Source organism: Psychrobacter glacincola, assembly GCF_904846075.1.
Taxonomy (GTDB): domain Bacteria; phylum Pseudomonadota; class Gammaproteobacteria; order Pseudomonadales; family Moraxellaceae; genus Psychrobacter; species Psychrobacter glacincola_C.
Window position 1 is genome coordinate 346,029 of the sequence record NZ_CAJGZH010000003.1, and the last position, 57,671, is coordinate 403,699.

At 42.7% G+C, this 57,671-nt stretch carries 50 protein-coding genes and 1 pseudogene (2 of these 51 cut by a window edge); 25 read left to right on the forward strand and 26 right to left on the reverse strand.

Translation table 11 applies throughout. From position 1 onward, the window contains the following. The 3 genes from JMW85_RS12660 to JMW85_RS12670 all read left to right on the forward strand — a co-directional run. A protein-coding gene (locus tag JMW85_RS12660; protein WP_201582006.1) for a SulP family inorganic anion transporter crosses the window boundary here: on the forward strand, window positions 1-1,511 show its 3' portion. The gene continues 199 nt to the left of window position 1, outside the view; 1,511 of the gene's 1,710 nt are visible here — the last part of the coding sequence; its start codon lies beyond the left edge, outside the window; it ends in the stop codon at window positions 1,509-1,511. Between the two features lie 217 nt (window positions 1,512-1,728). Continuing rightward, window positions 1,729-2,055 carry a beta-lactamase hydrolase domain-containing protein gene (locus tag JMW85_RS12665; protein WP_201582007.1) on the forward strand — a complete coding sequence of 109 codons (327 nt, stop codon included), beginning with the start codon at window positions 1,729-1,731 and terminating at the stop codon, window positions 2,053-2,055. A gap of 128 nt (window positions 2,056-2,183) precedes the next feature. Further along, on the forward strand, window positions 2,184-2,516 hold the full coding sequence (locus JMW85_RS12670) for a TIGR01244 family sulfur transferase (RefSeq protein ID WP_201582008.1): 333 nt from the start codon (window positions 2,184-2,186) through the stop codon (window positions 2,514-2,516). A gap of 76 nt (window positions 2,517-2,592) precedes the next feature. Here JMW85_RS12670 and JMW85_RS12675 read toward each other — a convergent pair whose 3' ends face one another. Further along, the gene (locus JMW85_RS12675) at window positions 2,593-2,805 is read right to left on the reverse strand and encodes a helix-turn-helix domain-containing protein (RefSeq protein ID WP_201582009.1); all 213 of its coding nucleotides are present in this window, start codon (window positions 2,803-2,805) and stop codon (window positions 2,593-2,595) included. A 116-nt stretch (window positions 2,806-2,921) separates the two neighbouring features. Here JMW85_RS12675 and JMW85_RS12680 point away from each other — a divergent pair, with 116 nt between their 5' ends. Both JMW85_RS12680 and JMW85_RS12685 read left to right on the forward strand, forming a co-directional pair. Beyond that, the gene (locus JMW85_RS12680) at window positions 2,922-3,629 is read left to right on the forward strand and encodes an AIPR family protein (protein ID WP_201582010.1); all 708 of its coding nucleotides are present in this window, start codon (window positions 2,922-2,924) and stop codon (window positions 3,627-3,629) included. Between the two features lie 46 nt (window positions 3,630-3,675). Then, window positions 3,676-4,182, forward strand: coding sequence for a hypothetical protein (locus JMW85_RS12685; RefSeq protein WP_201582011.1), 507 nt, complete (start codon window positions 3,676-3,678; stop codon window positions 4,180-4,182). Between the two features lie 90 nt (window positions 4,183-4,272). Here JMW85_RS12685 and ahpF read toward each other — a convergent pair whose 3' ends face one another. After that, window positions 4,273-5,850 carry an alkyl hydroperoxide reductase subunit F gene (gene ahpF / locus JMW85_RS12690; RefSeq protein WP_201582012.1) on the reverse strand — a complete coding sequence of 526 codons (1,578 nt, stop codon included), beginning with the start codon at window positions 5,848-5,850 and terminating at the stop codon, window positions 4,273-4,275. Between the two features lie 502 nt (window positions 5,851-6,352). Between ahpF and JMW85_RS12695 the strand changes: the two genes are divergently transcribed. Beyond that, the gene (locus JMW85_RS12695; protein ID WP_045444089.1) at window positions 6,353-6,601 is read left to right on the forward strand and encodes a YdcH family protein; all 249 of its coding nucleotides are present in this window, start codon (window positions 6,353-6,355) and stop codon (window positions 6,599-6,601) included. Between the two features lie 173 nt (window positions 6,602-6,774). Here JMW85_RS12695 and ahpC read toward each other — a convergent pair whose 3' ends face one another. Beyond that, a complete protein-coding gene (ahpC, locus tag JMW85_RS12700) occupies window positions 6,775-7,341 on the reverse strand; it encodes an alkyl hydroperoxide reductase subunit C (protein ID WP_045453533.1) in 567 nt (188 codons plus the stop codon). Window positions 7,342-7,689: 348 nt separating this feature from the next. Between ahpC and JMW85_RS12705 the strand changes: the two genes are divergently transcribed. Both JMW85_RS12705 and JMW85_RS12710 read left to right on the forward strand, forming a co-directional pair. Next, a complete protein-coding gene (locus JMW85_RS12705; protein WP_201582013.1) occupies window positions 7,690-8,598 on the forward strand; it encodes a hydrogen peroxide-inducible genes activator in 909 nt (302 codons plus the stop codon). 45 nt (window positions 8,599-8,643) lie between these two features. Beyond that, a complete protein-coding gene (locus JMW85_RS12710; protein ID WP_201582014.1) occupies window positions 8,644-9,327 on the forward strand; it encodes an HD domain-containing protein in 684 nt (227 codons plus the stop codon). Here the strand turns inward: JMW85_RS12710 and JMW85_RS12715 are convergent. From JMW85_RS12715 to JMW85_RS14505, 7 genes are all read right to left on the reverse strand, one after another. Further along, window positions 9,305-9,910 carry a methyltransferase domain-containing protein gene (locus tag JMW85_RS12715; protein WP_201582015.1) on the reverse strand — a complete coding sequence of 202 codons (606 nt, stop codon included), beginning with the start codon at window positions 9,908-9,910 and terminating at the stop codon, window positions 9,305-9,307. The genes JMW85_RS12710 and JMW85_RS12715 overlap by 23 nt on opposite strands. Window positions 9,911-10,064: 154 nt before the next feature. Further along, window positions 10,065-10,733, reverse strand: a complete 669-nt coding sequence (locus tag JMW85_RS12720; protein WP_201582016.1) for a M48 family metallopeptidase — start codon at window positions 10,731-10,733, stop codon at window positions 10,065-10,067. 2 nt (window positions 10,734-10,735) lie between these two features. Then, complete coding sequence (locus JMW85_RS12725) at window positions 10,736-12,277, reverse strand: DUF1513 domain-containing protein (protein ID WP_201582017.1); 1,542 nt, start codon at window positions 12,275-12,277, stop codon at window positions 10,736-10,738. Window positions 12,278-12,280: 3 nt separating this feature from the next. Beyond that, a complete protein-coding gene (locus JMW85_RS12730) occupies window positions 12,281-13,429 on the reverse strand; it encodes an imelysin family protein (RefSeq protein ID WP_201582018.1) in 1,149 nt (382 codons plus the stop codon). Window positions 13,430-13,580: 151 nt separating this feature from the next. Next, a complete protein-coding gene (locus JMW85_RS12735; protein WP_227681874.1) occupies window positions 13,581-15,260 on the reverse strand; it encodes a di-heme oxidoreductase family protein in 1,680 nt (559 codons plus the stop codon). Between the two features lie 280 nt (window positions 15,261-15,540). Then, window positions 15,541-17,001, reverse strand: a complete 1,461-nt coding sequence (locus JMW85_RS12740; RefSeq protein ID WP_201582019.1) for an imelysin family protein — start codon at window positions 16,999-17,001, stop codon at window positions 15,541-15,543. A gap of 470 nt (window positions 17,002-17,471) precedes the next feature. Next, window positions 17,472-18,125, reverse strand: a complete 654-nt coding sequence (locus tag JMW85_RS14505) for an OmpA family protein (protein ID WP_055124860.1) — start codon at window positions 18,123-18,125, stop codon at window positions 17,472-17,474. A 351-nt stretch (window positions 18,126-18,476) separates the two neighbouring features. Between JMW85_RS14505 and JMW85_RS12750 the strand changes: the two genes are divergently transcribed. From JMW85_RS12750 to minE, 5 genes are all read left to right on the forward strand, one after another. Then, window positions 18,477-19,439 (forward strand): acyltransferase, encoded by a 963-nt coding sequence (locus JMW85_RS12750; RefSeq protein WP_201582020.1) that lies wholly within the window; start codon window positions 18,477-18,479, stop codon window positions 19,437-19,439. 299 nt (window positions 19,440-19,738) lie between these two features. Continuing rightward, window positions 19,739-20,800 carry a hypothetical protein gene (locus JMW85_RS12755; RefSeq protein WP_374220466.1) on the forward strand — a complete coding sequence of 354 codons (1,062 nt, stop codon included), beginning with the start codon at window positions 19,739-19,741 and terminating at the stop codon, window positions 20,798-20,800. A 126-nt stretch (window positions 20,801-20,926) separates the two neighbouring features. Further along, window positions 20,927-21,790, forward strand: a complete 864-nt coding sequence (minC, locus tag JMW85_RS12760) for a septum site-determining protein MinC (protein ID WP_201582022.1) — start codon at window positions 20,927-20,929, stop codon at window positions 21,788-21,790. Window positions 21,791-22,241: 451 nt separating this feature from the next. After that, window positions 22,242-23,057, forward strand: coding sequence for a septum site-determining protein MinD (gene minD / locus JMW85_RS12765; protein WP_045444058.1), 816 nt, complete (start codon window positions 22,242-22,244; stop codon window positions 23,055-23,057). After that, window positions 23,057-23,347: a cell division topological specificity factor MinE gene (gene minE, locus JMW85_RS12770; RefSeq protein WP_055124765.1), complete on the forward strand. Its 291-nt coding sequence runs from the start codon at window positions 23,057-23,059 to the stop codon at window positions 23,345-23,347. The genes minD and minE overlap by 1 nt, the downstream gene beginning before the upstream one ends. Window positions 23,348-23,456: 109 nt before the next feature. Here minE and JMW85_RS12775 read toward each other — a convergent pair whose 3' ends face one another. The 9 genes and pseudogenes from JMW85_RS12775 to pilG all read right to left on the reverse strand — a co-directional run bounded on the left by JMW85_RS12775 (window position 23,457) and on the right by pilG (window position 36,830). After that, window positions 23,457-23,984 (reverse strand): cytochrome b, encoded by a 528-nt coding sequence (locus JMW85_RS12775; protein ID WP_201582023.1) that lies wholly within the window; start codon window positions 23,982-23,984, stop codon window positions 23,457-23,459. Between the two features lie 146 nt (window positions 23,985-24,130). After that, window positions 24,131-24,646 carry a hypothetical protein gene (locus JMW85_RS12780; protein ID WP_201582024.1) on the reverse strand — a complete coding sequence of 172 codons (516 nt, stop codon included), beginning with the start codon at window positions 24,644-24,646 and terminating at the stop codon, window positions 24,131-24,133. Between the two features lie 17 nt (window positions 24,647-24,663). Further along, the gene (locus JMW85_RS12785; protein ID WP_201582025.1) at window positions 24,664-25,668 is read right to left on the reverse strand and encodes a chemotaxis protein CheB; all 1,005 of its coding nucleotides are present in this window, start codon (window positions 25,666-25,668) and stop codon (window positions 24,664-24,666) included. Further along, window positions 25,658-32,566, reverse strand: a complete 6,909-nt coding sequence (locus JMW85_RS12790; RefSeq protein ID WP_201582026.1) for an Hpt domain-containing protein — start codon at window positions 32,564-32,566, stop codon at window positions 25,658-25,660. The genes JMW85_RS12785 and JMW85_RS12790 overlap by 11 nt, the downstream gene beginning before the upstream one ends. Before the next feature lie 30 nt (window positions 32,567-32,596). Then, window positions 32,597-33,538, reverse strand: coding sequence for a CheR family methyltransferase (locus tag JMW85_RS12795; protein WP_374220467.1), 942 nt, complete (start codon window positions 33,536-33,538; stop codon window positions 32,597-32,599). Window positions 33,539-33,683: 145 nt separating this feature from the next. Then, window positions 33,684-34,757: pseudogene (locus JMW85_RS12800) on the reverse strand (methyl-accepting chemotaxis protein); the annotation flags it as partial. 516 nt (window positions 34,758-35,273) lie between these two features. Next, complete coding sequence (locus JMW85_RS12805) at window positions 35,274-35,804, reverse strand: chemotaxis protein CheW (RefSeq protein WP_055124771.1); 531 nt, start codon at window positions 35,802-35,804, stop codon at window positions 35,274-35,276. Window positions 35,805-35,807: 3 nt separating this feature from the next. Further along, the gene (locus JMW85_RS12810) at window positions 35,808-36,170 is read right to left on the reverse strand and encodes a response regulator (protein WP_045444033.1); all 363 of its coding nucleotides are present in this window, start codon (window positions 36,168-36,170) and stop codon (window positions 35,808-35,810) included. A 282-nt stretch (window positions 36,171-36,452) separates the two neighbouring features. Next, a complete protein-coding gene (gene pilG, locus JMW85_RS12815; protein ID WP_045453505.1) occupies window positions 36,453-36,830 on the reverse strand; it encodes a twitching motility response regulator PilG in 378 nt (125 codons plus the stop codon). A gap of 677 nt (window positions 36,831-37,507) precedes the next feature. On the opposite strand from pilG, the gene JMW85_RS12820 reads away from it, so the two are divergent. The 7 genes from JMW85_RS12820 to JMW85_RS12850 all read left to right on the forward strand — a co-directional run bounded on the left by JMW85_RS12820 (window position 37,508) and on the right by JMW85_RS12850 (window position 46,450). Further along, window positions 37,508-38,812 carry an efflux RND transporter periplasmic adaptor subunit gene (locus tag JMW85_RS12820; RefSeq protein ID WP_227681876.1) on the forward strand — a complete coding sequence of 435 codons (1,305 nt, stop codon included), beginning with the start codon at window positions 37,508-37,510 and terminating at the stop codon, window positions 38,810-38,812. A gap of 297 nt (window positions 38,813-39,109) precedes the next feature. Further along, window positions 39,110-39,832 (forward strand): response regulator transcription factor, encoded by a 723-nt coding sequence (locus tag JMW85_RS12825; RefSeq protein ID WP_045444030.1) that lies wholly within the window; start codon window positions 39,110-39,112, stop codon window positions 39,830-39,832. Window positions 39,833-39,934: 102 nt separating this feature from the next. Then, complete coding sequence (locus JMW85_RS12830; protein ID WP_201582030.1) at window positions 39,935-42,133, forward strand: sensor histidine kinase; 2,199 nt, start codon at window positions 39,935-39,937, stop codon at window positions 42,131-42,133. Between the two features lie 510 nt (window positions 42,134-42,643). Then, a complete protein-coding gene (locus JMW85_RS12835; protein WP_055124775.1) occupies window positions 42,644-43,414 on the forward strand; it encodes a methionine ABC transporter ATP-binding protein in 771 nt (256 codons plus the stop codon). Between the two features lie 19 nt (window positions 43,415-43,433). Further along, window positions 43,434-44,120 (forward strand): methionine ABC transporter permease, encoded by a 687-nt coding sequence (locus tag JMW85_RS12840; protein ID WP_055124776.1) that lies wholly within the window; start codon window positions 43,434-43,436, stop codon window positions 44,118-44,120. A 220-nt stretch (window positions 44,121-44,340) separates the two neighbouring features. Continuing rightward, the gene (locus JMW85_RS12845) at window positions 44,341-45,300 is read left to right on the forward strand and encodes a MetQ/NlpA family ABC transporter substrate-binding protein (RefSeq protein WP_193009030.1); all 960 of its coding nucleotides are present in this window, start codon (window positions 44,341-44,343) and stop codon (window positions 45,298-45,300) included. 301 nt (window positions 45,301-45,601) lie between these two features. After that, entirely contained in the window at window positions 45,602-46,450 is an 849-nt protein-coding gene (locus JMW85_RS12850; RefSeq protein ID WP_201582031.1) for an aldo/keto reductase, read from the forward strand. Window positions 46,451-46,831: 381 nt separating this feature from the next. Here JMW85_RS12850 and ccmE read toward each other — a convergent pair whose 3' ends face one another. The 5 genes from ccmE to ccmA form a co-directional block, all read right to left on the reverse strand. Then, complete coding sequence (ccmE, locus tag JMW85_RS12855; RefSeq protein ID WP_045453493.1) at window positions 46,832-47,332, reverse strand: cytochrome c maturation protein CcmE; 501 nt, start codon at window positions 47,330-47,332, stop codon at window positions 46,832-46,834. A 271-nt stretch (window positions 47,333-47,603) separates the two neighbouring features. Then, window positions 47,604-47,825: a heme exporter protein CcmD gene (gene ccmD, locus JMW85_RS12860; RefSeq protein WP_045444018.1), complete on the reverse strand. Its 222-nt coding sequence runs from the start codon at window positions 47,823-47,825 to the stop codon at window positions 47,604-47,606. Between the two features lie 44 nt (window positions 47,826-47,869). Then, window positions 47,870-48,658: a heme ABC transporter permease CcmC gene (gene ccmC, locus JMW85_RS12865; protein ID WP_201582032.1), complete on the reverse strand. Its 789-nt coding sequence runs from the start codon at window positions 48,656-48,658 to the stop codon at window positions 47,870-47,872. 241 nt (window positions 48,659-48,899) lie between these two features. Then, the gene (locus tag JMW85_RS12870) at window positions 48,900-49,556 is read right to left on the reverse strand and encodes a heme exporter protein CcmB (RefSeq protein ID WP_045444605.1); all 657 of its coding nucleotides are present in this window, start codon (window positions 49,554-49,556) and stop codon (window positions 48,900-48,902) included. A gap of 139 nt (window positions 49,557-49,695) precedes the next feature. Then, complete coding sequence (gene ccmA, locus JMW85_RS12875) at window positions 49,696-50,325, reverse strand: heme ABC exporter ATP-binding protein CcmA (protein WP_201582033.1); 630 nt, start codon at window positions 50,323-50,325, stop codon at window positions 49,696-49,698. A gap of 133 nt (window positions 50,326-50,458) precedes the next feature. Between ccmA and JMW85_RS12880 the strand changes: the two genes are divergently transcribed. From JMW85_RS12880 to JMW85_RS12890, 3 genes are all read left to right on the forward strand, one after another. Beyond that, on the forward strand, window positions 50,459-51,493 hold the full coding sequence (locus tag JMW85_RS12880) for a hypothetical protein (protein ID WP_227681877.1): 1,035 nt from the start codon (window positions 50,459-50,461) through the stop codon (window positions 51,491-51,493). A gap of 68 nt (window positions 51,494-51,561) precedes the next feature. Continuing rightward, window positions 51,562-52,356 (forward strand): YbjN domain-containing protein, encoded by a 795-nt coding sequence (locus tag JMW85_RS12885; RefSeq protein WP_201582035.1) that lies wholly within the window; start codon window positions 51,562-51,564, stop codon window positions 52,354-52,356. Window positions 52,357-52,474: 118 nt separating this feature from the next. Then, window positions 52,475-53,392, forward strand: coding sequence for a histone deacetylase family protein (locus JMW85_RS12890; RefSeq protein ID WP_201582036.1), 918 nt, complete (start codon window positions 52,475-52,477; stop codon window positions 53,390-53,392). A 48-nt stretch (window positions 53,393-53,440) separates the two neighbouring features. Here the strand turns inward: JMW85_RS12890 and JMW85_RS12895 are convergent, their stop codons facing one another. Then, on the reverse strand, window positions 53,441-54,223 hold the full coding sequence (locus tag JMW85_RS12895) for a sulfite exporter TauE/SafE family protein (RefSeq protein ID WP_055124783.1): 783 nt from the start codon (window positions 54,221-54,223) through the stop codon (window positions 53,441-53,443). 39 nt (window positions 54,224-54,262) lie between these two features. Beyond that, the gene (gene coaBC, locus JMW85_RS12900) at window positions 54,263-55,681 is read right to left on the reverse strand and encodes a bifunctional phosphopantothenoylcysteine decarboxylase/phosphopantothenate--cysteine ligase CoaBC (RefSeq protein ID WP_201582037.1); all 1,419 of its coding nucleotides are present in this window, start codon (window positions 55,679-55,681) and stop codon (window positions 54,263-54,265) included. Window positions 55,682-55,808: 127 nt separating this feature from the next. On the opposite strand from coaBC, the gene radC reads away from it, so the two are divergent. Then, window positions 55,809-56,492: a RadC family protein gene (radC, locus tag JMW85_RS12905; protein ID WP_201582038.1), complete on the forward strand. Its 684-nt coding sequence runs from the start codon at window positions 55,809-55,811 to the stop codon at window positions 56,490-56,492. A gap of 347 nt (window positions 56,493-56,839) precedes the next feature. Further along, on the forward strand, window positions 56,840-57,671 hold the 5' portion of the coding sequence (locus tag JMW85_RS12910) for an acyl-CoA dehydrogenase (protein ID WP_201582039.1). Its footprint extends 2,114 nt past the window's final position; 832 of the gene's 2,946 nt are visible here — the first part of the coding sequence; its start codon is at window positions 56,840-56,842; its stop codon lies off the right edge, out of view.

Consider the following 57,671-nt stretch of genomic DNA (forward strand, 5'->3'; position numbering starts at 1 on the left):
TAGGCTCGAGTAATGTGCAAGCAGTAGGGCCTGTCGCTATTACAGCGATTATGACAGCCAGCAGCCTGCACCCTTATGCTACAGAGGGCACTCAGCAGTATATATTAATGGCAAGTTTGCTGTCATTGATGGTTGGTACGATGTTATGGCTAGCAGGGCGGCTCAAGCTTGGCTGGATTATGCAATTTATCAGTCGCGGCGTTTCAGCAGGCTTTATCAGTGGTGCCGCCGTATTAATTTTTATCAGTCAGCTTAAATATCTGACCGCGATTCCGATTGCGGGAAATAACTTAATCGGTTATCTATCAAGCATGCAAATGTATGCGCGCCAGCTACACCCGCTAACCTTAGTTATTGGCGTCATTGCTTTTGCACTGTTGGCGACCAATCGCTACGGTAGCAAATGGCTATGGAAATCTTGGTTATCAGCGTCTTATGCCAAATGGGCTGAGCGACTATTTCCGCTTATTTTGCTCGGTATTGCGATTGTTTTGAGCATCAGCTTACACTGGACTACGAACGGCGTGGCCACGATTGGTAGTATTCCACAAGGCTTACCAACCTTTACCCTGCCCTATGTACCAGACTTCGATGAGGCGCTGAATCTATTACCTAGCGCAGGTTTGATGGCATTGATTATCTTTGTCTCTAGCAGCTCCGTCGCCAGCAACTATGCACGCCTGCGCGGTGAGACTTTTAATGCCAATAGTGAGCTGACTGGATTGGGGCTTGCCAATATGGCAGGTGGCTTTTTTCAAAGCTTTACCGTCGCTGGCGGCTTTTCTCGCACCGCTATCAATGCCGACTCAGGTGCCAAAACACCAGTGGCAAGTTTAGTAACTGTGCTGGTCATGATTGCTGCTTTAATCGCTTTTGGCAATGTACTCGCACCACTGCCCTACGCTTTATTGGGCGCAACCATCATGGCATCGATCATCGGTCTCATTGATATGGCAACCTTGAAATCGGCATGGCAACGCGACCGTCTAGATGCGGCCAGCTTTTTGGCGGCATTCATCGGCGTATTGATATTTGGATTAAATACAGGCTTAGTAATTGGTTTGATGGTGTCGTTTGCTAGCCTCATTTGGCAATCGAGTAAACCGCACGTCGCTGTGGTTGGTCAGCTAGCTGGCACAGGGCATTTTCGCAATATAAACCGTCACGATGTGGTGACATTTAGCAATTTACTAATGCTGCGTATCGATGAGAGCTTATTTTTTGGCAATAGTGAATCTGTCCATCGCAGGGTCATACAAGCCACTCAGCAATATCCAGAAGCGCATGAGGTCATACTCATCATGTCAGCAGTCAATCATATTGACCTGACCGGACAAGAGATGCTGATTAGCCTCAATCAAGAACTGTTGAACCAAAATAAACATTTAAACTTTAGCTTTATTAAAGGGCCAGTAATGGACATTATCGAGCATACTTCGGTCATTACCACCCTCTCAGGTCAAGTTTATTTAAGCACGATGGATGCGGTAAATGCGCTAAAAGATATCTAATCGGTCTGTGAGACATATGTTGCTCAATCAAGCATACTTATTATTATGCTGTGACAAAATATAGATATGATAAAAGCTGTGTTATGCTAAATTGGTATAAGCCCTTAAAAAATACAGCCTTTAGAAGAGATACCTAAAGTACAGCCTTTATAAAATGGCGCTTAGCTACAATACTATACCTCCAAACGTCTTTTAATATACGCGACCGAAACGACTTATGACCGATAATTTAACCATTTATAAGCAAATTTATCCAAGCCAATGTGTCAAGATTGCTGAGCTTGGCTACCGCTCCGTGCTCAATATTCGTCCTGATGCTGAGACAGAAACGCAGCCCAATAGCGGCGACTTTACCAGTGCGACGGCAAAAGCCAACCTTACTTATCATCATTTACCCTTTGATGATGAGCGCTTGAGCATGGCGACTGTCGAGCAATTTGCAGCATTTTATCGCTCGATGCCTAAACCGATATTGATGTTTTGCGGGACAGGTGCACGTGCTAAATTGTTGTATCAAAGCGCATTGATGCAAGGTTTGTTATAACCGTTACTATAAAAAATCGATAACGCTTACATACGGTCTCTTTAGAAAGTTGCCTATTAAGATTAGTCTAAGATTCTGTATTTTACGCCACACACTTTATTTAATATGAAAAATAAAAAGGAGCTCTTATGAGCCATCAAATTAGTATTACCGGACAAATCACCCCTGATCAAGTACCTATGATTGCTGAAAATGGTTTTAAAACCATTATTAACAACCGTCCAGACGGTGAAGAGCCGAACCAACCGACCAGCGCTGAGATTGAAGCTGCTGCTAAAAAAGCAGGTCTTGCTTATAAAGAAGTGTCTTTCGCTGGTAGTGAGCTTAATCAAAACCATGTCGAAGAATTTGCTGACTTTTTTAATCAAGCTGAGCAGCCGATGTTAATCTTTTGTCGTACCGGTGCTCGTTCAACGGGTATCTATGAAGCCGCTAAGAAAATGGATTTGTTAGACGATTAATAGTGATTTGAATATAATTGCTATTGCTTAATAAAACGCCCGTCCAAATTTTGGATGGGCGTTTTTAATTAGAAACTTACTTAGCCTTACCCTCATGAGTTCTAAAAAAATCCGACATAGTAATGTCTAAGGCGTCACATATTCTTCCTAGTACTTCAATAGTTGGGCTACATTCATTTCTTTCAATTTGACCATAATACTTCTCATTCAGATCAGCATATTCTGCTAATTTAACTTGAGTGAAGTTATAGCTCTGGCGATAATTTTTCAATGTTTTACCAATTTTCATATTAATACCGTATATATGCGGTTTGCATTAAAGATAAATTATATAGAATAGTGGATGTTGTCAGGTAATTATCTAATAGGCAATAAATAATCAACTTAAATAAAAGGAACACTTTAATGAAAGATATATATGCTACTGAAATGATAGAAACTTATGAATTTCCCGTTAAAGCATTTAGAAACTTACCAAGTCCTTTTGGTGAATATAATGAAATTTCAAGAAATCCTGTGGTATATGAATTTTATCTAGAAATTCAGGACGTACCAAATAATATACCTATGGACACCAATCCAAGAGAACAAAACCTTTCTACTCAAGTAGCTAAAAGTATAAAAGAAAGCCTATTTATGGATGATGGAAATTTCCATATAAAAAATCGAGGCATTATAATATCAGCTGCAGATATTAGCTATAATACTCGCAGTTCGATAGCTACTATTAAAATGGAAGATCCAGAAGTTCATGGGAACATTGATGGTGGTCATACATATAAAATAATTTTGCAAAATAGGGACAAAATAACAGAAAAAGTTTATGTTAGATTTGAAGTTATCGTAGGAGCAGAAAGCTTCTTTCCGGAATTAGCTAAAGCTAGAAATACATCTGTTCAAGTTAGTGAGAAATCTATAGCTGAGTTAGAGAAAAAATTCGAGTTAATTAAATTGCCTCTTCAAAATATTGAAGGAATAGATCTAAATGATCAGATTGCTTTCGTAGAAAATGATAGTGACAAGCGTATCTTGATTGAAAATATTATATCTATAATCTATAACTTTAATATTCAGGATTTTCGACTCAGAACGTCAACCCGTATCAACTTATAGTCAAAAAAATTATTGTTTAAAACAATATATTAAATATCATAATGAAATGCAGAAATCCATAAAAAAAGAAAAATCTAATCCCTTTTATAAAATGATAACTATAATTCCAGATATATTAAAATTGTATGATTACATAGAATCTACATTACATGAAAAATATAAAGATGCTGTATCAAATGGCAAATACGGTGCATTGAAAGGCGTCCAGATAAAAAAGGATGGTAGTACAGTTACTTTCCACACAGAAATTCTGAATAAAGAGATTGAATTTAAAAGTCCACGTTCTTTCATTTTGCCAATATTAGCCTCATTTAGAGCATTAGTTGCTGAAGGGGACGATGGGATGTATGAGTGGAAAGCTGACCCATTTGAATATTATGATAAACTTGGCGCACAAATGGTTAAGAATACTGTAGATCGGTCTAGATCTTTGGGTAATAACCCTAATGCATTAGGTAAAGACGCTGGACACTGGAGAGACCTTTATAACCTTGTAGACTTAGAATATAAAAATCATCTTATTATCCAGCTTATGAATCAATCAAAATCATGAAACTAATAAATAATGACTAAAAAAGCTCCTTTACCTTAATAGGTATTGGAGCTTTTTATTTTAGCAAACATTAAAGAACATTGGACCAGTTTACTGCATAACTAAGTATTCAAACGCTGATAGTGCTGCTTTACTACCCTCACCCATCGCAATATTAATTTGCTTAAATGGCACAGTCGTGACGTCACCACAAGCAAAGATGCCTTTACGATCAGTACGGCAGCGCTCATCAATTTCAATCTCGCCAAAGCGATTTAAATCAACGAAGCCTTTAACGAACTCAGTATTCGGCACCAAACCAATTTGAATGAATACCCCTGATAAATCACGCTCATGGCTCTCACCGGTGCTGCGATCTTGATAGACGACAGAGGTCACTTTACCATCAGTCGCTTTGATTTCTTGCGTCGCTGCGCCAGTGATAAATTCGATATTATCTTTCTCTTTGGCTTTATTAATCAATACCTGATCCGCTTTTAAATCATCCGCGAACTCAAACACAGTCACATGCTTCACGATACCAGCAAGATCTAATGCCGCTTCGATACCAGAGTTACCACCACCGACGACTGCAATGTCTTTACCCTTAAAGAATGGGCCGTCACAGTGAGCACAGAAAGCCACGCCTTTACCGATGTTTTCTTCTTCACCCGGAACACCAAGCTTACGCCACTGAGCACCCGTCGCTAAGATAATACTGCGTGTCTCAAACGTCTCACCCGTATTTAGATGAATGCGATAGTTTTCATCTTCTGTCTCACTAATTTCTTTGACGCTGACGTGCTCTTTTAAAGTAATATCGTATTCGCGCAAATGTTTTTCAAAGTTCGCTGATAGCTCAGTACCCGTGGTTAAAGGCACAGAAATCAAGTTTTCGATATCCTGCGTGTCTTTCACCTGTCCGCCGATACGATCAGCAACCATCGTCACTTTTAAGCCTTTACGCGCGGTATAAATCGCAGCGGCAACGCCAGCTGGACCTGCACCAATAATCGTCACATCTTGCTGCTCTAACTGCTCAGCATCGTCATCAGCTTCTGCTAACAAGTCAGGAAATTGCTCTTGCAACTTTCCAATCAATTTGGCCGTGTCGATGAGACCATTGGCAAACGGTTTACCATTTAAGAATACCGCTGGTACACCTTGGATGTTATTAGCATCAACCTGCTCTTGGAATAGAGCACCATCAATCATCTCGTTGCTAATACCATCGTTCAATATTGCAAACTGGTTGAGCGCTTGTACCACTTCTGGGCAACTGTGGCAAGATAGCGACACGTAAGTTAGAAACTGTAGTGGCTTATTAAAACGCTTAATCAGCTTTTGAATACTTTCATCCAATTTTAGCGTATGACCACCGGCTTGCAAAATAGCCAAAATCAGCGAGGTAAATTCATGACCACCGGGGATACCACTAAAAACAATACCCGTATCGGTCAATGCACCATCGACATGACTGACTACTTTAAAGCTAATTGGACTTGGTAAGCTATCATCAGTTGCTGTTGCATCAAAATTGATTTTATCTGTGGTGCCAGCGATTTTAGTCAAAAAATCAATCAACTCAGCACGCTTACTATGTTCGCCACTACCCAATACGAAGGTAATTGGACAAGTCATTTTTTCACTGTAACTTTTGATGGCATCTAATAAACTTTTATCTATCATGTTTGTTCCTCATCATTACTGGATATGTAACGGCAACTGTCATGTTGCTCGTTCAAATATAGACTATTTGGTATTAATAATTTTATCTAAAATATTGTAGGCCATAAGTTTATGCCCTTTGATGTCTCTATTATCATAGGTTCTGAGGGTTTCGGCAAGCTGAGAAACTCAAACCTTATGTTTTATAAAACCAATCATTAATTATTATTTATAATTAAATTTTAATCTATATGTAGATTATTCTCATGGTAACAAGGCTGTTTTTTCGCTACAATCAAATGAGGCTAATAGGAAAAACTCTTATTTCCCTCGTTGCAGATTGTCTTTTATGCAAGTTTATCAAAGAAGCTTTCTGCTACTATTAGGTCTTATCCATATTGAGCTAAATAGTGTTTTGGCTTAATAAAATCAAGTCTCAAAATCATAGCAATTCATCAAAACAATCTTACGACCATGCGCGGATGCTTACTACAAGCTTGCGCTTCATAACAAGGATGACAACATGAGAAAGACTGATACATGGCAAGATAACAAAGACATTATTGCTGAGCTTAAGCTAAAAGACAGTCATTTTGCGACGATCTTTGATGAGCATACCCAGCTAGATCAGCAGATTAATCAGTTGGATAAAAACTTGGTGACACACACCAGTCGCGATGAAGAAATTGAACTTATGAAACGACGAAAACTGCATTTAAAAGATGAGATTTATAAGATAATTGATAAAAATAAACTACAATCTCATGCTTAGCGCTGCACTTATTATCACGATGCATGAATAAAAACACTTATTGATAAATGACATAAAAAGACCCCATCAACTTATGCTGATGGGGTCTTCATTTATAATGCTGATTTAACTCAAAGTAGGATATACAGCACTACAAATATCTAAAGTATTGAGCCAGTTCGTTAAATCAAGAGTTAGATTTTACCAACAAGATCAAGACTTGGTTTTAATGTTTCTTGACCAGCTTCCCAAGCGGCAGGGCAAACTTCGCCATCGTTTTCACGAACATATTGAGCTGCTTTCACTTTACGTAGCATGTCTTTTGCACTACGGCCAATACCACCAGCATGAATCTCAGCAACTTGAATCAAGCCGTCTGGATCAACTAGGAATGTACCGCGTTCAGCCAAACCTGCTTCTTCGATCATGACGTTAAAGCCACGAGTGATACGGCCAGTAGGATCGCCGATCATTGGGTATTGTACTTTACCGATAGCTTCTGAAGAATCATGCCATGCTTTATGCGTGAAATGAGTATCAGTAGATACTGAGTATACTTCTACGCCCAAACCTTTAAGCTCGTCGTAATGAGCCGCCATGTCTTCAAGTTCAGTTGGGCAAACAAAGGTAAAGTCAGCTGGGTAGAATAAAAAGATTGCCCAGTTACCTTTTACATCTTCTGAAGTGATGGTTTTGAATTCACCATTAACGTACGCATCAGCTGAAAATTCTGGGATTTCTTGATTGATAATAGACGCCATGATTGGCTCCTTTATAGTTAATTAATAGTTAAGTTGATTGAAATTTCTTGGTATGATTGTTTCTATTAAGCCTTTACTGCTTTGGGCCACCTGACAAACTATACGCGAATTCTATCGTTAATCCAGTTAAAAGTTTTTAATGTGATGTTTTGTTTTATTAAACTTGTTAAACTATTCTCTCTACTTTTTATCATCAGTGCATTATCCATCAGCCACTATAGAGCATGCGTCAGTCACTATACAGCCGTTAGGTTACGTTAAGATGACATCGAGTTTGGATATCGAATTGTTACACCAAATGAATCAGCATAATATATCACGTTAAAAACCCATTAATAGAGAGGTTTTATGATTACTTTACGTCAACTTGAGTTTGCTTTAGCAGTGGCCAAGCACCGTCACTTCAAACGTGCAGCAGAAGACTGTAATATCTCGCAATCAGCGCTGAGCTTGGGGATTGCCGAGTTAGAAAAGCAACTGGATACGCAGATTTTTGAGCGTAATAATAAGCAAGTATTGATTACCCCTATTGGTGAAGACATTTTAACACGGGCGCAACGAGTTTTTTCTGAAGTCAATGATTTGACCACACGCGCCCATAGCCATCAATCGCCGCTGGCGTATCCGATGACTGTCGGTATCATTCCAACGATTGCGCCTTATCTACTGCCAAAAGTCTTACCTGCCCTGCGAGCAAATTATCCAGAATTTCGTATGACCATCGTTGAGCAACAAACGGAGCGTTTGCTAGAGCAAGTGCGTTACGGTCATATTGATACCGCTATTATTGCGCTGCCTTATGCGGTCGATGGTTTGCACAGCTTTGAGTTTTGGAGCGAAGATTTCTTTGCCGTATTCCCAAAAGATGATGTGCATGCCAAGCTTGAAACCATCAACGCTGATGAGCTGGCTACCGCCAATCTTATGCTGCTCGGCGAAGGGCATTGCTTGACCGATCAAACCCTGTCTGTCTGTCATTTTGACCGTGCACAGATGAAATCAAGCTTTTCAGATGCCAGTCTGAATACCCTTATACAGATGGCACTTGCCAATATGGGGACGACATTGGTGCCAGAAATGGCATTGGATCAGCTGCATCTGCAGAACCAAAATGCCGTCGCGATACCACTCGCTGAGAAAGGGCCGCATCGTCATATTGCCTTTGTCACCCGTTTGAACTACGCCCGCGTCGATGATGTCAATTTATTGGGTAAAGTGTTTAAGCAAGCCTTTGAAGATGCTGCTAATAAAGAATAATCTGTTGGTTGTAAATTGCCAGCAGTTATCAAACGAATATTAACGATGGACGACTTGTCGCAACTAAATACTGAGCTTGGTACGATTTTTACGCAGCATTTATCCGCTATGAGTAGCCATATCACGCCAGAGCAAGTGAGCATACTTTGGCAGGATATCGCCATGCGTTATAACGAGCCGCAGCGTGCTTATCATAGCTTGCAGCATATTCAGCAGTTGTTTGGGCAGTTCGATCAGGTTAAGGATAATTTGCATGAGCCGCATATCATTGCGTTAGCACTGTCGTATCATGATGTGATATATGAACCGACGCGCTCAGATAATGAGCTTAAAAGTGCAGAATATGCAGTAGAGTCATTAACTGGTTATTTAAGTGCGGAGCAATGCCAACATATCTACGCGCTGATTATGATGACGGCTAGTCATCAAATTGACAAATGGTCAAACGAGGCTAAAGAGAGAGAGAAATACAGCGATGCCGCTTATTTACTAGATATGGACTTAAGTATTTTAGGGGTATCTTGGTCGGAGTATGAACACTATGCTCACGCTGTACGCCAAGAGTATGCGCATGTCTCAGATGGCGATTATCGCGTCGGACGCATGGCAGTATTGAAAGAATTACTGGCACATCCAACGCTTTATCTGACAGATTATTGCTATGAACGGTTAGAAAAACAGGCGCGAAAAAATATTGAGCACGAAATTACGCTTTTACACGCATCTTAATAAACAGCTCACTGCCCTGCCGTGCAGGATGTGAATTATAGCTTGGCTCCATGATTTCAATATCAAAATGCTGCTCAAAACGCTGCTGATATTCAGCTTTTGTGCCGCCAAACGGTGGTTCTTCCCGTCCAAAGTCTTTATCAAAGAGCAAACCAATCAGCTTACCATTCGGTTTTAGTAACGCTGCCATCTGCTGCACATACTCGTCACGGCGTGATGGATTTATCGCACAAAAAAACGTCTGCTCAAGCACCCAATCAAACTGATACTGCTCAGGCGATAATTCAAAAAAGTCGGCACAGATTAAATGCTCAACTGGAAAGTTAGGATAACGCTCAGCAAACGCTGCAATCGGCGCAGGGGCAAAATCAACCAAGGTGACATTGGTAAACCCTTGCTCATGTAGATAACCTACCTCGTAAGCATTACCCGCACCCGGCACCAGAATCGCTTGCTCTTTGGCAGATTCGGGCAGTTGGTCAACATAGGCTTTGAGCGGTGGTGACACCTGCCCCATGTCCCAACCGATGCTATCTTGCTCATAACGCTGCTGCCAAAATTCCGCTTGATTGACGTTTTCCATATGACATCCCTGTAGACAAACTTATTATTTAAACGACACGGTTTATATCGTTATGTCTTATCATATCAGGCTTATTAGAGCGTGTCTCATTTTAAAGATGGTGATGAAAATGAGGACATGCCTTACGATTATGGATATTATTTAGATAAATCATTTAATCTAATTTTCCCGTCTTCCCTGCCAGCATATCATGCCAATGCTGATAATCTGGCATTGCGGTTGCGATCGTTTGCCAAAAGGCACGACTATGATTAGCATGGTGTAAATGACACAGCTCATGGACGATGACGTATTCTGTGCATTCAATAGGATAAGCAGGCAGATACACAGATAACCAAATTCGGCGCGCACGCGTGTTACAACTACCCCAGCGCGTATGCATTTTTTTTAGGCGTATCTCATTGGCTGTCGCACCGACAATCGGTTGCCACTTTGCAAATAATGCAGGTATCGCTTCAGAAAGATGTTGCCGATAATAGGCAAGTTTTTCATCATGGTTTAAAGTGAACGGTTGCTTTGTACCCCACAATAGCAAGGTACTATCAGCAGTTAAAGCTTGCGCTAAAGGACGTTGTTGCCGCTTATACTGCTCTAATACTTGCGGATGGTTTGCTATCGCCCATGACACGCGCTTAATCACAGCCTGCGCAGCTTGTGCTGGGCTAATAAATAGTGGTACAGATACCAGTAATTTATGCGGTTTTAAGCGAAAGTTGATATTTTTAACCTGCTTTTTGCTGATATGTAGCTCAATACCTGCTTGCGCCAAACAATGTTTAGCGCTGTCTAATAAAATAGACTGATATGCTGGCGGTACATTCATGCTCAGAGCGCTTGCAAGTGATTATCAAACGACATCATATGGTATTGACTGTCTTTAACGATAGCTTCATTTGTAGTGACGATGTCTGAGTTTGCTATAGATAAATCATTGACCGTTAATCTGGTCAATTGACCTTGCCCATCACTAACGATGAAAGCGGATTGATCATCATGATTGGCTGTATTATTAGTGCTTTGCAGTAAAAGCACTGCTGCACCTGCACAATCTGGCAGGCTAACGTCATTTATCAAGGTGCGAGTGTTTAAATCATAAATCGCTGCACAACCGCCAATCGGTGTTGTCACGCATAGTAGGTTACGCGCACTATCGACCGCTACACTGGCGATATACTGATGGAAGCGCTGCCATTGATTGTTGGGCATAATAAGAGGTTTAAAATCTGTATCACCGCGTTTATGGGTCAATACTAACGGCACATTGATATGTTTTTCACCTTGGAATTGAATACCTATCATCACCGTCCCATCGTCATGCATGGCTAGGTGACGCACGCTCATTTGATTGTGCTCAGGCATAATCTGCTCAAGTAAAGCGCCAGTATGACGATTAACGTAAACCAATGAAGGACGCATGCTGTCTAAATTGAGCTCTTCACGCGACGCTTGCTCGGTTTTGATACCGCCGTTAGCGATCACTAACGTCTCGCCATCAGGATGCATAATCAGCTCGTGCGGACCGATACCATGCGAGTCATACTCTGCTATTTTCTTATAAATATCATAAGCATCGTAGATACCGATTTTACCATCCAAACTTATGGTGTCATTCTCGGTCACATACAGCAACTTACCATCTAGGCTATAACAAGCGTGTCCATAAAAATGACGGTTGTTTGCAGCGTTAATGGCGAATTTTACTTCTCCAGTTGCTGTGTCTAATACCCAAAAATTTTCGCTCGGACGACGACCCATCACCACAACGTCACGACTGCTATGATTCTTCATCGTACTATCTTGATCACTAAGCACAGGCTGAACGACAATATCATGGACACGTTCAGGCATGGTCGTTTGCCAAACGATTTGTCTATCAGCGTCAATACCGACCACACCAAAATCATTGTCAGCACGCTGCTCATCATTTGCTAATGCGCTGTTTTTTGGCATAGACGCCACGCCGCTAACCCAACAAATGGGTCGCGTCAGTACGGTGGTGGTATGTACCGCGCTAAAGTCAGCGATGCTATGATGGTTGGTATTATTCCTATCATCTAGCGATAAATAGTAAGCGTGTTGCCATGCAGTAGCGGCTTGCTGACAAGCGTAACTAAACCGTGCTAGCTGGGGTGTTGGTGTAGAGGTTAACGACTGCAACTGCGAACGTATGCCTACGACATAATCCTGCAAGCGGGCATCAGGCTGATGCTGCTTGCGATAACGATGATGAATACCGACAAGCGCTACGGTACCCATTATAGTAGAAAGCATCGTCAATGCTGATGTTGCCAGCAGCTCATTATTAGACTGCTTATCTTCTGGCTGCGGCGGTAATTTTTTTGCTGCCTTAGTATCGATAAAGTGCATTTTTTAATCGCCATCAGTACTGTTAAAGTCCACACGGATACCCAGCGTCGGAATCAATTGGCGCTTAATAAGACGTGTAATAGTCGTGAGGTGATCATACAACTCTTGTTGAGTGGCTTTATCAGCAGTCCCTAAGTCTTCTGGCATTTGCGCTAATAGTGTGGTGGCATCAGCAAGCGCGGTCGATAAGTTATCCGCGACTTCATTTTCATTATTGCTGCCCAAAATAGCGGTCAAAACGGGATCTGTCAGTGCTTCATTCAATGTCGCCAATTTAGCATTGATAATGGCACGGCTTTGCTCTGCGGTAGCGGCTGGCAAATGACCTTTTGCCTTTCCTGTTAAGCCTAACGGTTGATCGATGGCATTAGACTTCATGGTCTCAACCAACGAGAGTAAAGAATTAAACCATTGATTCAATCCTTGATCGCTGTCAGCCGTTTTATCAATGGCTAATAGATTAGTGGCATTTTGCTGCCAGTTTTTCTCAATATCTTTTAGGCGCGTGCTCAAAGCACTACTTGCACTCATCACATAAGCACATTGAGCAGCATCCAGACTGTCATTGGCATATAACGCTTCTTCTAATCCTGGCACCCCTTGCACGATGGCGCTCTCGTTAGCCAATTGCTCGGCGGTGAGCTTAGGATTGGCAGCGATTAGATCGGCAACGCCGCTGTGTACCAGACCGCGCTCATCAGGATAGTAATTGATATATAAATTACTCATGCTAGCGGTCGCTGGACCAAAGTTAATCATCTCAGCGCCTGCCCATGCTTGTGCGAGCACTAGCCATTGATCGCGCAGTGCTTGCAGCTCATCACCGCTGACTGGTGCTTGCTGACAATGCTTTTGTGCCAAATCATGCAATAAATCACTCTGTTTTGCGGCATCCGCATAGGCTGGAATGACAATGTCATTTGCCACATGGGTCAAATAGGTCTTTTCGGTCTCGGCACTAATATCGACAGCGGTAATTTTATCTCCACTACTATCTTTTTCTGCAGCGCTGGTAGATGCCGCACTGTCTTGCGCAACTTTTTGGCTATCTACTTCTGGCGCTTTATTGTCATCAGCCGGTTTAACACAGCTGATCAGCAAGCCTGCGCTTAAGGCCGATAAGGCCATCGCTAAAGCATGGTTTATTTTCATAAATTTCTCAATATTATTATCAATAATGGTTTAAATTCTAATCTTTACAAGCTTTAATCTCTAGTGTCTGATTGGGCGGATAACCTCATCAACACTCACTTATTTTCTTAGCCATTATTCAGTCATTTAGCATAGATAAATGACATTATCTCTATAATGACTGTAAGAACGCATTCAATTCAGAACGACCTTGTTTGTCGAGTTTGAGTACTTTTTGCTGTTGCTTCTGGGCTTCACCGCCGTGCCATAGCACCGCTTCCATCAACGTACGGGCGCGACCATCATGCAAAAATGTCGCTTGTGGATCGACCGTTTGCGCCAGACCAATGCCCCATAAAGCAGGCGTACGCCATTCATAAGAATTCGCTAAAAACTCAACTTGGATATTTTTTGCGGGTAATTTTCCAGCAATCGTGCGATCGGCAAGATCATCACCCATGTCATGTAATAGCAAATCCGTATAAGGATAAATCACTTGTCCATGCTGCTCAAGATGGTCATCGTCAGTTTTTGGCAACTGATATCTTGGTGTATGGCAACTTTGGCAGCCCATTTCATAAAAGCGTTTTTTGCCTGCTAATACTAGCTGATCGTCAGCATCACGCCGATGCGGTACTGCCAAATTGCGTGTATAAAACTCCACAAACTTAGCCACTTCATCGTTGACTTCGACGGGCGACTTACCATTGCCTTGCTCATCAGCCCCAGTCGTCGCATTCATACAAGCCGTCTGTGTCGGCATACAGGATTCATGAGGACGTATATTTGAGGTCAAACCCATGTCTTCATTAAAAGCACTTTGGTTTTGAGTAATCAGCTTGGTTTGCCCAGCTTTCCAGCCAAAGCGTCCAAGGGCATGCTTGCCAGTCTGTGGATCCATGACCCAATTGAACTTACCACTGATATCGCCATTCGTACTGTTTTTATTATCAACCGCTTGTTTTTTAATCGCTTCATCCGGTATTTGCTCGAGTAACCCAAGCCCAATCATCGGTAAAGCCACTCGCGGCGACACCATCAAATCATCATCAAATGCACCATAACCCGGTTTGGTTAAATTAAAGGTGGGCGCACGCAATGTTTCGATATGACCATCCGCAAAAGTAACAGGCTTGTCTGTCCACTGCACCGCAATTCTGGCTTCAGCAGGCACACCTTGGATACCTCGATCTTGTAACTGACCACCATACATAGGATGAACGACTTTTTCGATAAGTGAGTTTTGCAGTTGCTGACGCTGCTCATCGGTGGTCGCTGGCATCGCAAGGCGAATAAGCAAGCTATCGGCATCGTCATCACTGGTCATAGGTGCATGACCGCGACCATCCTTGACATGGCACGACTGACAGGCAGCAACATTGAACAATGCGCCCAGACCATCGCGGCTGTCAGTGCTGGCAGGGGCAATCACCCAGGGTTGCCGAAAGAACGCATTACCAATAAAGAAATGCCCTTTTCGTGATGCCGTCAAGTTTGATGAAGGTTTAGAGTAACTCTCAGCGCTGCTAATACTGATTCCTGTATCACCACCTTGCTTGATCTCTTGCGGATCAAAGCTCGCCAATTGCTGCATTGGTACGCCAGCGAGCGTTTCGATGGTTTGGAGGCGTCCAGGTGTTAGCGTTGGGCTGTCAGCATTATTAATGGCAGATTTTTCGTTTTCAGAAATATCATCAGACACACTGTTCGTCGGCTGACAAGCACTAAGAGATAGCACGCATAGAATACCAAGCGTTGGCTTTAACAGGGTGGTTTTGCTGACAAAAGACGCATAAAAAGAGGTAGGGGTTTTGGCTTTTACAATATTTGTGGTGTTCATCGTGGTGTTCATAAAGAGTACCTTAGTTCTAATCTAGAACCATTAAAATCGCATGCTATAAAGTGTTTCACTTCTAGTCGATGAGGTACAGCGATGTACTGACCTATCAGGCTATTTTAATATGGTAAAAAAAACACGCTGCCAACGGTAGTCGACAACGTGTGTATTATACCTAAATTATTTTTCCATGAAAATAATTCTCATTAGCTGATAACGACTTGTCAGGCATTATCGATCAATACTATGTCAATCACTGCTATGCTTGCTGTGAAGCCAGTAGATTAGTGAGCAATTAAAACTGCGAACCTGCGTCAGCATCTAAATTGTCAATACCGACCGCTTTTGCCGCATTTTCGATACCAGCTGTCAGCTCTTGTAAGCTAGTGATACTATTTTCAATCCAGCTACGACGGGTATTTTGCTCTTCAGCTGAAATACCTTGTTTACTTACTTGACCAGCGGTGGCAATCATTTGATCAACTTTGATACCTTCTTTTTCACCTTTTTCAACGATCACATTAAAGGCGGCTTCTACCTTAGCAAAGTCAGTCGCCAATTTATCAGCCGCTTCTTTGTTGTTGGTATCGACGAGGTAGTTTTTAACACCATAACCACCAACGCTCTTACCAGCGACTGTCTTATAGTTGCCGTTAAAGACATTTTGGATACCACGGGCATTGTTGGCATAGCTTAGATGGGTCAAATCACTGAAGCATTCGTGCTCATCTTCGGTAGAGCCCGTTACAAACGCAACCTGTATACGCTCAGAAGCAAGCTCACCCAATGCTAAGCTGCCCATCTGATACATGATTTGGCGTAGACCATTATCGTATTTGCGAGCCATCAGGTCGCTACGTAAGGTATTCTCACTCTCAGGCTGCCACTCAGCTTCCATTGCAGTCAAATCATCAACCAATAATTGAGTCGCTGCTTTTAAGAACGCGCCACGACGCTCACATATACCAGCATCTTCATTGACCGTCTCACCGCTGGTACATTGACCCGCTTCAGTTACATAATCAGTCACTGGACGATTGCCTGCACCTTCGCCAACACCGTTGGTATCTTGTCCCCACAGCATAAACTCAATCGCATGATAGCCGGTCGTCACATTGGCTTCACTGCCACCAATCTCATTCATTTCTGCTAACAGCTCAGGAGTGATAGTACTGGTATCTTGTTTGATACTACCGACCGTAATGCTATCGCTATTGATGATATTGTCCTGGCTATTGTATTCACCTTCATAGCCATCACTAACGTAATCAATCAGCGCCTCATCAAGTGGCCAAGCATTTACCTGCCCTTCCCAACCATCGATACTACCGAGTGCTCGTTTATCATTGGCTGTCACAAAGCCTTCATCAAAACGGAAAATCTCAGTTTGCGAATACGGCTGGCGCGCGGCTTTATACGCCGCTTTTGCCGCATCAAGGTTTGCTTGGGTTGGTGTTGTCACATATGTCTCTACTGCTGTTTGCAGGGCTTTAGCAGTATCTAGCGAATCTTTATAAGCAGCATGCGCCATGTTGGCATAGCTGATCATAAGTCTATCGGTATAAGCTTGATCAACCGCTGATAGTTTCGTCGTACCTGCAGCGGTTGTGTCTTGCACCGCTGTTTGCGTATCGGCGGTAGAGTCCGTGTCTTCCTTGGCTTGCTTGGTACAACCCGACACCATTAACAACCCTGCAAGCGCAGCAGCTAAAGTAGTTGGTAAAATCTTACGGCTCGTTACTGTGGTAATCGTCATACATATCCTCAAAAGTATCGCAAAAGAAAAATGGGCTTTGAATAAAGAGCATTAGGGCATATCCTCATTTTAAATAATGCTGATAAAAATGAGAAAAACAGCGCCCATAATATCAAGATATTGACCAGAATTTGATACTATTAGACAAAATCTAGCTATTTTTGGTCCATTTAGAACAGCCTCAAATGAACTGACAACCTACCCTAGTATCGCCACAATAACAAAGCTTTGTAAATTATAGTGTTATTGATAATCATTATCAATATTTAATTAATATTAATGTAACCATTTAGCTAACGATTGTTTTATAAATAGAAACACCAAAAATATTTTAATATTGATTTAAAGATAACGGAATCCTGATACCTAAAATCATTTTGAATTTGAAATCTAAATATCAGGCATAAAAAAAGGCCAGTTTATCACTGACCTTTTTTAACGCTATAATGACAGCTAAACCATCGTATGAATTAACGTACGTTGTTTGGCGCATTGATGGTTAATTCAACACGGCGGTTTTGCTGACGACCATACTCGGTGCTGTTATCAGCAACTGGGCGAGACTCACCATAAGCGACAACATTGATACGGCTAGAAGCCACACCGCGTGCGCTTAAATAGTTCGCTACTGCGTAAGCACGATCGCGTGACAGTTTCATGTTATAAGCATCAGAACCTTTGCTATCAGTATGACCAGCAACCGTTATCGTATTTTGGTTATACTCATTTAGCGTTGATGCAAGCTTATCAAGCGTTGGTCTAAATGATGGGTTTAAAGATGCATCATCAAATGAGAACGTGATGTTGCCTGGCATTACTAGGTCAATATTACCATTCGCATTTGGCGTAACAGTTACACCCGTACCGGCCATTTGCTGCTCAAGCTGCTTGGCTTGACGCTCCATGTAGTAACCAACACCAGCACCCAAAGCTGCGCCAATCGCGGCATCACGACCTGTGTTATCACCACCTGTTGCTTTTGAAATTGCGCCGCCGCCTAAAGCACCTGCCAATGTACCAATGGCAGTTTTGTTCAAGCGTTGTTGTCCAGTGTTTGGATCAGTAGCACAACCGCTAAGAGCTAGACCTGACGCTACTGCTGCAATCATTAATGTATTACGCATAATATTTCCTCTTAAGTTTAAAAAATTATAGACAAAGTGTGCTTTTTATAAATATTTTCTATTAATTCCATCTACATGCTTAATATACACTCGTCATTATTATGGCAATTACAATCTAATCATGTGTAATATTTTGTCACACCTGTGTATGAGAAGTGCAGAATGATTTAATGAGACTTTCACAGTGATTGGATACGTTTGTGTTCTCACTTTTAACTATCTATTAGCGCAAGGTGTTATCACAAGTCACGTTTACACTCGTACACTCTGAACCGTTTCTGCTAAAATTGTGCAATAAAACTGGCAATGAATCATTTATATACTAATAAGACTGACCGAAAAGGATTTAGCATGCGATTGACATCCACTATTCGAAAAATACACGAACGCAACCCTAAATTAGGCAAAGCCGTTTCACTTGCGACAGCGACTGGGGTTATTGCAGCCAACAGCTTCGGTGGTAGTATTCCCTTATGGTTAATGGGTGTCGGCAAAGTCATCACCGGTGCTCCTATCGCAGACAAAGCGGTCATCAAAATCGCGACTTATTGGATCAGTAGCAACAGTGCCTTGATCGATGACATGTTGCCACGTAAAGATTGGCGCATCAGCTTACCCGATGACGTTCACATCAATGGCAAATATTTGCTGGTCAGCAACCATCAGTCTTGGGTCGATACCAGTATCGTGCAGTACATTAGTGAAAAACGCTTGCCATTGACACGGTTTTTTACCAAATTTGAACTGATTTACATTCCAATTGTGGGTCAAGCCTTTTACTTTTTAGACTTCCCAATGATGCGTCGGCATTCTAAAGAAGCCGTCGCTAAAAACCCTGCTCTACAAGGCAAAGACATCGAAGAAGCCAAACGTGCCTGTGCCCTGTTAAAAGACAAACCTTTTACTTTGTTAAATTACTTAGAAGGTACGCGTTTCACCAAAGCCAAACATGCAAAGCAACAGTCTCCTTATATGCATTTATTGAAGCCACGGGCAGGCGGCCTATCTTTAGCCATTAACGCGCTAGGCGAAGACATCGATGGCATGCTAGATATGACCATCGTTTATCCTGATGGTGTGCCAAGTTATAGTGATTTGTGGAAAGGTAACATCAAGCGTTTGGGCGTCGATGTGCGTTATATTGAGATGCCTGATGCATTATTTAACGGTATTAAAAATGGTGGTTACGAAAATGATGACGCGGTAAAATCTCAAATGTTTGATTGGGTAGAGCAAATTTGGCAGCAAAAAGATCAGCGTATTACCGATATGTTGGCTGAGTTTGAAACAAACCCTAAAGCTCCGAGCGCTTAGAGACATCGTTAACAGAGCAACGGCATACAACAGTGAATTACTTTAAGTCGTTTTAAAACTACGATTGAGCGCTGTTGTTTAAAATGCTAACTGTAAACCCCAACTCATAAATGATAATGCGTAATTATAATGAAAGATGGGTTGTTTTTTGGCTCTATTCATTGATAATGTGAATAGTCATGAGCCCATGACTTTTTGACCGTTAGTGACTTGATAGCCCTGTACTATTTGAGCCGCTTATTTTTCGTGCTATTTATCATTTATAAGGTTTGACTGTGCCCGCTTCCTCTTCTACTAGCCTGCCTCTAGACTCAGCGCCTGTATCCAATCAGCCGCCTAATAATACGCTGCCACCGCCAAACCGACCAACGCCAAATCGCTTAAAACTCACTTACGATATCGTGATGATTATTGCCATCAGTATCGATCTATTATTGATTAGTATTGATGCTATCTTGATGAGTAGCTTTAGTAGCAATGCCGCAGGATGGCTCAGTATTAGCGATGCTCTCAACTGGTATCAAAATACCTTACATGAGCCTTTACGTACCGCTGGTGGATTTTTTACCCTATTTTTGATCTTTGAGCTACTGCTACGTTGGGCGATTGCGATTAAACAAAACGTCTACTATCGCTGGTTCTTTTTTCCTTTTGTACATTGGTATGAAGTATTGGGGTGCTTTCCGCAGCTGCGTGCCTTACGTTTATTCCGAGCGGTCATCATTGGGCGACGCTTATACCAACTTGGTTACCAAGTGCTGCCGCAGCCATGGATCAATCGAATTAGGTTCTATATCGACTTATTATTAGAAGAGTTGTCCGACCGCGTCATATTGACGACTATCCAAAACTTTCGGCAGCAACTGACCGATCCTAAAACGCATAAATCTTTTATTGAATCAACGATAACTCGTAATCGTAACGAGATTGAGGCAGCAGTGCTGTCGATACTGCGCACAGAGCTAGCACCAAAACTACAGGAGTTGACGGCAGCATCAGGTGGCGGCAGTATATTAGCCAGCGAGATGGGCAATGCTATTGAAGAGGGTTTGGCCAATACGCCTGAGATGCGTCGCTACCTACGCATGATACCGATTGCCGGTAGCTTGATTGAATCACAGCTGCAACACGTCGGTCACAATATAGGTGAAAACGTCGTTTACGCACTGAATAAACGCCTTCTAGACCCCGAACGCCTCGATTCATTGATGGTAGCAATTGCCAACGGCATTGCCAGTATCGATACGGATAATACTGCGTTAGATACCTTGATTTCGAGTATCATTGATCACAGTTTGACTGAATTTGAAGCGCAGGTAAAAGTGCAGCAGTGGAAGCATCAAGAGATGCTTCATCTATAATCCATACTGCTAATAGCACGCCCTACCTAAAAAACATTAGGCTTGGCAAGCAAATGAATGGTATGACTCGATAATAAAAACAACACCGTGGATACAGCGACAGAATTATCTCTTGAGGATTTATATATGACAGTTTCAGATAATGACAGCCAAGGCTCGAGCGCCGCACCAGCATTACCAGCATTGGCATTTTATGGCAAGATGCTGACTTTTTCACGTTTGCAATTTAGCACAGATGATTTAAGTGCGATAGACGCCCAGCTTGCCGCAACGCTTAGTAATAAATCTAGCAATATCCCTATCCTTATCGATAGCGAGGTTGAACAAGATCTCTCAGCATTGGTAGAGCTTTTATGGTCGTGGGGCTTACAACCTATTGGCGTCGTGACTGGCACACTAGATGCGCAAGCCCGTGAACAGCGATTGGCCATCTTCCCTGCTGATGGCAAACGTATTGAGCGTATATTACCTAGCAAGAAAGCTGCAGCTCAAGTAAGCAAAGCTCCCGATGATAAGCATACAGAATCAGCCAGCATCAATTCAACCAGTAACAATTCAGACAGCACCAATGATACTGCAGCCATCAGCGAGTCAAACACAGAAACAACGATAGCAACCACCACAGCAGAGACATTGGTGAGCGCTGAGCATATTACCAGCCTAATTTACGATCAAATGCTACGTTCAGGACAAAGCCTGAATCACGTGGGCGGTGATTTGATTTTGACCAATAGTGTCAATAGCGGGGCGGAAGCGATTACCGATAACAGCTTGCACGTTTACGGTCGTGCCCAAGGACGCTTGGTTGCTGGCGCTACCGGTGACAAAGATGCTCGTATTTTTTGTCAAGTTTTTAACCCTTCTTTGGTGTCAGTGGCGGGAACTTATTGCTTACGAGACAACTTACCTGAGCACGTGATTGACAAATCTGTACAAGTAAGATTTGTAGAAGGTGAAGGCTTAGTATTTACGGTAATGGATGACGCTTAAATTCTTTTGCCGTTAAGAACGATAAATTCATTCATGATTTTTATAAATGTAAACAGGCTAAGCCGATTTTCATCATACATGACGCTTATTAAAAAACGTTTATTAGAAAATCTCAACAGTAGACGTTTAGACAGCACATTTAATATTATAGTAAGTTTATTTAACAAAACTGTTCTATGATGAATCGCTAGCTCTGCCACTATCTACACTACTCATCAGCGTCTATTTTATTATTCACAATAGGCAATATTGACCAGCAAATTCTAGGTAGCACCGCTTTGTGATCCATATATAAGCTGTTTTTCTGCTTTACTATGGACGTGCTATAAATTTTTGTTTATTTATGCTAGGCTACCTTCGCAGGTAGTGTATATATAGCATGTGAATAATGTGCAATTGCGCTATTTTTTTATATAAAAGATATCCCATTGATTCATAGGAGTGTGCCATTGTGGCGAAGATAGTTGTAATCACTTCAGGTAAAGGCGGTGTGGGCAAAACCACGACAAGTGCCTCTTTTGCCGCAGGTTTAGCATTGCGTGGCTATAAGACAGTCGTTATCGATTTTGATGTGGGTCTACGTAATCTAGACTTAATCATGGGTTGTGAAAACCGAATTGTTTATGATTTTGTTGATGTCATCACTGGTAGCGCACGCTTGTCGCAAGCACTGGTCAAAGACAAACAACTTGAAAACTTGTACATCCTACCCGCCAGTCAAACGCGTGATAAAGACGCCCTGACAGACGAAGGGGTGGCAGAGGTTATGTCTGAGCTGTCTAAGCAGTTCGACTATATTATCTGTGATTCACCAGCTGGTATTGAGCGCGGTGCACAACTCGCCATGTATCATGCTGATGAAGCAATCATCGTCACTAACCCTGAGATTTCTTCAGTGCGTGACTCAGACCGTATTATCGGTATTTTGCAAAGCCAGACCAAAAAGGTTGAAGAAAACCAAGGCTCTGTACGTGAGCATTTGATTATTACTCGTTATAATGCTGAGCGTGCAGCCGCCAACGAGATGATGGACATTGATACCATCTCAAATGATATCCTAAAAGTTCCGTTACTTGGGGTTGTTCCTGAAAGTCACTCAGTGCTTGAAGCATCTAACCATGGTGAGCCTGTCATTCATTATACCGATTCAGTTGCTGGTCAATGTTATGATGACATCGTCGCCCGCTTTTTAGGTGAAGAACGCCCACTACGTCATATTGACGTGAAGAAAAAGAGTCTCTTACAGCGCTGGTTTGGAGGTCAATGATGACGAAGAAAAAAGGATTTTGGAGTAGCCTATTTGGTACTGACGACAGTGGTAGCGCAGGTAGCGCTAATATGGCTACTGAGCGTCTTAAGGTTATCGTCGCGAGCGAAAATCGCTTAAACAACCGCTTAACAGCTGATCGTATCGAAAAAATGAAACGTGAGATTTTAGAAGTGGTCAACAAATATGTCAATGGCGTACAGATTGATGATGTGAATATCAATCATCGTTCTGAGGACAGCCTAGACGTATTAGAGATGAATATCAGTCTACCTGAACACAAAAAATAAGCGCTGTCTTAGAAAAACAAAAAAGCCCTAAGTATCATAACTTAGGGCTTTTTTATATGGTATGAAATAGTAGGTTTACCTATGGCAGCCTACGATTATTTTGATACCATTATTTTATACGCGCTATCAAATTGTCTTTTTTGACAAACTGATGATATAGAGCAGCACCGATATGAATAAGTGTAAAGGCAATAATGGTCGGCCAAATAATATCAGTATGCATGTCATTATAAAAGCGTGCCAACCCTCTATCTGGTGTGACAAATACAGGGATTTGAAACAAGCCAAAAATATCGACGGGGCGTCCACCATAAACGGACATCAGCAAACCAGCTATTGGCATTGCAATTAATAAGGCATATAAGCCAAAATGCGACAGTTTAGAGGCTAATAACTGCCACTTTGGCATCGGTACAGGTGGCGGCGCCTTAATAAATACACGATTAAGCACCCGTGCTATCATCCAACATAACAAACTAATACCAAACGCTTTATGCAACCCAATATAAAGATTGTTATCCAGATTATCGTACAACAGAATCATTATCCACGTAACCAACAGTAAAACGGCACTGATCCAGTGAAATATCCGGCTGCTGACTGGCCACTTTGACACATTTGAATTGGTATTATTCATGAGCTGTCCTATTACCCTCATCACTAATTATCTATCATCAATGTTATAGACAAAACAACCACTCATTCAACGATTAGCAATCATCAAAGTAATTGGGTAACCCTATTTCTCTGATAGTAGAAATAAACCCTGATATAAGCGTGAAGCTAACTGTCTAAATCGACCAATTGATGCGCAATTTTATCTAAGTCGGGCACCAAATAAGCCTTATCATCAATCATAACCGTTTGGAAAAGATAGGATAGCATAACGTTTTCATCAAAAGGTAGGGCTGTTTTGTCGCTGTCTATATTATCGGCATGCTTAGGGCTGTTAAATTGCTCAGGAACGTCAATATCTTTAACCTCAGAAATACGCACTTGTCGCTGGTGCAGCTCGCCTGCCGTTTGTAAAGCTAAACGATGATCGGTAGTATTGCCCTCTAATACAATCATGGTATCTGGCATTTGATCCTGTGGTAGCAGGTGACATACCACTACCTTTTGCTGCTGCCATTCATAGGTTGCCGTGCGCTCATTATAATCATCCACACTCAAAATTAGGCTGCTTGGAATAAGCCAGTCAGGTTGGTCAAATGCTGGCACAATAGTGACATCAAGCATACCGTTATTTGTGGTCAGTAAACTCACTGCCTCAAACGAATGTTTCAAAATTTGTTTCATACATCGCTCACAATCAGTTAATGCAAAGAGGCTACTACTAATCTTTCATCAATATAATCTGTTAGTTTTTGTGCTAAATCGGCTGGACTGCCAATAAAACCACAATACCCTGAATCAATAATCGCCTGAGGTTGACTTGGGCAAGCGCTTAAGCTGGGATCTTGTACCCACAATTGACTGTTGTTTTCTTGAATGAGATCCAGATACTGCGAACCATCATTACCCATACCAGAAAATATAATATTGATAAGCTCGCTACCATAAACGTCGCTGGTGTTTTTAAGAATCTGACCAATCGCGGGCTTATACTCACCCTCCCAAGCTTGCTCTAGCAATATGACTCGACCGGTAGAGTCACAAACAATCTGTTTATCAATAGGAGCTATAAGACACTGGCCTGCTCTTAAACGCTGCGAAGAAGTAATTACCTGACAATGCCAGTCATTATGGCGATTCAGGATGCGTGGCAGTGTGCCAATCATCGTTTTATTAAAATGGTGCGCCAGCAAAATACACACCGGTAGCGTCGCCGACAAGTTATCCAAAAATTCTTTTATAGCACTCGGCCCACCCATAGAAGCACCCAAAAATACTACGTAGCGCCAGTCTGCATCAGCATTATCAGGTTTGTGCACGGGTGCATCCATTAAAACGGGTAATGCCAGCATATGTGCCAGCTTACGCTTTAATTTGCGCTGCCATTTGGCATATTGCGGCGCTTCATTTAGATAAGGTGCTTGACTAAAACCCACCAACACTGCAGCAGGTTTAGATGCCGTGGTCGCGGCTACCACATTGTCGTCGTAATCACTATCTATTAGCCATATGTCGATCGAGGTATCAGAGCGCCCCTGTTTTTCTTTCAGTTGCGCCCGTGACATACAGCCAACAAGGCTAAAACCGCAACTGCGTACAGTATCTGAAAAGGCCATACGCTGATGATGGTCTTCTGCCACTACCATCACCTTAATATCGTTCTTGTTTTTTCCTCTTAGCGCCAAGACACGTGCATTATCCTTCATAGGTTAAGCTGACCTTTTGACCCAGTATGTGCTGGATTTTATTAAGTAGCTCTTGTTCTTGGAATGGCTTACCCATGTAATCATTCACACCAATCTCCAGTGCACGCTCACGATGCTTTTCACCTGTACGTGATGTGATCATGATGATTGGGATATGTTGTAGGCGCTTGCTGTGTCTCACTTGAGTAGCCACCTCGAAACCATCCATGCGTGGCATCTCAATGTCGAGCAATATCATGTCTGGTATCATGTCTTGTAATATCTCAATTGCATCGATACCATCTTTTGCCACGGCCACAGTAAACCCTTGGCGCTCTAAGAAACGTGACGTCACTTTACGTACGGTAACAGAGTCATCAACCACTAAAATAGTAGACTTAAACTCTAAACGACTTCGTTTAGAATCAGCAGATTGCGAGATATTTTTGACCAACTGCGCATTACGCATCAAAGCAATCAGGTCTAAGATAAGCATTACTGAACCATCGCCCATGATAGTCGCTGCTGAAATACCTGGTAGATTCGATAACTGTTGTCCTAGAGGTTTGACCACGACTTCGATACGTGACCCTGCAATCTGATCAACCTGCAATGCAATATTTTGTCCGCTACGATTCTTGATGATAATGAGTGGCAAACTGGTATTGGTATTAACGACCAGTTCATTCAGTTCATTGCCTGACAAAATCTCATTTAAATAACGCACTCGATAATCAACATCTTCAAAGTTCAACGTTGCATCGCCTGACTGATAATAGTCATAAAGCTTTTCTGGATTAATCCGTACCACACGCTCAATCTGTACCAAAGGTATCGCATAATAACGATCCGCGGCACGCACAACCAATGCATCAGATACCGCAACCGTCAGTGGTAAGCGCATCGTAAAGCGTGAGCCTTTACCCAGTTCTGAGACAACCGATACAGCACCACCTAATTGACGAATCTCGCTGATGACCACGTCCATGCCCACGCCACGTCCAGAAATCTGTGTTACTTGCTTACTGGTACTCAATCCAGCATGGAAAATATACTGCATGATATCAAGATCAGTTAGGCTGTTATCATTTGCATCAATCAAGCCTTGAGAAATGGCTTTATTACGAACGGCTTCTACATCGATGCCGCGACCGTCATCTATTAACTGAATGACAATCTCACTACCTTCTCGATTTACCTCAAGAGTAATACGCCCACTACGCTCTTTACCTGCTTTTAAACGCGTTGAGGTATTTTCGATACCATGATCGACAGCGTTACGGAGCATATGTTCAAGCGGTGAAGTAATACGCTCTAGAATGGTTCTATCCATCTCATCATCGGCATTGATGATCGTTAATTCGACAGATTTATTCAGCTCATTGGCAGTTTGTCGTACGATACGCTCAAGACGTGGCGTTAAGCGCGTAAACGGCACCATACGTGAATTCATAAGCCCATCTTGTAACTCGGTCTGTGTACGAGACAGCTGTAATAAAAGGCTTTCACTGTCTCGTGTTTTTTCTAATAGAGTATGATTAATATCAATCAAATCTGAGGCTGACTCTGTCAAAGATTTGGATAACTGATTTAAAGAAGAATATTGATCCATCTCTAGAGGGTCAAACCCTTCATGATTAATCAGCTCATCGTCTATCTGCGACAAGATCTGCGCCTCAAGCTCGATTTCCATTCGGCGTAACTGATCAGCCAAGCGCTGTACCGTAATACCCATATCTTCGATACTATTGGTCAAGCTACTCATGCCCATATCGATACGAGCACGGTTGATGGCTGACTCACCAGATAGGTTAATCATATGCTCGATCAAACCACCTGAGATACGAATCATCTCATTATTATTGGCACTCTGATCTTCCTCACCCGTACTGCTGAGCATAGAAGGCATCTCACTAATATCTTTTGCCAGATACTGTGAGTCTTGCTGTTCTCTAGCAATAAAGAGCGCTTCATGCTGCGATTGTAGGGATTCTTTAGGAATTTGCTTTAGGCTGTCAGGATTTTTACTAAATTGCTGCAATGCCTCAATCAATAGCGCAGGCGTCGGTGGATTGACATGTTGTCTAAGGATAGAGATCGCATCAGCAAGCCAGTCATGACTGGCAACCAGCAACTCCAATACTTTTTTGGTAGCAGGACGACGATTATCTACAAAATCTGTATAAACCGATTCCATTTCATGTGCCAGATCAGCGATACCAGCTGCGGTGACCATTCGTGCGCCACCTTTGATGGTATGCAAATCACGCTGCAATGCCTGTAATGCTGTCGTATTATTGGTATCTTTTAAGAACAGTTGCAGATACTTATTACGATTGGTGAGCTCCTCAGCCTCTTCTAAAAACACCGACAATATATCAGGATCTGGCAAACCATTCGCCCATGACTGTTTAATCATCATGTCTAGGCTCAAGGTATCCGATACATAAGCGCTGAGGTGAGCGTTGTTAGCCACCCTACTTTGTGCTTCAGGTTCGAAGTGAGTTTTCGGAATAGGTATGATTAGCTCTACCGTTTCTGGCAAGGCTTGGGCTTTTACAAACTGTTGTAGTTGCTCAATCAGCGCTGAGGCAAAAAATGATTTTTTATGATTTACGATATGCAGTACTTGCAACGACATTGTGTCTTGCACTATTTGCATTATTTCAAGCCATTGTGCTGTCGGTATTCTTCTATTCTCTACAAATGCTTCATAGACACTTTCAGCTTCATGGGTCAGATCACCAATACTACGAATACCTGCCATTCGCGCACCACCTTTGATAGTGTGCAGATGGCGCTGTAAAACTTTTAGTGCATTTATATTGCTGATATCAGCACGCCACTTATTAAAACTCTCATCCAGCGCGGCATCGAGCTCTTGAGCTTCTTCTAAAAATATCTCTAATAGCTCAGCATCAGTATCAATAGATTCAAGCTGTAGCTCAGGTGCTGCAACGGCTCTCACGACAAAGATACCCTCATCACCATTGCTATCATCGTCTTGGTAAATACGTTGTAGATCTGCAATAACTTGTTGGTCAATCTTCAATGACGTGCTACCAGCCAATGCGTCGAACAAACCAACCAGTTGAGCATGACCAGCGTGTAAAACCGCTTGGGTATCGATATTTCTTGCTGTATCAATATTATTTTTCAAATAGGCATAAGCGTGACCCAACTCATTGAGAATAAAAGTGAATTTTGGAAACGCTTCTGCTTTATTGGCTAAGTAAGCTATTTGCGATATTTGCTGCGATATATAGCCCTGAACATGTGCTGTCTCAGAATGATTAAGTGCGTCATCTAACTCCCACTCAGCATCCAATAGTTCATCAATATTATTGTCTAACAACTGCTCTATCGTTGGTTTGTTATCAGCCGTGACCTTATCATCGCTAATGACGTATTGCTCACCAAGCATGGCTTGCAATGAGGCTATATCTTGCTGACTTTGTGCATCTTCGATCGATATATTTTGCGGCTGAACGTTTTGCTTGTAGTTGTTTAAATAACCGTCCATTAGCGTAGCAGACTTCGCCAATGCTTCTAGATGTTGAGCATTCATCGCAGTATCTTGCTGCTGTAGTAGCTCTAAGCTATGCTCTATCGTTGCGCTAACCTCGCTGATCGCTGCTAAAGCACTAGAACCTGAAGCCCCTCGCAAGGTATGGAATGCGCGGACAATCTCATCCGTCACTTCAATATAAGACTGATCTTGATGCTCATCAACGAATTGGTCAATATCTTGCAACAGTCCTTCTGCTTCATCGATAAAAATCTCACAAAACATTTTTTCTTCTTCGCTTTGCGGTGCTAAATAAATAGGCGCTTCTGCTATCATTTCATTGACAGAATTAATCGTCTGCAGCGTGGTATCTATCGCTGTATTAAGATTATCTTGGGTAGGGCTATGTTCATCAATAGCAGGCGGTAGTACTGACGCTTGTATGGTCTCATCCTCAGAACTATTTGATGCTTGCTCATACAAGGTAGAATAGCTAAATTCGTCCCCTTGCTGTTTGCTATAAGCATTGGCGCATGCGATCCATAAAGGCACCATCACCGGATAATTTTGGCTGTCATTTTCAAATACTGTTAGCATCGCAGGATAGGCAGCTAGCACATCGGCAATAAGCTGACGCATATCTGCTGAGACAGTCACACTATGATCCAAAATGCGATTAAGCATATTTTCTATAGCCCAAGCCAGCTCAGCCGTATAATTTGCACCGACCATACGACCGGAACCTTTTAAGGTATGGAACCCTCGACGAATATCCACCAATCCGCTTAAGTCAGCTGGCAATAACCGCCAATCTTCATATAAAGGTACAATCTCAGCCAATACTTCATCAGCTTCTTCTAAAAATATCTCTTTAATATCAGGATCGGCATCATGAGCATCTGCCGCTAGCTGCTCAGTTTCTTGCATAAAGGGTTTGAGTATCGCTGGAATATCAATAGCAGATAAGGAAGCAACAGCAGTGCTCTTTGTACTATCAGCAGTTGTCTCGTTTGACTCATTGCTCATGTCGAGAGCAGTTAGCAATTCAGCATCATCATCGAATGGAGACGATAGTTCTAATGCTGAGTCTGAATCAGCAGTGACAGCATCTAATGTAGTCAGCCCAGCATTGATAGGTTGCTGTGTCATGAGATTATGGCTTTGTAGAATAGTAATAGCAGGATCAAAGCTTGGAGGTTGTTGCGCTTCAAAATCCATCACTAATGCTGGTAGCCGTTTTGCCGTATCCATTACCAGATTTACGACTTCATCCGTGACAGGCAGCGTTTTATCTAACAGACGATTGAGCAGATTTTCGATTGACCATGCCATCTCGCTGATGCTAAAAGCCCCAACCATACGTCCTGAGCCTTTTAAGGTATGGAACCCTCTACGCACCTCAGTGAGTGGGGTTAAATCCTTTGAATCTTGCTGCCAGATAGGTAGAAAGTCTTCTAAATCAGCAATGACTTCCGTCACCTCTTCGATAAAGATGTCACGAATCTCTGCGTCCATCTCAAAATTATCAGGCTTAACTTGCTCACGAGCAAGCGTTAATGGTTCACTCTCGGTACTATCATCATCAGCCGTATCTTGCCCTACCACACGCTCATTATCTACATCAGTCAAAGCTTGGTTAGCAACATCATTTTGACTATTAGCAGGAGTAATCTCGCCACTATCATCGTAACGCAATACGTTGGTCGCTACGGATTTTTGGGTAAGGAAAGTGTCTTTAATGGTCTCTGGCGATGCAATATAATGAGTAAGAAGTTGGGCGGCAGTCGCAGTATACTCATTTGCCCGCATTAATAGCTGCGGGTCAAAAACCTGCTGCGCAAGGTAGTCAAGCAACAATTCAATAGACGTTAGTCCTTCAGCCAATGCCTGAGTCACATCCCAACTGAGTACGTCAATCTCATGAATGGTCAATTGTGTAAATATACTTGCCATATCATTCATGGTTTGACGAATTGATGGCAATCCCATGTCGGCAAAAGCATCGCCAATATCGGTAAAATCAGCAGCAATGGGCAGTAAGTCAGTGTCTTGACGCTGTACATATTCATGAAAGCTTTGTTTGACATCTTCTACCGCGATGCGCAGCTCACGTAAACTTCCACCAACAGAAGCCGTCACAGGACTTGCTTCCGACTGCGTTTCAATAGCTTCAAACGTTGCAGACAATGTCGTAAAAGAAGCGGCATCCCCTATCTTGAGAGATATCGTCTGTTCGGTATGATAGATAGCGTTATATAGCTCTTGAAGCTGACGCTCAATCTGCCATTGTTCTTGCGCAAATCCTGTTTCTGATGATAGAGCCTGCTCTATGTCTGTAACAATTTCATGTATTTGCGACACGTAATAAGTCCAACCTCGACCTTCGAGTTGACTTTGTATTTTCTGTAAAGGAATGAGAAGCGTGTCTGGCTTATCCAAAGTAAAGATAAGTGTCTCAAGCTCACTGAGTATACGTGGTAAAAAACGTGATCCCGTTGACGACGTTTGCGACAAATCATTTAGAAGTGACTGAGTGCGCTTGCTACTTTGAGCAAGGCTATTTAGTTCAATATACACCCTTATGATTAAGCTTCGAATAACGCTTGACGACAACTCAGCTTGCTGAGTGCGAGACTCTATTACTTGATCCAGCTGACTTAGCAATGACGCATAATGCTCAGGTAATGGGGTATCATTATGAGCAAGGTCATTTAGCCACAGTTCCGTTAAGTACCAAAGGCGTTGTAAGTCATCATGTTGAGTGGTCTGCCATAAGTATTGGCTGACTCTTTCTAGTGTAGTCAATAAGGACGGTTGATTGGTATTGGCACTCAATAACGCTTGTACTTGCTGTCGCCAAACCAGTAATAATTGTTGATAGTGATAATCAGCTAAATGCGTCGCCGTTCTATTCGCCGGCATCATCACTTCGATGCTATTGATAGCATCGATAATATGATCATCGATAGCATGATTATTTAGATTATTATGCTGAGTATTCGCCAAGCTGACCGAGATATCTAGCGCTACCCCCAGTTTCGATAGTGCTTGAGTAAGCTCGTCAGCAGCATTATCAATTAAAATGGTGTTGTGATTACCCATACCTGCGTATTGATTCAACTCACGCTGTAGTAAGCGATGAGAAAACTGACCAATGCGGCGGTCGTTAGCAGAAATACTATCGCGACTGCTAACGTCTGCCAGCAAGCTCAGTTTATTGGCAAGATCTGCTAATAAATTAAGGCGAATCATCGTTAGCGCGCCGCCAACCTGATGATAATGTTGCACCATCTGCTCGTAATCAGTGCTATCAGCGTCTAACTGCCAGCCATCAGATATCTGTGATAATTGCTGATTAAACAGTGGTAATAACCACTCAAGCGTCACTATGTCATTGGGCTGGTTTTTCATAGGGTTATCCTAACTTGTCTAGGCACTAATTTAGACATTAATTTTTTGCCACACATTAACCTGTGGGTGCGCAATACGGCGCATATTTGAAGGACGCCAAAACAACGCCTCACCTGGAGCCAATATAATATATCCACCTAACGCACACTGCTCTGATAGCCTTGCCAAAATATCACGCTGATCAAACTTGCGAAAATATAGCAGCATATTTTGACAGATAATGACATGCTGAAGGTGCGAAGTGGGTGGTTTTTGCTCAATAATATTGTGTAAAGCGAAGCTAACATAGCGTCGTAACGTTGACGCAATCTGCCAGTCTGCCTGAGTGCCAGTCATCGCCTTTTTTGCGGTAGACACCTTATAAAAATGCGATTGACTGATATCACACTTAGCTCGCAATGGCTGAACGAACTGCTGGCACAGGTCTGGAATTAACGACTGCTGCCGCTTATCATACTGCCCTAGTCGTGCTTTTGTAATGGCTTGTTGGCTAACATCTGTACCCAATATCGTATAATTAATCAATTGTTCAGAAGCCAAGCTCATCGCCAATGACCATGTTTCTTGCCCACTGGCACAACCAACACTCCAAATGCGAAATAAATCATTAGCATCATTGTTGTGACCACGATCAGTACTAGTGGCAGTAAGCTGCTGGCGCTGATGCTGTAATGCACACTTTGTGACAAAATCGATAGAAGGCATATGACGAAAAAAACGACTTTCGTGAATCAGTACTTTATCCAATAACTGCTGGCGTACTTCATCGTTTTTTGGTAGTTGACACCACAGCTTTTCAACTGTCAATCCATGTGATAATGCCGTGTGTTCAATCGCATTTATCAACCATTGCAGCTGGACATTGGGTAGAACGAAACCAATCTCTTGTTCTATATATCGCTGCCACTGCTGCACATCAAAACTGTCTGCCTGCAGCAAACCCTTAATCAACGAGGGCTTGACTGCTTTAATTAGATTGCTGTCTGGTTGAGTAAAATTATTCACGTCACCTGCTATAGTCACTGCTGCAAATCATCGTATCTGCACAGTATATTATTAACACATTAATTTAAAAACGGTCAGTGGTCTAACACCTACTTGACGTTAACACTTGTCATTACACACTTGCTGATAACGCTTCTTCGGTGTCCAACATCTCGTTTTCTAGTAGCTCATCATCGTTCGATACTTTAAAACCAGTGACTGACTCTTGCAATGCTGCAGCCATTTCACTCAGCTCACCAATAGAGCGTGCGGTTGCCATTGTGCCAGAAGAGGTCTGTGAGGTAATATCTTGAATAATATTCATCGTATGGGAGATGTGACCAGCAGATTCGGCCTGCTGCAAAGCGGCGTTTGAGATGTTTTGAATCAAGTCAGCCAAGGTATTAGAAACGCTCTGCACTTCTTCTAGGGCTTCACCAGCATCTTTTGCCAAACGTGCACCGCGCACAACTTCAGAGGTCGTCGATTCCATTGACATAACCGCTTCGTTGGTATCTGCCTGAATGGTTTTTACCAAGGTTTCAATCTGTTTGGTAGCGTTAGCTGAACGCTCAGCAAGACGTTGGACTTCATCGGCAACGACCGCAAAGCCTCGACCAGCCTCACCTGCCATCGATGCCTGAATAGCACCATTCAATGCCAAAACGTTGGTCTGGTCAGCAATATCATTAATCAAACCAACGATATCCCCAATTTCTTGCGAAGACTCACCAAGACGCTTAATACGTTTTGAGGTCTCTTGAATCTGATCACGAATCACGTTCATACCTTCAATAGAGCGCTGTACAACTTCCGCTCCATTATGAGAGATGGCTACTGAGCGCTGAGCAACAGTCGCCGATTCTGAAGCGTTGTTCGAAACTTGGTCAATCGATACTGTCATCTCATTAATAGCCGCTGATACACCAGCAATTTCTTGTGCTTGGTGCTCAGATGCTTCAGCAAGTTCGACTGCATTCATCTGTGTTTGGTCTGAAGACTGCGAAACGCGGTCAGCCGTGTTGTTAATAACCAAAACCAATTGACGTAATTGGTCAATCGCAAAGTTCACTGAGTCAGCAATTGCCCCAGTAAAATCTTCTGATACGGTGGCATTAACCGTCAAATCGCCTTCTGCTAAATCACCCAATTCATCAAGTAGACGTAGAATAGCAATCTGGTTACGTTCATTTTCTTCTTGAATTTGACGCGCTCGCTCAGATTCCGCTTCTGCTTCCTGACGACGACGCAAGGTTTCTTTTTCAATGAGTAGACGCTCTGATCCCCCACGCTGCTTCAGTAACTGATACAGAGCAAAGAGGATACCTAATACTCCTACGACAAATATAATCGCTGGTAAGGTAACGGATTGGTTAAAATCAGCCAAGTACTGACTTACTGACGATAACGAATTGACCAGCCAAATCAGGCAGGCCACACTTATTAGCACAAAAAACCCTAACAATAACTTCCACTTGCTATTAGCGTCCTTGCCATCTGTTGTATTGGTCGTACCAGCTACAGGTTTCTTTATAACATCACTCATCGTACGTATTCCTTTCAAACAATCATCAAAGTCTCATCGTGACTGACTTTGACAATCTTATTGTTATAAAAACAACAGTGATTAGCAAAGCCTGTATGAATACTGACACCCAACCGTATCATGTCATTCGCTATTATTTCGTCATCGTTATAGCAGCCAGATAGCTGTTATCGACTGCTATATTGCAGCATCGGTATACTGCAGGTCTTGTGCGAGCAGGCTTGGCATAAAAACATACCAATCTTGCTCATTTTTAAAGAACTTACCGTGATTATAAGGAGCAAAAGGCGAATTAGGCTCTATAGCTTCTGCACGGTATTGATCATGCGTAAATTGTTCAATCCCAATAACTTGATCCACTAACAGTCCTGAAAAGAGATTGTCATGTTCAATGACAATGACTTTGCGTTGGCTCATTTGCGTTAAACGACTAGGAACCTGTAAAAACTGAGACAAATCAGTGATTGGCAATAGGCGTCCGCGGATATTGGCGATGCCTAGCATCCAAGGCTTCACTAGAGGCAAGCTGGTATACTCTGGCATGGCCAATACTTCTGATACTTGACCCATCGGTGCAACTAACCGCTGTCCGCCAATCTCGAATACCACACCTTGCCAGTCATACTCTTGTCCACCGCGGCGACCACTTTTGCGCGCGCGTGCCAAGTCTGCTAAACGCAGAAGCTCAATAAACCCTCTGGAAGCCACAATCTACTCCATTACTTTACGAATGATATTAACCAATCCATTTTCGTCAACAGGCTTTGCCATATACTCTTTAGCGCCTTGGCGTTTTCCCCAAACTCGATCGGTTTCCTGATTTTTGGTACTGATCATAATCACTGGAATATGCGCGGTGGTCTTACCTCGAGTAATTTTGCGAGTGGCCTGAAAACCGTTCATCTCAGGCATAACCACGTCCATTAAAATGACATCTGGTAAGTGATCAATGGCCATCTGGCAACCTTGCTCACCATTTATGGCCTCTAATACTTTAAAATTATGTCTGGCAAGCATGTCGCGAAATTTCGCCATCTCAGATGGTGAGTCGTCAATGACTAAAACTGTAGTCATAGGAATTTCCTTTATTTTCGAAAGTATCCATAAGGATATGTTGTTATATTATTGAGACAATCCGACTGAAAGTAGCACGCCAACCATGAATGGCAGGGCAACTCTCTTAACAGTTTCGATTAAATATTGAGCAATTATTAGTAATATTTTATCAATACTAAATCTCTTAACCGTAATGCCTAGCCTAATTTATCTGATTCTATATAAAGCATAGCAATGCATAAATCATACCAACTTGTAAGACAATATTTAATGATATGTCTACAAGTGGACTTATTTATATTAGCGGTACTGATTAATTGCCTCGAACAGCTCATCTTTACTAAATGGCTTGGTCAGATACTCATCTGAACCCACAATACGACCACGCGCTTTGTCAAATAAGCCATCTTTAGACGACAACATAATCACAGGTTTGCTGGCATAATCAGGGTTGTTTTTTATTAGCGCACAAGTCTGATAGCCATCCAAACGCGGCATCATGATGTCGACAAAAATAATATCTGGATTGTTATCGACAATTTTTGCTAAAGCATCAAAACCATCAATGGCGGTCACAACTTCGCAACCCGCTTTTTGTAATAAAGTCTCTGCGGTACGGCGAATGGTTTTTGAATCATCAATCACCATTACTTTTAAACCATCAAAATTATTTTCCATTATCAGTGTCCTATAAACGACTATTTATTCTTAATACCATCCATCAATGCAAAAACTTAACGGTTATTTCAACCTGTCATATCATTCATTATTGGACTGATATGAGACGCTAAATTTGCATTACCATATGTTATGACAGTCAACATATCAGCTGCCAGTATCCGCCTGTCAAACAGAGCGTCAACATGGGCTACTATACGCACTTTCTAATTAATAAGCTTACTAAATTGCGCCAAACCTATGGCTTTTTAGACGACTTATTTTGCTTTTATTATCGTCCACTGCAACCGTATTTGGCTTCAAACAAGGTAGAGTACCTTTTATTACTGATGACCATGACGATAAAAGAGGTAAGCCCGAAGCAGAAGAACCATCAACCTTATGATATTTCTGCATTATATAGAAACGCTTGGCACATTGCTGAATAATTTTCTTTTGTGATAAAAATGTATCATTGTATTTTGTTATGTTTGTTTTAGCACAGTTATCGACTAATTTCCAGTTATGAGTGAGCCAATATTCGAACTGGTCAGTAATATAAAAATTTGTTCAGACTTGCTGTCACTCCTAGCTTAGCTAATGACTGGATTTAGTAGCCTTAACGTCAGCGGTTTATTAAGTTTTTTGCGCTTATTTCACCCAGTGGCAATTCACTATATAATAAAACGATGACTACTATGGTGACTGCTATGACGGCTTGTAATTTTTTAAAAAATAGCACCTATCTACTGAGTGCTTTTCTTCTTGCTGCCTGTCAGCCATCACCGCCTACCAATGAGCCTATGACTGCAGAAAACAGTGAGACTGTAGATACCCCTATTGTCATTACCGACGATAGTGTGACCATGACGCCAGATCATATATTGAGCATAAAACCTTCACGTTATCAGCCCAGTCTTGGTTTACAAGGTAAGATCGAACCTATCAAACAGACTAAGCTTATCGCTGCATACCCCATTAACGTCGAAGAAATACTGGTTACTGAGGGTCAATGGGTAGAAAAAGATATGCCGCTGCTTATTGCTCGACGCGTGCAATCAGAAAGCAAAACAGCAGATGCATCCAACCCAGCTAAGGAACAATCTTCAAAATCGAACAGCGTTGCCCCAGATTCTGAGATGACGAACGATGCGGTTGATGTAAAGCAAACACACTCACAAAAAACAGACGCTAGCTCAAAACCCAATCAGCCTACAGCAGAAAATAGCGCAACAACCACTAAAAACGACCCAATTGCTAACAAAGAAGAGGCAGCAGCAAACGCCACAGTGGGCACTCCTAAAAACGCAGTCGGCAACCTTAAAAACAATGACCAAACCAGCGCTAATAGCACGGCGAGCTTAAAACCGCAGCAGAATCAGTATAATTTGGTCACTGTGCGTGCCAGCTTTTCTGGCCGTGTAAAAAACTTATATGCCAAAGCAGGTCAAAGACTAGAGGCGCGCACGCCTTTATTACAGCTTAGCGATGAAACTAAATTACACTTTATCGCGATCCTACCTATCCAAGCAGAACCGCAACTTTCGGTTGGTCAGACTGTCAATTTTACAGCTGAAGGTATGTCGGAACAGTTCACAGGACAAGTCAGTAAACTGACCGCGACCAGCCAGCCGAAAAAGCTGTTGGTCTATGTTAACGTCATTGACAATGAAGCAAGTCGAGACAAGTTATTGCCAGATATGAAAGTCACGGGGCGGGTTAATTATGGTCAAATAGATGTGGGCACTATCGTACCTAAGCGGGCGTTGCACGATGTTGACTTGACAGAATTACAAACGTCACCATATAAGCCTCTGTCACCGTTGACTGCTAACGTGTGGATTATTGGACAGGATCAGCGCCTGACACGCCAGCCTATTGAAGTAGTCGAATATGACCCTATCACAAAGCAGTATTTAATTGCGGGTATTAGCAACGACAGTTTGATTTGTTTGGCTGATTTACCGGCTGATGCTAAAGGTAAAAAAGTCAATGTCTCATAGCTATGCATACCGACAGTTACATTGTGTAGAAACATTAACAAAGCCTCTCTTGTTTTGTAACTGCGTAATTAGGCAATATGACCGTACAATATATAGCATTAACCGAGTATTCTGAATCATTGGTATTAAATGATTCAATATCTTGAAAGTTTGAGAAATCTTAGAAAGTTTGAGAACCTAGAGGCTTAATCGTTTAACTGTTTAAGATCCTAAAATCAGCGATGTATTTATCGTGATACAAAATATCAAAACAGATGAAACGTTTGGCCAACCATAACAACAACTAGAGGATAACCCATGAGCAAGCAGATTTTATTAATCGAAGATGATCCTGATCTAGCTGAGTTAATCAGCGATTACCTGACCATGAATTATTATGACGTCCATCATGCAGGGCTTGGTCAAGAAGGGCTTGATTTATTGGATGCCAAAGAGCGTGACATTGATTTGGTCGTACTTGACTTAATGCTGCCTGACATGGATGGTATGCAAGTTTGTCAAAAAATTCGCGGCAATAAAAACAACATGACCAATAAAGTGCCAATTATCATGTTGACCGCGAAAGGTGATACCACCGATCGCGTGCTAGGTCTTGAGATGGGTGCTGACGATTATATATCTAAGCCTTTTGAGCCACGTGAGCTTCTCGCTCGAATCCGTGCTGTTATTCGCCGTCATGAGCAGCCCAATCAAGCAGATAGCCAGTCTGACAGCTTGACCTTTGGTCGTTTGAGCGTGTTCCCTGACAGCCATGAAGTGACCATCGACGATGAGCCTGTTCGTTTAACGACGCATCAGTTTCAATTATTGCATTACTTTGCCACCCATTCTGGTAAAGTATTGAATCGCGAGCAACTGTGGCAAGCCATGCCCAATGATGACAGCTCAGATAATATCGATCGCGCCATTGATGTTCATATCTCGCGTCTGCGTGCTTTAATTGAAGACAACCCACGCCAGCCAAAACGTATTATTACCGTACGCGGTGTGGGTTATCAATTTGCCACTGATCAGGTTTGATCACAAAAGTGGCAAATTAATCGATAAAAACCATACTTTTGATTTGTTTATGCAAATTAGAAGTATGAGTCGATATAAACAGCTGATAGTAGAGACGGTTTAATGCAGCAGTTGGGATTTCGTTCGGTATTTGCCAAATTATTTGCCAGTGTCATGCTGGCACTTATTTTATTTGCAGTGGCGATGGTGCTGTTGACGCAACTTGTGCACGATAAAGATGCAAGTATTCGATCAGAAGTATTGGCCACTCAGATTTTAGGACAAATAGACCCCTTCTTGCATGAGCTGAATATCTCTGTTAGCGAGGACAATCGCTTGCAAGCGCGCTTTATGCTAGCAGTGGTCAAAAAGAGCTTTGATATCTTTGATGAGTCATTACAGGCAAAGATGGGCTTATATGACAGCGAAGGTCGATTGCTAATGCAAACGGATAACAGCGATTTGCCGTTGGAGTTGCCCGCACCGCCCTCTTTATTTTCACGCGTTTTTCCCTCTCTCGCAGATACCTCCCCTACCAAGCAAGCTCAGGTTTATAGCAGCACCGGCTATACACTTTTGTATGAATCACGCTTACCGCCTAAAAAACCAGTACTCTCTTCTGCGCTGAATTTATTTACTGGCACACTACTACTGTTACTTATTATGGCAGGTGTCCTATGGTGGATTGCTCGTACCATCACTTGGCGCATCAATCAGATGAGCCAGCAGATGGCGCAACTGGGTGATGGTGATTTTACCGTACGGGTGAATGCTCGTGGTAACGATGAGATCGCCTCACTAGCGCGTGGATTTAACCAAGCAGCACAAAAAATCGAACACCTTATCGATGCCAATAACCTGCTCTTAGCACATGCTTCTCATGAACTACGTACCCCCATTACTCGTATTCGCTTACAGATTGAGATGATGGATATGCTCGCAGGGGCGCTACCATCTGATACCAAAGCAAAGTTTGATAAACGTGCGCAAGCGATTAACCGCGATTTGTCAGGGCTCAATGATTTGGTAGAGAGTATCTTACTGGTGAGTCGTTTAGACGCCGGTCATGCCTTGCAGCAAGTTGAAAGTTTAGATTTATACGATCTGGTGAATCAAGAGCGGCAACATTATCCTGAAGCGACGCTCATTGGTGAACATATTGTGATCGATGGCCAATCATCGATGTTGACTCATTTGATTCGTAACTTGTTAACCAATGCCATGCTACACGGCAAGCCACCCGTGACGGTACTATTGTATGGTGTGCAAACTATTGATGAAGCAGATACCATACCTGATTACCTGCTACAAACGATACTCTGCAGTAGCTTTGCTGATTATAATAGCTCTGATTTTGACTCCTATCACGAACCAATCGAGGTTAATGAAGACAATACGCATAATCATATTGCGCATAGTAATATTACGCATAGTCATACACACTCAAACGATTCTTCTCATAGTACTGGTAAAGTTAAATCTGAAGCAACGGATGCTATTATCGTGTTGCCAGCACCACCGATATATAGAAACGGAGAAAATATTGCGGTTGAGCATGATCTCAATTCCGATATTGATACCGATACCAATGTAAATATAGAGACTAAAATAGATAAGGCTGATATTAATAATATCAACGGAGACATTGACTCTATTGAGACCTGTGCGACAACAGAATCTACTGATGCGAATAGTGTTCAAACTGACGCAAGTACTTCGGCAAACTCAGTCAACAGTAACGATACCGTTGGAAGCACCAGCGCATCCTCATTGATTGCTAATTATCATAACTTTACCAATGATTTGACTGACAAAATTAAAAAGGTGGTTTGGAAAGCAGTTCCTGACACTGAAGAGCCGTCTGCAGTTATCAATGACGCTAAGAGTACTGCCTTGAATGATACAGCTGCCAAATCCAAAGGCGCCATAACAAATAAAGGGGGCAATACACGCGACAAGGGTGATGCTCAAAATAACACTCAAAATCCTACAGAAGTACTCAGTACACCGCGCAAAGAAGGCTTGTTTGCCAAGCATCTAAAAAAAGCCAAGACCGATCCTGTACGCCCATTACCGAAATATGCAGTATTAGCAGTGATTGATGAAGGCACGGGTATTCCAGAAGACAAACGTGAAGAAGTATTTAGTCCATTTGTGCGGTTGCAACAAAAAAATAAAGGTTCTGGACTAGGCTTATCGCTAGTATCACAAATCGTTACCGCCCATCAAGGGCGCATCATTACTGATACGTTGAATGGACATACCAGGTTTTTAGTTGTCATACCAGTCAAGCACGACCCACATTATCACCAGCATGAATAGAATGGGTAAAAATGGCTAAATTTTGCCAAACATCGTCAAATAGCGTATCAATATCTAGATATTATTTGCGCTACTTTCCTTGTTTGATGGCAATTTATCTGATTTTTATCACTATTTTTAAAATGAGGACACGACCTAGTCAGCGAGGCTATAGTCGATTCAATTTAAAAGTAGTACAAGGCAACCGAGTGTAGATGTATATTTAATACTTCAAGCGAAGTTAACGCAGTAATACTTTTATAGTGGAACGACTATATAAGGTGCTATGAACAGACACTTCATTCTACTCGATCATCGTGACTCATATTCTACAAAACCCCTCTTAATAATAGCTATTAATCATAAGCCTATCACGGATGTTCATATCCAAAGTGCTCGATAATATGCTATATTAGCGCCCCTTATTATAGGGTTATTAACGGTTGTTTCTTAATTGGCTTCTTACATTGTTAAAGAGGCCCGACAGCGCGTTTGTGACTATTAAAAAAATTATTGAATTTTGAGCCCTCCATGAATGACATGATTGTCTTAAACAATGTGACCAAGAGTTTTTTAAGCGACCGATCAATCAAAGACAAAGATGGCAAACCACATTGGTTTACTGCCGTTGAACCGACCTCGTTATCTGTCCAGCAAGGCGAAATCTTCGGCCTAATGGGATACTCGGGTGCCGGTAAGTCTACTTTGCTACGCCTAATCAATATGCTTGAGCGTCCAGATGCTGGTCAAGTCATCGTCGATGGCACTGACTTGACCACTTTGTCTGCCAGTGAATTGCGTATCGCTCGGCATAATATTGGTATGATTTTTCAGCAATTTAATCTGATGTCCAATCGTACTGTTTTTGACAACGTGGCCTTTAATTTAACCGTTTCAGGATATCCGAGCCGCGACATTCATAAAAGAGTCATGGATTGCCTAGAGATTGTTGATCTAACAGACCGCGCTGGTCACTACCCTGCGCAGCTGTCAGGCGGACAAAAACAGCGTGTCGGTATTGCCCGAGCGATTGCCCCCAGTCCTAAAGTATTATTGGCTGATGAGCCAACCAGTGCGCTTGATCCTGCGACGACCCGCAGCTTGTTGACTTGTCTACGTGATATCAACGAACAACTTGGCGTCACCATTGTGATTGTGACTCATGAGATGAGTGTCATCCGTAGGCTGTGTGATCGCGCAGCATTACTGCATCAAGGTCAACTCTTGGAAGTTGCGGATGTGAGAGACGGTCTGATTCAAGCGACCACCCCGATTGGCAAAGGCTTAGTGCACGAAGACTAATGAGGCAGGAGAAATAAATATGTTAACTGGTAGTGAATTGTCCGCCTCGATAGACAAGCTGTTTGCCCTGCGCAAAGAGATTGTGAACGCGTTTATTGATACATTTATTATGCTTGGCATCTCAACGACGGTGGCCATTGTCATCGGTGGGTTGTTTGGCGTATTTTTGTTTTTATCCAGTGATCGACAGTTTTTGCAAAACAAAACATTGTATGGTCTGCTTGGTGGTATCACCAACTTCATGCGCGCTTTTCCATTTGTCATTTTGATGATTGCCATGAGCCCATTTACAAAGGCTATCGTTGGCACGGGTATTGGACCGATTGCGGCCTCATTGGTACTCGCCATTGCAGGTTCGTTTTATTTTGCCCGTTTGGTCGAGCAAAACTTACGTGAAGTGCCACGCGGTATCATTGAGGCGACCGAGTCTATGGGCGCACGTCCCTTGACTATTATTAAAGTCCTACTCAATGAAGCACGCTCAGGACTGGTATTGTCCGTGACGATTCTCTGTATCAGCCTGCTCTCTTATTCAGCAGCGGCAGGTATGATTGGCGGCGGTGGTCTGGGTGATTTGGCCATTCGTTATGGCTACTATCGCTATCAAACGGAGGTGATGATTTTTATCGTTATTGTCCTATCAGTCATGGTCGTCTCCATTCAAGCATCGGGTAATTGGTTGGCTAACCGTTTGGATAAACGATAGAAAAAAGACTGAGACAAAGTCAGTTAACGCTAATATGAATAATACTCAGGGTTTAATGCCGATTCATCCTAAGCAAAATGCTTGACTTTGTTACTGAGACCCTTTAATTTTGATACTAACTTAACACAGTCGTTAACTTAGCAGCATTACTATCCCTAATGTTGCTTTTTTAATGGCCAGCGTTTGCCCTCCATCCCATCCCTCTTATTAAGGAAGCTCCATGAAATTAACAGATATCAGCCGTCAGTTAGCGACTGCATTTGCTGCCGTTGGCGTATCAAGCCTAGTCTTAGTTGGTTGCAACAACTCATCAGCACCGGAAGCGACTAAAGAGCCTGTTACTGAAGGCTCAACAGCAGAAACTGCCGCTAGCGATATCGATCCTGAGCATACCAAAATCGTCATCGGTACCACTGAAGGTGACTTCGCCGATATGGTGCGTAACCAAGTGAAAAGCTCACTGGAAGCGCAAGGTTACGAAGTTGAGCTGATTGCTTTTACTGACTATGTACGCCCAAACCTTGCCTTGGCTGAAGGTGATTTGGACATCAACATCTTCCAACATAAGCCTTATCTTGATACCTTCAAAAAAGAAAACAATCTTGATCTAGTAGAAGTTTTCCAAGTACCTACTGCCCCACTTGGCATTTACTCAGGTAAAAAGACCACGCTTGATGATGTCTATAAAGGCATGAGAGTCTCTGCACCAAATGATCCAAGTAACTTTGCTCGTGCGCTGGTAATGATGGATGATCTTGGCTGGATCACGCTAAAAGACAATATTGACCCACTAACGGCATCAAAAACTGACATCGCTGATAACAGCAAATACGACATTGAAATCATTGAGTTAGAAGCCGCTCAATTGCCACGTGCTCGTGATGAAGTCGACTTTGCCGTCATCAATGGCAACTATGCCACGGATGCTGGTATCAAGCTGACTGAAGCACTATTCCAAGAGCCTAGCTTTGCTTACGTCAACTGGTCAGCCATTAAATCAGCAGATGCTGGCAAAAAATGGGTCGAAGATGTGACCAATGCATATAACTCAGAAGCCTTTAAAAAGTATGCTCATGAAACTTTCCCTGGTTATAAGTACCCAAAAATCTGGGGCTCTGATCACAGTGCGCACACGGATACCGCAACAAAACCTGCACCTGTAGAAGCTGCTGCTCAATAAGCTCTTAAGCCAAAAGCACTTAAATATAGTCTTCGTCCCGATTGTAAACGCCCATTGCTAGATAGTGATGGGCATTTTTTATGGACTCGATTTTACGATTTTTATTTTTTAACCGCGCGCTGCTGCCTATCAGTTACTAAAAATGACGTTACAGCCTGTTTGTCCTTTGTAGGAAAGCGTCACTTGACCTTTTACTTGCTGCCAATTTTTTCTATAGTGGGTAGGTCAGATAGAGAGGGTGATCAGAATATTGATGATTCGATGCTCTATCAATAAATACATAAATAACAAGGATAATAAGATGCGTGCTAAAACTTATAATATTCGTACCGCTGGACAAGCAAATATCCCTGTACTAGGGCTTGGTACATGGCAATCGACCGGTCAAGATTGTGTTGATGTCGTCAGTCAAGCGTTGAAAATGGGTTACGAGCACATCGATACCGCTCAAGCTTATGGTAATGAAAAAGAAGTGGGTCAAGGTATCAAACAATCAGGGGTATCTCGGGATAAGTTCTTTTTGACCACAAAGATTTTTCCTGATGATATGAAGTTTGAGCCTGAGAAATTGATTGCCGCCGCTAAACGCTCTTTAGCAGACTTAGATACTGATTATGTTGATTTGCTACTATTGCACTGGCCGGATGACCGCGTTCCTTTATCCGAAACTATTCCTGCCTTGTGCGAGCTACAGAAACAAGGTTTGACACGCCATATCGGGGTTTCTAACTTTAATATTGCTAATATCATTGAAGCTGAGAAATATGCTGATGTACCGATTGTGGTCAATCAGGTTGAGTTTCATCCTTTCATCAAGCAAAAAACCTTGCAGACTTTTTTGAACAATCACCACATTCTACTCGAAGCTTATTCACCACTTGCACGCGGGGATGTATTCGATAATGAGATTATTAAAGAAATCGCTGACAAACATAATGTCACGCCAGCACAGATATCATTGGCTTGGATTCTGGCAGACAAGCATCGTATCGCTATTCCGAAAACGTCTAACCCTGATCATTTGCAAGGCAACTTAGACGCTATAAAAGTACAATTAAGTGCGGATGATATTGAGAAAATCAGCAGCTTAGCACGTGCTGATGGGCGCAAAATTAAGCATCCAGATTACTCACCTGAATGGGACGACTAAGTTCTTGTAAAAAACCACCAAAACTTATTAGGTCGTGTCCTCATTTTAAAAATGGTGATAAAAATGAGATAAATTGCCGTCAAACAAGGAAAGTAGCGCAAATAATATCGAGATATTAAGAAGCTATTTGACGCAAAATTTCCGTTTTTCATTAAAATGGTGATAAAAATGAGATAAATTGCCGTCAAACAAGGAAAGTAGCGCAAATAATATCGAGATATTAAGAAGCTATTTGACGATGTTTGGCAAAATTTAGCCGTTTTTAGCCCATTTAGACGTTAATTGGTTGAACTGAGAGCACGTCCTAGTACTAAAATTCATGTAAAAAAGAGCCGCTAATAATATATTAGCGGCTCTTTTACTATGGTATGGACTATATAATTACTGCTGTAGAGTATCCGTCTCATGTACCTTTTCAGCAGGATTATATTGCTCAGAAGGAGGCACTACACCGCTACGGTTGTTTTCTTTCATCGATTTGGCCACTTCTGGCGGCATGTAATTTTCATCATGCTTAGCCAAGACTTCTCCAGCGACAAAAGTATCACCCTGCATCTTACCTGTCGCGACGACACCTGAGTTTTCAGCAAATAAATCTGGCAAAATACCTTGATAAGTCACAGGTACGGTCGATTGAAAGTCAGTAATGGCAAACTCAACGTTTAGTGGATTGTCTTCTGCGCGCTGGACACTACCCGCAACGACCATACCGCCTGCTCGAATACGCTTATCTTGTGGTGCTTCACCTTGTGCAATCGCGGTAGCATCAAAGTAGTAATCGGTCTGTTGCCCAATGGCATAAAGAACCAATACCACGGCTATCGCCGCTCCTGCAAGCGTAAACATAACCCACATCAGTTTTTTGCGACGAACTGCGTTCATACCACTACCTCATTAATGAGTCACTGTTTTATAAACTATAGTCAATGCCATACAAATATATAAAACAGAAAAATTTGAAGAAACTACCATTAGAAAAACGTTCTAAAAATGTCTTTCTAATCGTACTCTTCTAATGGCTATATGGTAGCATTTTTCGGACAAATCAATAAGCCCTATAACCTCTGTGGCAGTCACCTCTTTATCAGGTGCTAAGTTGCAGATTGAGTGGCTAAAAATTAACAGCTAACGCTAGATAAGACGAACCTACTAGCTAATTAGGCTGCTTGGTGACAGGCATGGTTGTTTTAGCAGTACGCTGTGCTTGCCGCGCTTGCTGAATGGTCAACTGTTTGATTAAAGCCTGTCGTTGTCTCCGACTATAAATAACAAACGCCAGCATCATGCCAACGGTAATTGCCCAGCATGACCAAACGAACACGCCATGCTTACCCATGGCAAGAAACTCAGATACGCTATAAAAGTAAGGCTGCATAATATTTTCCTAGCCGTGATTTTTTTTGGCGACAGTCATGACCATCATTTAGCTTGCCCGCGAATATATTCTTTGACCCACGCTTTGCCTTGATCACGATACAAGATAAGGGTATTGGTACGATAAATCGCTAATGTTGCCACTAATAAATAACTACCAATAATCATCAGTAATAAGGGCATCCACATATCTGCTGACATCTTGGGGGCGGCGGTCAAAGTAAAGGTCGAGCCTTGATGCAAGGTGTTCCACCACTGTACCGAATACTTGATAATGGGCAGATTTACTGCGCCAACAATAGACAAAATGGCCGCGGCTTTACCACGATTGGCAGTATGCTCAAACGCGGCAAATAACGCCATCACGCCCGCATACAGAAACGCCAAAATGAGCATAGAGGTCAAACGTGCATCCCAAACCCAGTAAGTACCCCAAGTGGGTTTCGCCCAAATAGAACCCGTGATTAAGCTAATCACACAGAGCAAGAATCCTAGCGGAGCAAGCGCCTGTGCCACCAGACTGGCGGTCTTGATTTTCCAAACTAAAAAAATGACCCCGAGCACTGCTAAGGCAAAATAGATGGAAATAGCGATACTGGCAGCGGGTACGTGAATAAAGATAATGCGGTAGCTATTGCCCTGCAGATAATCAGGCGGCGCAAAAGCGAGACCCCAGATACTACCGATCAATAGGCAAATACTGGCTAATATGGCTAACCACTTGACCCAAGGCGAAAAAATGCGAAAAAACTGCTTGGTACCCACAGTGGTCAAAAAGCCTTGCCAGATGCGCTGCCACAAGCTAGGAGATGAGACGTTATTCAAGTTGGGCATGGGAATAAACCTATTGGCACAGCGTATTGGTTGTAACCGATATAGCGCATCATGGGCGCGACTACCTGCTAACCTGCCGGCGTTAAACACTGGATAAAATCTACAAGTGATTGTTTGCTTAGTTAACTGACTATTATAGCAAAATTGCCAGTTTTCAACATGCTGTTAATACAAAGGTTTTTTATAGCGTTTTTTATTACAAACTCTCAATACAGAGAGTTGTACATAACTTATGTCGTTTCTAATTCAGCCACGCCATTTTTAACGTCATGGCAATCACCCATGGCATCACCAAAACCGAGATAATACTGCCTGCTAGTAATAAAGCCAGTATCGGTAAACCATTGAGACCAGTGGCAAATAAATCAACCGCTCCTGTGGCAAAAATCAACACTGGTAACTGCATCGGCAAAGCAATCAAAGGCACCAGCACCGCACCATTCTTTAATGACAGCGTCAAACTACTCGCGACCGCTGACAGCATCAAGAGCATCGGACTGCCCGTCACAATAGAAGCCATCAATATCCACGCCTCAAACCAACTAAGCTGAAACAAAGGCACGGCAAGTAAACTAAGCGCTGCAACAATACCACTACTAAAAATCCAATGGATAACCAAACGAATCAACACCCATAAGGGCAATGATGCTTTGGCAACGACCAATTGCGCCAGCGTGCCATTATCAAGGGCAGGCTTAAACAAACCATCGACACCCATGACCAGTGATAATAGAGCAGCAATCCAAACTGCCGACACGCCAAGGCGTTGCAATAGCGCAGGCTCGCTACCCACTGCTAGCGGAAATAGGGTGATAATGACTAAAAATAGCACTAGCGGATAAAGCCACTGCACGGCACCCTGTTGTTTGACTTGCCACTCGCGCCGCCATAACTGCATAAAGCTGATACCGCGCACCGCAGCTAAGTCAGTATTTGAGCTTTTATTCACTGTTTGTACTGGACCGTCTATTTCTATCATTTATTTGCTCTTCTACGGATGCTTGTGACACTTATACTGAGAGTATGCAAACTAGTATTCAAACCATATAATCGGACAAATCGAGCACTTGATTGGCAACACCAACGGCCTGATGACTGGTCATTAATATAGCGCCGCCAGCATTAGCAAAATCGCGCAATCTGTCTTCCATTCGCGCTACCATATCGACATCAAGGGCAGTAAAAGGCTCATCAAGTAGCCATAATGGTGTCACCTCAGAGGTCAATAAATATAACCTTGCAAGGGTGATACGGCGGGTTTGCCCAGCAGATAAATGGCTTGAGCTAATCGTCTCAAAGCCCTGTAATCCGACCCAAGTCAAGGCGTCATCAATATCAGTAACGCTTGGGCTAATCCCATATAAATTCAGCAAAAAGGTCAGGTTTTGTGCGACCGTTAGACTTGGATGTATACCCAACTGGTGCGACACATACAAAGGCTGAATAGGTAAACTTGCTACTCCTTGATAATAAACCTCACCGCTTAATACTGGCAATAACCCAGCCAGCTGCATCAGTAAAGTGGTCTTACCAGTACCATTGGCACCAATTAAATGGCAAATGCTACCAGCTGTCAGATTGAGAACAACCCCTTCACATAGAGGGATTTCGCCGCGCTGAACGGTCAGCTCATCAAGCGCAAGTAAGGCGGTATTCAGAGCTGTCATCAAAACCTCTCATTATTTATTAAGCGGCAATCAATATTCATCACAAACACAGATGACGTTCATGGCATAATACTTTATGCTTACCCCACCCACACAGTATAACAAATTGTCGATTATTATGACCTCAAAACCTATGCAGACTTCAAAAGATAACCAAAATTTAGATATGCCAGCGCTAACCATAGATGGCTTAATCGAGGCACAAGTTGCGTTTATGCAGCAATGGTTACGCACACAAGCTGAACCGCTGTCTATGCAGGCGTGGCAATGGTTTGCTGCACAGCCATTGAATAAATATGTCAGCGCCGATGATTTGCAACAGCTGATTAATGACTGGCTACTCAATCAACCGATGACGGATATGATACGTAAAGATATTCGCGATATCTTGCATACGATTATTTATCATCCAGTCAATGATAACGTGCCGCTGTCTGAGCTGGTGGATGACACTCAAGTTGAAACCCTTGCCAACTATGTCGGTAGCCACGATCAGCAACGCAATATCTTGATTCATACACTGGTCGGCAACGAGACTTTTGCCGATTTGCTAACCCAAACGCTATATCATGCCATTAATGACTTTATGGAAACCACGCTGGATAAAGCAGGCGCTGCTGGTAAACTGATGAAATTTGGGCGCAGCTCTTTTGAAAAAGCGACCAATAGAAACCTTGACGAAAAACTGCAGGCGTATTTGCATCGTAATATTAAAGATTTAGCACGCCGCGCAGAAGCCAATGCGCAAGAGCATTTATCAAATGACGAAGTCGCGCGATTATTAATCACTGGTTGGGCACGAATCAAAGACCAGCCTGTCAGTCATCTACAGACTTATCTGCGTGATGAACCTGACAACAGCAGTATCGATCATATCGAAGCCAGCATTCAGCAAAGCTATAACCGCCTGCGCCAGTCACCTTACTTACACAGCCTTGTGGCAGCGAGCATCGATACTTGGTATGGTAATCATCAGTCAGATACTATTGCGACGGTAGTTTCGAGTCTTCATATTGATGAGCAAGCCATGACTCAATTGAGTACAGCGCTATTACCTGTGATGCACGATGCCATTGAAAGCAAGTGGTTGACGGCACATACTCGTGAAATGTTACAAGCGTTTTATGAGCAACCGAATATCAAAAAAGGCTTAGCATTTAATACCTAGTCGTTTACTGTCTTGATGTATTTGTCTCAGTTTCCCATATCATTCATTTATTTGACAGCACCATACTTATGAGTCAACGTAACACACTCAGCTTGTGGCAAAAACTCAAACAGTTACTGACTGGTTCAGCAGCGCAGGCTGATGAAGTTGATATGATACAAACAGAGCCTCATGACATATATAGTAGTGATACAGATGATGAGGATAATAGTGACGCTCATGATGATACCAAAATCGATTCTGAATCTGATGTCAAAAATAATAGCGAACACTCAGAAACTGACGCCTTTAACTCGAGTGCCAGTCAACACGAAACTAGCGACACGCCCATTATCGATTTTCTGAAACAGTACTTTAATGATAAGCAATGGCACTATACTCACTATCGACCCAAAAGCAGTGGCAACAAAAACAATGACCGTCAGCAATCGCATCACTTATCGCTTAGAATGCGCAATAAAAATCTCGATTGCGGCTATTTGTTTCGCGTGCAAGAAAACAACAAGCTGCTGGCCGTCTATGGAATTTTGCCATTTTTAATACCAGAGAGTCATCAAAGCACGGCGATACTACTGATTACTCAAATAAATTATGACTTGCTAATCGGCAATCTAGAAATGGATGTCAATGATGGCGAAATACGCTACAAACACGCTATCGATGTCGAAGCGGTAGGCATCGGTAATGATGTTATCGAGCATTTATTGCAAAGTGTCATCGCGATGACCACGGTCGCGAATGAGATATTTAGTGATTTGATCGATAATCAAAACCCTGCGGAAGACTTACCGACATTGCTGACCGAGCTACGTCAACAATCAGATTCTAGAACCTTCTTTTTGCCAACGCAATTTGTGCAGTAATGAACTGACTACCATAGCTATCCGTAGCTTTTACAATGTCTCATCAGCACCTTATTGTTAAAGCGCTTAAACCTATTTATTCTTAACATACTTTTCAAAAAAGACATCCTCTAACACTATGCTAAAAATTGCTTACTCTGATATTTTTCGATATTCTGTGCCGGAAAAACACCGCTTTCCCATGCAAAAATACACCATGATTCCTGAGCGGCTATTGGCTGAAGGCACTATCAGTACCGACAACTTTTTTGCCCCTGCATGTTTGAGCGAAGATGAAATTTTGACCACGCATACTGCGGACTACTGGTATCAGCTGAAAACCCAAACGCTACCACGAAAGGAAGCGCGAGCCATTGGCTTTGAAATGACACCAGAGCTGGTAGAACGTGGGCGTTATATTGCTCATGCCACTTATGAATGTGCATTATATGCGCAGCAATATGGCGCGGCGATGAATGTCGCAGGTGGCACGCATCATGCGTTTGCTGATCATGGCGAAGGGTTTTGCGTGTTTAATGATGTTTGTATCGCGAGTAATTTATTATTAAATCGTGGACAGGCGCAAAAGATTTTAGTGGTCGATTTAGACGTCCATCAGGGCAATGGCAATGCCAGTATTATGGCAGGTGAGCCGCGCGTATTTGTCTTTAGTATGCATGGCGCAAAGAACTATCCATTTCGAAAGCAAGTATCAGATTTGGATATTGAGCTAGACAATGATACTGGCGATGCGGAGTATTTGCAGTCACTAGAGGCGACATTACCACGTTTGATGAGCGACGTTGCGCCCGATATGATCTTTTATCAATCCGCTGTCGATGTACTGGCAACTGATAAATTAGGAAAGTTAGGGCTGACGATAGAGGGCTGTAAGGCACGTGATGAATATGTATTACGCCAAGCAAAAGCCGCTAAAATTCCTATCGCTATCGTGATGGGTGGTGGCTATTCAGAAGATATCAACGATGTGGTTGAGGCGCACTGTAATACCTTTCGTTTGGCGCAACAGATATTTTTTAATGAAATAACAAAATAATGCGCGCATAAAATAGCATCTAAACAGCCAGCTGCCTCGCGAGCTATCTTATAAAAATGCCATAACTCCCTGCCAGCCGACACGAATACCAAGCACGGTAAGTATCAATAAAATAAGCTGACGAAAGCGCGCTTGAGGCAAATAGCGACGCAAGCGGATGCCAACTAAAAGCGCAGCAATCGATAGTACACTAAGCAGAATAATCAGCTGCCATTCACCACTGCTGAGCGCCATAATAGGCTCGCGTAATACAATTATTTGAGCAATTTTACCCAAAAAATAGCACATGTTGCCGACTTTGGCGATGGTGTTTTTATCATCGCTGGCAGACAGTAGATACATCATCAATATGGTCGACATGGCATTGGTCGAGCCACCAATCACCCCTGCACTAAAACCAACGATGATTAACACAGGCTTGGTAGCAGGTAGACGGAGTTGCTTACCAAGCAAGCTGCTTATGACGTAAAAACCAATAACCGCTGCTAATAGTAATAAAATATAGGCGCTATCGACCCATAGTAAGAGCTTCGCGCCTAGAATACTACCGAGTAAGCTGGTCAATGCCAGTAACCAATAGCGCCTGCCGTAATAGATAAAATTTTGCCAGATTGTGCGGTCGCCACCCGCGAGCCAAGTCATGGCATTAAGCAATAATGACGGAAAAATAACCAATACAATAGCATGTGGTAACGGGTAGATACTAGCAAGCGCAGTGGTCGTCACCAACGTCACACCTAGCCCACTAATACCGTGTAGCAACGATGCCAGCGCAAAGATTACCATCAATAACAACGTCTGGGTGCTATCACTATCCATCATATTAGCCATAAACATTAAGACCTAATATCTGAATTAATAGTGACACAACTAGGCATTGTGACCATTGTGGCGTTGCCATATTGTCTCACCAATGATGCCAGCCAACTGCTCGGCAATCTTATCTTTGCTCGCCTTCTCAAGTGTGACGCTATCGTGCTCATAACGCTCTGAGAAAAATACCTGCATGGCATTGTCATCGCTAGCAAAACCAATGTCTGCTCGGGAAACATCATTACAAGCGATCAAATCTAAATCTTTAGACACCAGTTTGCCACGAGCATAGCGCTCGATATCTTGCGTTTCTGCCGCAAAACCGACGACAAACAGCGCTGGATGCGCAAGCGAAATCGTCGCTAAGATATCAGGATTTTTGACCAAACTCAGCGTCATCGCATCTTGGGTTTTTTTAATTTTTTGCGGGGCAGCTTCTTCAGTACGATAATCAGCGACAGCAGCCGTGGCGATAAAGATATCCGCAATTACATTTTGATTCTCGCTATGAGCATGCTCCTCATCATCAATCTCATGGCTGTGGTTATGACTGTGGCTATGATCATCGCCGCAATCACACTCGCCATGATGTTCATGTTGATGGCTATGGTGGTGTTCGTGATCGTGAGAATGGTCGTGCTCATCTTCAGGCACATACTGTAGCGCACTGTGCGTACCATCCACGCACTGCTGGGCTGCTATCAGCATCTCTTTAGCCGACAACACATCAATGCGCGTGACATTCAGCGGTGTCGGCAGTGCCACTTTGCCACCCGCAATCAAAATAACGTCTGCACCAGCAGCCACGCAAGCACGTGCTAATGCAAATCCCATCTTGCCAGTAGAGTGATTGGACAAGTAGCGCACCGGATCGATAGCTTCTACCGTCGGTCCTGCAGTAATCACCACTCGTTTACCGGCCAATAATTGCGGCGTGGTTTGCATGGCGTTAAATAATAACACTTCTGCCAATAGCTGCTCAGGTTCAGGCAAACGCCCTGCTCCCACATCACCGCAGGCTTGCTCACCGCTAGCAGGTTGAATAATCTGATAATTCATATCGCGCAGGGTTTGGACATTGAGATTGACCGCAGGGTGCGCCCACATCTGCTGATTCATGGCTGGTGCAATGATGACTGGTGCCGCCGTTGCAAGGCATACGGTTGTCAATAAATCATCAGCCATGCCCATCGCGAGACGCGCAAGCGTATTGGCAGAGGCTGGCGCAATGATGATTAAATCTGCCCATTTCGCCAATTCGATATGCCCCATCCCCGCTTCTGCTTTTTCATCGAGTAATGAGATATGCACCTCATTGCCAGTCAAAGCTTGCAGGGTCAGTGGCGTAATAAAAGCTTGTGCGCCTGTGGTCATAATGACACGCACATCAAAGCCTGCCTTGATTAATAGGCGGGCAAAGATAGCAGATTTATAAGCGGCGATACCGCCAGTGATAGCAAGCACAATATTGGACATAAGCATGGCATCAATAAAAAGTTGAAAGATAAAATTGCGCTTATAGTAACAATTATGAGATAAGTTGGGTAAGAATTTCCGTATTTACTCAATATATCTGACAGCAATCCATTCTCAAGGAGTGACAATGGCGATTAAAGACTGGCATGAAGATGATAGACCACGTGAAAAACTACTGAAATTTGGGGCAGCTCATTTATCTGATGCCGAGATATTAGCGATATTTCTGCGCACAGGTACGCAGTCACAGTCAGCTATCGAATTGGCGCGTCATTTGATCGAGCAATTTGGTAGCTTGGCAGAATTATTGGCGGCGCCGCAAAAGACTGTACTGGCTTGTCATGGTATTGGTCCTGCCAAATACGCGCAGATATTGGCCTCACTTGAGATGGGCACGCGTTATTTGGACAGTCAGCTTAAAAATGGTCACGCACTTGGGCGCTCGCAAATGGTCAAAGACTATATCAGTACTCAGCTGCGCGGGGAGCATCGCGAAGTCTTTGCGGTACTTTGCTTAGACAATGCGCTAAATCTCATTAATTTTGAGATACTGTTTACTGGCGGCATCTCCTCTTGCTCCGTCTGTATCAAACACGTTCTGCGTCATGCTTTGAGTCACGCCGCCAGCCAACTCATCGTCGCACACAATCATCCACATACCGATGCGACCCCTTCAACGGCAGACAATTTATTAACTTACGAGCTAAAGAAAGCCTGCGATTTAATCGATTTATCCTTGGTAGACCACATCATTGTTGGACGCAATGAGACATTATCTTATGCAGAAAGCGGCTTAGCGCCTTTTGGATAATCGATAACGACTGTTATTTTTGCCTATATGAGAAAATCTTGATACATATAATCGACACAGCGTAGCATTTTAGCTATTGATAGTTATCGGCAACTGTTTCATATTGATGGCTAAATTTGTCTTTTATTTGTCTGTCAGTGGTTAGACAGTTATCAAAGCCACTTTTGTAAAATGCTCAACAAATTAAAATTGATTATAAAATATGCTACAAAATCCATAACGGCTCATTGGTTTAATTTGGTCACCAGACCCTTAAACATCAGCAAAAATAACAACAAGATTTATTCAAACACTTTAATACACACATTTTTCGCGCTTTTGGTTTAGCGTTATAAAAGGAGACAGTCATGGCAATTGGCTTATTTATTTTGGCAATCATTATTCAATTAGCCATGGTTTTGGCCATCTTTTTATTGTCCCTATCACGAGTCACAGGCAGTATCGTTGCCCTAGTTACCGTCCTTGTCACCGCCTTTATCAGTCCTTGGTCGCTCATTTTGGGCATACCAATCGCTTTACTTTGCATCGTTTTGCTCGTCGCCCCTATTCGTCAGTCACTGATTACCAAACCTGTTTACAAGACTTTGGGCGGGGCAATGCCGAGCATGAGCGATACCGAGCGCGAAGCACTCGATGCGGGTACCAGCTGGTGGGAAAAAGAGCTGTTTATGGGCAATCCCGACTGGGATACTTTTGCTCAATATCCCTATCCAGAGCTGTCGGCAGAAGAGCAAAGCTTTATTGATAATGAAGTAGAAGTACTATGCGCCATGCTTGATGAATGGAAAATTCAGCATGAAGACAAAGAGCTGTCGCCTGAAGCGTGGCAATTTATCAAAGCCAATGGATTTTTAGGCTTAATCATTCCAAAAGAGTTTGGCGGTTTAGATTTTAGCTCTTATGCACAAAGCCGTATCATGAGTAAAATCGCTTCGCGCTCGCCGACCGCTGCGGTTACCTGTATGGTGCCAAACTCGCTCGGCCCTGGTGAGCTGTTGATGCATTACGGTACAGACGAACAAAAACAGCGTTGGCTACCCGGTCTTGCCAAAGGTGACGAGGTACCTTGCTTTGGTTTGACGGGCCCAGAAGCAGGCTCCGATGCTGGTGCGATTCCAGATACAGGGGTGGTTTGTTATGGTACGCACGAGGGCGAGCAAGTGCTCGGTTTGCGTATGA

Coding starts and splice junctions, on each gene's coding strand:
- JMW85_RS12780 (WP_201582024.1), bottom strand. CDS start 24,646: ATGAAACAAATTTTGAAACATTCGTTTGAGGCAGTGAGTTTACTGACC.
- JMW85_RS12725 (WP_201582017.1), bottom strand. CDS start 12,277: ATGCACTTTATCGATACTAAGGCAGCAAAAAAATTACCGCCGCAGCCA.
- ahpF (WP_201582012.1), bottom strand. CDS start 5,850: ATGATAGATAAAAGTTTATTAGATGCCATCAAAAGTTACAGTGAAAAA.
- JMW85_RS12850 (WP_201582031.1), top strand. CDS start 45,602: ATGCGTGCTAAAACTTATAATATTCGTACCGCTGGACAAGCAAATATC.
- JMW85_RS12710 (WP_201582014.1), top strand. CDS start 8,644: ATGGACGACTTGTCGCAACTAAATACTGAGCTTGGTACGATTTTTACG.
- coaBC (WP_201582037.1), bottom strand. CDS start 55,681: ATGTCCAATATTGTGCTTGCTATCACTGGCGGTATCGCCGCTTATAAA.
- JMW85_RS12870 (WP_045444605.1), bottom strand. CDS start 49,556: ATGCAGTTATGGCGGCGCGAGTGGCAAGTCAAACAACAGGGTGCCGTG.
- radC (WP_201582038.1), top strand. CDS start 55,809: ATGGCGATTAAAGACTGGCATGAAGATGATAGACCACGTGAAAAACTA.
- JMW85_RS12885 (WP_201582035.1), top strand. CDS start 51,562: ATGAGTCAACGTAACACACTCAGCTTGTGGCAAAAACTCAAACAGTTA.
- JMW85_RS12775 (WP_201582023.1), bottom strand. CDS start 23,984: ATGAATAATACCAATTCAAATGTGTCAAAGTGGCCAGTCAGCAGCCGG.
- ccmD (WP_045444018.1), bottom strand. CDS start 47,825: ATGCAGCCTTACTTTTATAGCGTATCTGAGTTTCTTGCCATGGGTAAG.
- JMW85_RS12820 (WP_227681876.1), top strand. CDS start 37,508: ATGGTGACTGCTATGACGGCTTGTAATTTTTTAAAAAATAGCACCTAT.
- ccmA (WP_201582033.1), bottom strand. CDS start 50,325: ATGACAGCTCTGAATACCGCCTTACTTGCGCTTGATGAGCTGACCGTT.
- JMW85_RS12880 (WP_227681877.1), top strand. CDS start 50,459: ATGCAGACTTCAAAAGATAACCAAAATTTAGATATGCCAGCGCTAACC.
- ccmC (WP_201582032.1), bottom strand. CDS start 48,658: ATGCCCAACTTGAATAACGTCTCATCTCCTAGCTTGTGGCAGCGCATC.
- ccmE (WP_045453493.1), bottom strand. CDS start 47,332: ATGAACGCAGTTCGTCGCAAAAAACTGATGTGGGTTATGTTTACGCTT.
- JMW85_RS12670 (WP_201582008.1), top strand. CDS start 2,184: ATGAGCCATCAAATTAGTATTACCGGACAAATCACCCCTGATCAAGTA.
- JMW85_RS12665 (WP_201582007.1), top strand. CDS start 1,729: ATGACCGATAATTTAACCATTTATAAGCAAATTTATCCAAGCCAATGT.
- JMW85_RS12785 (WP_201582025.1), bottom strand. CDS start 25,668: ATGAAGGATAATGCACGTGTCTTGGCGCTAAGAGGAAAAAACAAGAAC.
- JMW85_RS12685 (WP_201582011.1), top strand. CDS start 3,676: ATGCAGAAATCCATAAAAAAAGAAAAATCTAATCCCTTTTATAAAATG.
- JMW85_RS12675 (WP_201582009.1), bottom strand. CDS start 2,805: ATGAAAATTGGTAAAACATTGAAAAATTATCGCCAGAGCTATAACTTC.
- JMW85_RS12890 (WP_201582036.1), top strand. CDS start 52,475: ATGCTAAAAATTGCTTACTCTGATATTTTTCGATATTCTGTGCCGGAA.
- JMW85_RS12825 (WP_045444030.1), top strand. CDS start 39,110: ATGAGCAAGCAGATTTTATTAATCGAAGATGATCCTGATCTAGCTGAG.
- JMW85_RS12840 (WP_055124776.1), top strand. CDS start 43,434: ATGTTAACTGGTAGTGAATTGTCCGCCTCGATAGACAAGCTGTTTGCC.
- minC (WP_201582022.1), top strand. CDS start 20,927: ATGACAGTTTCAGATAATGACAGCCAAGGCTCGAGCGCCGCACCAGCA.
- JMW85_RS12790 (WP_201582026.1), bottom strand. CDS start 32,566: ATGAAAAACCAGCCCAATGACATAGTGACGCTTGAGTGGTTATTACCA.
- minE (WP_055124765.1), top strand. CDS start 23,057: ATGACGAAGAAAAAAGGATTTTGGAGTAGCCTATTTGGTACTGACGAC.
- JMW85_RS12750 (WP_201582020.1), top strand. CDS start 18,477: ATGCGATTGACATCCACTATTCGAAAAATACACGAACGCAACCCTAAA.
- JMW85_RS12695 (WP_045444089.1), top strand. CDS start 6,353: ATGAGAAAGACTGATACATGGCAAGATAACAAAGACATTATTGCTGAG.
- JMW85_RS12680 (WP_201582010.1), top strand. CDS start 2,922: ATGAAAGATATATATGCTACTGAAATGATAGAAACTTATGAATTTCCC.
- ahpC (WP_045453533.1), bottom strand. CDS start 7,341: ATGGCGTCTATTATCAATCAAGAAATCCCAGAATTTTCAGCTGATGCG.
- JMW85_RS12835 (WP_055124775.1), top strand. CDS start 42,644: ATGAATGACATGATTGTCTTAAACAATGTGACCAAGAGTTTTTTAAGC.
- JMW85_RS12740 (WP_201582019.1), bottom strand. CDS start 17,001: ATGACGATTACCACAGTAACGAGCCGTAAGATTTTACCAACTACTTTA.
- JMW85_RS12830 (WP_201582030.1), top strand. CDS start 39,935: ATGCAGCAGTTGGGATTTCGTTCGGTATTTGCCAAATTATTTGCCAGT.
- JMW85_RS12715 (WP_201582015.1), bottom strand. CDS start 9,910: ATGGAAAACGTCAATCAAGCGGAATTTTGGCAGCAGCGTTATGAGCAA.
- JMW85_RS12895 (WP_055124783.1), bottom strand. CDS start 54,223: ATGGCTAATATGATGGATAGTGATAGCACCCAGACGTTGTTATTGATG.
- JMW85_RS12845 (WP_193009030.1), top strand. CDS start 44,341: ATGAAATTAACAGATATCAGCCGTCAGTTAGCGACTGCATTTGCTGCC.
- pilG (WP_045453505.1), bottom strand. CDS start 36,830: ATGGAAAATAATTTTGATGGTTTAAAAGTAATGGTGATTGATGATTCA.
- JMW85_RS12720 (WP_201582016.1), bottom strand. CDS start 10,733: ATGAATGTACCGCCAGCATATCAGTCTATTTTATTAGACAGCGCTAAA.
- JMW85_RS12735 (WP_227681874.1), bottom strand. CDS start 15,260: ATGAACACCACGATGAACACCACAAATATTGTAAAAGCCAAAACCCCT.
- JMW85_RS12705 (WP_201582013.1), top strand. CDS start 7,690: ATGATTACTTTACGTCAACTTGAGTTTGCTTTAGCAGTGGCCAAGCAC.
- JMW85_RS12730 (WP_201582018.1), bottom strand. CDS start 13,429: ATGAAAATAAACCATGCTTTAGCGATGGCCTTATCGGCCTTAAGCGCA.
- JMW85_RS14505 (WP_055124860.1), bottom strand. CDS start 18,125: ATGCGTAATACATTAATGATTGCAGCAGTAGCGTCAGGTCTAGCTCTT.
- JMW85_RS12810 (WP_045444033.1), bottom strand. CDS start 36,170: ATGACTACAGTTTTAGTCATTGACGACTCACCATCTGAGATGGCGAAA.